Source organism: Leptothoe sp. PORK10 BA2 (assembly GCF_034932105.1).
GTDB lineage: Bacteria > Cyanobacteriota > Cyanobacteriia > Phormidesmidales > Phormidesmidaceae > Leptothoe.
On record NZ_JAYGIG010000026.1, the window covers coordinates 1 to 44,472 of the forward strand.

General features: G+C 48.5%; 34 protein-coding genes, 1 tRNA gene and 3 pseudogenes. 20 read left to right on the forward strand and 18 right to left on the reverse strand.

All coding sequences use genetic code 11. The features are described 5' to 3' along the window. Window positions 1-137: 137 nt before the first annotated feature. Together VB741_RS08875 and VB741_RS08880 are read right to left on the reverse strand one after the other, a co-directional pair. Window positions 138-467, reverse strand: coding sequence for a GNAT family N-acetyltransferase (locus VB741_RS08875; RefSeq protein ID WP_323364807.1), 330 nt, complete (start codon window positions 465-467; stop codon window positions 138-140). A gap of 443 nt (window positions 468-910) precedes the next feature. After that, a pseudogene (locus VB741_RS08880) lies at window positions 911-1,654 on the reverse strand (phycobilisome rod-core linker polypeptide); the annotation flags it as partial. A 184-nt stretch (window positions 1,655-1,838) separates the two neighbouring features. On the opposite strand from VB741_RS08880, the gene VB741_RS08885 reads away from it, so the two are divergent. From VB741_RS08885 to VB741_RS08940, 13 genes are all read left to right on the forward strand, one after another. Continuing rightward, the gene (locus tag VB741_RS08885; protein WP_323364809.1) at window positions 1,839-2,657 is read left to right on the forward strand and encodes a phycobilisome linker polypeptide; all 819 of its coding nucleotides are present in this window, start codon (window positions 1,839-1,841) and stop codon (window positions 2,655-2,657) included. A 26-nt stretch (window positions 2,658-2,683) separates the two neighbouring features. Beyond that, complete coding sequence (locus VB741_RS08890; protein ID WP_323364810.1) at window positions 2,684-3,553, forward strand: phycobilisome linker polypeptide; 870 nt, start codon at window positions 2,684-2,686, stop codon at window positions 3,551-3,553. 323 nt (window positions 3,554-3,876) lie between these two features. Next, window positions 3,877-6,060 (forward strand): ATP-binding protein, encoded by a 2,184-nt coding sequence (locus VB741_RS08895; RefSeq protein WP_323364811.1) that lies wholly within the window; start codon window positions 3,877-3,879, stop codon window positions 6,058-6,060. 15 nt (window positions 6,061-6,075) lie between these two features. Continuing rightward, window positions 6,076-6,456: a response regulator gene (locus tag VB741_RS08900; protein WP_323364812.1), complete on the forward strand. Its 381-nt coding sequence runs from the start codon at window positions 6,076-6,078 to the stop codon at window positions 6,454-6,456. Between the two features lie 4 nt (window positions 6,457-6,460). After that, entirely contained in the window at window positions 6,461-8,380 is a 1,920-nt protein-coding gene (locus tag VB741_RS08905) for a response regulator (protein ID WP_323364813.1), read from the forward strand. Window positions 8,381-8,541: 161 nt separating this feature from the next. After that, entirely contained in the window at window positions 8,542-9,318 is a 777-nt protein-coding gene (locus VB741_RS08910) for a phycocyanobilin:ferredoxin oxidoreductase (protein ID WP_323364814.1), read from the forward strand. Between the two features lie 543 nt (window positions 9,319-9,861). Then, window positions 9,862-10,380, forward strand: a complete 519-nt coding sequence (locus tag VB741_RS08915) for a phycocyanin subunit beta (RefSeq protein WP_323364815.1) — start codon at window positions 9,862-9,864, stop codon at window positions 10,378-10,380. A 64-nt stretch (window positions 10,381-10,444) separates the two neighbouring features. Beyond that, entirely contained in the window at window positions 10,445-10,933 is a 489-nt protein-coding gene (gene cpcA, locus VB741_RS08920) for a phycocyanin subunit alpha (protein ID WP_323364816.1), read from the forward strand. Window positions 10,934-11,020: 87 nt separating this feature from the next. Beyond that, window positions 11,021-11,833 carry a phycobilisome linker polypeptide gene (locus VB741_RS08925; RefSeq protein WP_323364817.1) on the forward strand — a complete coding sequence of 271 codons (813 nt, stop codon included), beginning with the start codon at window positions 11,021-11,023 and terminating at the stop codon, window positions 11,831-11,833. A gap of 94 nt (window positions 11,834-11,927) precedes the next feature. Further along, window positions 11,928-12,176 carry a hypothetical protein gene (locus tag VB741_RS08930; RefSeq protein ID WP_323364818.1) on the forward strand — a complete coding sequence of 83 codons (249 nt, stop codon included), beginning with the start codon at window positions 11,928-11,930 and terminating at the stop codon, window positions 12,174-12,176. Beyond that, window positions 12,136-12,219 (forward strand): phycobilisome linker polypeptide, encoded by an 84-nt coding sequence (locus VB741_RS26285; RefSeq protein WP_442786325.1) that lies wholly within the window; start codon window positions 12,136-12,138, stop codon window positions 12,217-12,219. The genes VB741_RS08930 and VB741_RS26285 overlap by 41 nt, the downstream gene beginning before the upstream one ends. A 48-nt stretch (window positions 12,220-12,267) precedes the next feature. Continuing rightward, on the forward strand, window positions 12,268-12,534 hold the full coding sequence (locus VB741_RS08935) for a phycobilisome linker polypeptide (protein WP_323364819.1): 267 nt from the start codon (window positions 12,268-12,270) through the stop codon (window positions 12,532-12,534). A gap of 82 nt (window positions 12,535-12,616) precedes the next feature. Next, window positions 12,617-15,268: a phycobilisome rod-core linker polypeptide gene (locus VB741_RS08940; RefSeq protein ID WP_323364820.1), complete on the forward strand. Its 2,652-nt coding sequence runs from the start codon at window positions 12,617-12,619 to the stop codon at window positions 15,266-15,268. Window positions 15,269-15,534: 266 nt separating this feature from the next. Here the strand turns inward: VB741_RS08940 and VB741_RS08945 are convergent, their stop codons facing one another. Then, a complete protein-coding gene (locus tag VB741_RS08945; RefSeq protein ID WP_323364821.1) occupies window positions 15,535-15,726 on the reverse strand; it encodes a hypothetical protein in 192 nt (63 codons plus the stop codon). A 332-nt stretch (window positions 15,727-16,058) separates the two neighbouring features. Between VB741_RS08945 and glgA the strand changes: the two genes are divergently transcribed. Together glgA and VB741_RS08955 are read left to right on the forward strand one after the other, a co-directional pair. After that, window positions 16,059-17,534 (forward strand): glycogen synthase GlgA, encoded by a 1,476-nt coding sequence (gene glgA / locus VB741_RS08950; RefSeq protein ID WP_323364822.1) that lies wholly within the window; start codon window positions 16,059-16,061, stop codon window positions 17,532-17,534. Window positions 17,535-17,753: 219 nt separating this feature from the next. Beyond that, window positions 17,754-18,155 (forward strand): single-stranded DNA-binding protein, encoded by a 402-nt coding sequence (locus tag VB741_RS08955; RefSeq protein WP_323364823.1) that lies wholly within the window; start codon window positions 17,754-17,756, stop codon window positions 18,153-18,155. A 246-nt stretch (window positions 18,156-18,401) separates the two neighbouring features. Here VB741_RS08955 and VB741_RS08960 read toward each other — a convergent pair whose 3' ends face one another. Beyond that, a complete protein-coding gene (locus tag VB741_RS08960) occupies window positions 18,402-21,629 on the reverse strand; it encodes an alpha-mannosidase (protein WP_323364824.1) in 3,228 nt (1,075 codons plus the stop codon). A gap of 59 nt (window positions 21,630-21,688) precedes the next feature. Here VB741_RS08960 and VB741_RS08965 point away from each other — a divergent pair, with 59 nt between their 5' ends. Continuing rightward, complete coding sequence (locus VB741_RS08965) at window positions 21,689-23,338, forward strand: hypothetical protein (RefSeq protein WP_323364825.1); 1,650 nt, start codon at window positions 21,689-21,691, stop codon at window positions 23,336-23,338. A gap of 48 nt (window positions 23,339-23,386) precedes the next feature. Continuing rightward, complete coding sequence (locus VB741_RS08970) at window positions 23,387-24,070, forward strand: hypothetical protein (RefSeq protein ID WP_323364826.1); 684 nt, start codon at window positions 23,387-23,389, stop codon at window positions 24,068-24,070. 216 nt (window positions 24,071-24,286) lie between these two features. On the opposite strand, the pseudogene VB741_RS08975 reads toward VB741_RS08970, so the two are convergent. Together VB741_RS08975 and VB741_RS08980 are read right to left on the reverse strand one after the other, a co-directional pair. Then, a pseudogene (locus tag VB741_RS08975) lies at window positions 24,287-24,652 on the reverse strand (IS4 family transposase); the annotation flags it as partial. Window positions 24,653-25,175: 523 nt separating this feature from the next. Then, a pseudogene (locus tag VB741_RS08980) lies at window positions 25,176-25,346 on the reverse strand (transposase); the annotation flags it as partial. Window positions 25,347-25,448: 102 nt separating this feature from the next. Here VB741_RS08980 and VB741_RS08985 point away from each other — a divergent pair. Continuing rightward, the gene (locus tag VB741_RS08985) at window positions 25,449-27,134 is read left to right on the forward strand and encodes a GMC family oxidoreductase (RefSeq protein WP_323364827.1); all 1,686 of its coding nucleotides are present in this window, start codon (window positions 25,449-25,451) and stop codon (window positions 27,132-27,134) included. A 289-nt stretch (window positions 27,135-27,423) separates the two neighbouring features. On the opposite strand, the gene VB741_RS08990 is transcribed toward VB741_RS08985, so the two are convergent. The 10 genes from VB741_RS08990 to moaC form a co-directional block, all read right to left on the reverse strand. Further along, window positions 27,424-28,596, reverse strand: a complete 1,173-nt coding sequence (locus VB741_RS08990; protein WP_323364828.1) for a hypothetical protein — start codon at window positions 28,594-28,596, stop codon at window positions 27,424-27,426. A 66-nt stretch (window positions 28,597-28,662) separates the two neighbouring features. After that, complete coding sequence (locus VB741_RS08995) at window positions 28,663-29,613, reverse strand: glycosyltransferase (RefSeq protein WP_323364829.1); 951 nt, start codon at window positions 29,611-29,613, stop codon at window positions 28,663-28,665. 90 nt (window positions 29,614-29,703) lie between these two features. Next, window positions 29,704-30,672: a hormogonium polysaccharide biosynthesis glycosyltransferase HpsE gene (hpsE, locus tag VB741_RS09000; RefSeq protein ID WP_323364830.1), complete on the reverse strand. Its 969-nt coding sequence runs from the start codon at window positions 30,670-30,672 to the stop codon at window positions 29,704-29,706. A 2-nt stretch (window positions 30,673-30,674) separates the two neighbouring features. Beyond that, a complete protein-coding gene (gene hpsE, locus VB741_RS09005; RefSeq protein ID WP_323364831.1) occupies window positions 30,675-32,486 on the reverse strand; it encodes a hormogonium polysaccharide biosynthesis glycosyltransferase HpsE in 1,812 nt (603 codons plus the stop codon). 389 nt (window positions 32,487-32,875) lie between these two features. Continuing rightward, entirely contained in the window at window positions 32,876-33,472 is a 597-nt protein-coding gene (gene cbiT, locus VB741_RS09010) for a precorrin-6Y C5,15-methyltransferase subunit CbiT (protein WP_323364832.1), read from the reverse strand. 112 nt (window positions 33,473-33,584) lie between these two features. After that, window positions 33,585-35,069, reverse strand: a complete 1,485-nt coding sequence (locus VB741_RS09015; protein WP_323364833.1) for an aminotransferase class I/II-fold pyridoxal phosphate-dependent enzyme — start codon at window positions 35,067-35,069, stop codon at window positions 33,585-33,587. A gap of 275 nt (window positions 35,070-35,344) precedes the next feature. Further along, window positions 35,345-35,785: a hypothetical protein gene (locus tag VB741_RS09020; RefSeq protein WP_323364834.1), complete on the reverse strand. Its 441-nt coding sequence runs from the start codon at window positions 35,783-35,785 to the stop codon at window positions 35,345-35,347. Window positions 35,786-36,051: 266 nt separating this feature from the next. Beyond that, entirely contained in the window at window positions 36,052-36,360 is a 309-nt protein-coding gene (locus VB741_RS09025; protein ID WP_323364835.1) for a DUF3181 family protein, read from the reverse strand. Window positions 36,361-36,461: 101 nt separating this feature from the next. Continuing rightward, window positions 36,462-36,731, reverse strand: coding sequence for a hypothetical protein (locus tag VB741_RS09030; RefSeq protein ID WP_323364836.1), 270 nt, complete (start codon window positions 36,729-36,731; stop codon window positions 36,462-36,464). Between the two features lie 18 nt (window positions 36,732-36,749). Further along, window positions 36,750-37,274, reverse strand: coding sequence for a cyclic pyranopterin monophosphate synthase MoaC (gene moaC / locus VB741_RS09035; protein WP_323364837.1), 525 nt, complete (start codon window positions 37,272-37,274; stop codon window positions 36,750-36,752). A 49-nt stretch (window positions 37,275-37,323) separates the two neighbouring features. Between moaC and VB741_RS09040 the strand changes: the two genes are divergently transcribed. Further along, window positions 37,324-37,396, forward strand: a tRNA-Arg gene (locus tag VB741_RS09040). Between the two features lie 76 nt (window positions 37,397-37,472). Here VB741_RS09040 and VB741_RS09045 read toward each other — a convergent pair. Next, window positions 37,473-38,765, reverse strand: a complete 1,293-nt coding sequence (locus VB741_RS09045; RefSeq protein ID WP_323364838.1) for an MFS transporter — start codon at window positions 38,763-38,765, stop codon at window positions 37,473-37,475. A 177-nt stretch (window positions 38,766-38,942) separates the two neighbouring features. Here VB741_RS09045 and VB741_RS09050 point away from each other — a divergent pair, with 177 nt between their 5' ends. Continuing rightward, a complete protein-coding gene (locus tag VB741_RS09050) occupies window positions 38,943-39,428 on the forward strand; it encodes a DUF1643 domain-containing protein (protein ID WP_323364839.1) in 486 nt (161 codons plus the stop codon). A gap of 643 nt (window positions 39,429-40,071) precedes the next feature. On the opposite strand, the gene VB741_RS09055 is transcribed toward VB741_RS09050, so the two are convergent. Further along, entirely contained in the window at window positions 40,072-43,878 is a 3,807-nt protein-coding gene (locus VB741_RS09055) for a TIR domain-containing protein (protein WP_323364840.1), read from the reverse strand. Window positions 43,879-44,472 lie beyond the last annotated feature (594 nt).

Below are 44,472 nucleotides of genomic sequence, written 5' to 3' on the forward strand. Positions count from 1 at the left end.
TCGATATTGCGGGGGCGTGGTGGACCGTGGAGAAGGCTGAGCAGCTCATGACCTTGAGAGTATTGCGAGAAAATGATGGATGGAATGATTATTGGGAACAACAGTTGCCTACCGCTGCCTAACCCTGACTGTCACTTTTAATTACACCCCAGGGTTACCCCTTCCGTCATTAGCCCCTGCCCGGCATAGGCCACACTAACGTAGTAGCCCAAATAGGCATTTTGAAACCCACCATAAAAAATCTGGCTGAGATTGACCACTCCTACCAACGCATGGTCCACAACATGGCAAATCAGCAATCCTTCAAACGTACCGGATTGACAACGCTGAATATAGCGATTATAACCGCGTTCGTCCTGGGCCAAAGCCACCCACGGGGTATGAAAATCCGCACTGCGCTGATGGAGCTCTACAAGCACAGACCAGTCGTCTGCATCAGGGGTTCGAATAAATACGCGGGACCCCATAGCTATGTCCAGTCACTGAATCTACAGATACTTTTATCGCTATTGTGGTGCCATATCAATGTACTCAAACCCCAGTGCGCCTCAGTAACTACCGAAGATTTACACGGACCAAGCATCACAGCTATGGAGATGAGCGGGACTCCGCCTACTCGCCTGAACAGACTACTAGTACAGCGTCAAAGTTAAAAATTCGGGTTGGGATCGGGAGTGGGCTTCGACAAGCTCAGCCTCCGGGGAATGGTGAGTAGGGAGTAGGGTATGAGGTTTAGCAAGGTTTAAGCTAATCACTCATCTACCCGAAAATTTAATCTTGACGAACCACTAGGTGACTGGGTGAGTTCTTTCGCCATATTGAGAAATGAAATTGCTTTTGTTGGCTGCTGCCGTCGTCTCGCATTGGCTTGCACCGAGGAGGTCATGGACGGTGACTCAGAACCAACGGTGCGATACGGCACAGCCGTGGCAATGTCAATGTTGTCCACAGATACATGGGGTGGCCTAGGTATCTGGGGGTTAACCCGTTTAGCCATATCGAGAAATAGTGCAGGGCTGCCCGTTTTAGGCTGCTGATCGTAGGGGCGAAACGTCTGCACCACCCCTTGCCAAATGGGCTGGGGGAACCCTAGTTGATCGCGATGGTAGGCCTCATAACGAGGGGAGGCAATGTTGAAGGGGATTTCACCAACATTGCGACAGGGGAGAAGACGACGCCTGTAATAGGGCACAATATTCTCCCCAAAATTCTCAAGATACTCATGGCTATTGAGTAGCTCATCAATAAACCCTGCAACGCCTTTGCTCATGACAACGGCTGACCAAGAAATTTTCTCTGCCTGGCCATATACTCGTCGCCCTAACACTCTTTCAATACAGTGTTGAACAAAGCGATAGTTATTATTTTTAGTGTAAAAGCTATCAATAAATGTGTTGGACAATAGCAGCCCTCGAATAAAATCACGCACCGTGATCTGGCGGTTGCGAAGCTGAGATTCTAGGGCAGTTTCGCGATCCCAATCAAAGGCATGGAAGAAGATTTGTCGATAAGCGGCACTGATTAGCTCCCCCATCTCCAAGGGTGAGAACAGTTCATCGGTAGAATAAACTATTGCTTCATCATCCGGAGCACCTAGGGCATCAACACGGTGATTGGGGCAGGAAAGAGAATACGCCAATATAGGTATAGTCATGTTTATGCAAACCTTGGTTCTGATGAAGTGAAACAGCTGTATCGCTTTAGTGAATTATAATTTCTGCTCGATTTGTTTTATATTTCATATTCTTTATTTTAGTCTGCACAAGTTTTGCACAATGCAGTTGGTCTAATGGTTGGACATGGAGATTGGCTTAGTAAACGATGTTTGGGAGAGTATTATGGCGGGTTTACAGGAAGCTAGCAGATTAGGGATTAAACCCTTTGATGAGACGAAACCGGTTGAGTTGAAAGCGAGTTGGTCCCAACGTGATATAGAAACTGTGATTGCAGCGGCCTATCGCCAGGTACTCGGCAACGAACACCTTATGGACAATGAGCGGTTGGTGGGACCTGAGTCACTGTTGACTCGCGGCATTCTGTCAGTGCGAGATTTTATTCGCGCGATCGCAACATCAGACCTATACCGCAGAAAGTTTTTATATCCCAACTTCCATGTCCGTTTCATCGAACTAAACTACAAGCATCTCCTCGGTCGCGCCCCCTATGACCAAACCGAGATTTCGTATCATTTAGATCTATTTCTCACCCAAGGATACGAAGCCGAGATTGATTCATACATTGACTCGGCAGAATATGAAAGCCGATTTGGAGATAACCTGGTGCCCTCCCACCAAGATTTTCAAACCGACCATGCGGGTCAACGCACAGTCGGGTTTAGCCGATTGCTCCAACTATATGGCGGCTACGCCAGTAGCGACCGGGCCCGAGGCCAAAAACAACCTTATTTAACCGAGTCTGTCGCCAAAAAATTGCCCGCTCCCATCAGCACATCCTCGGCGTCTGCCCTGGCGGGTCCGTTAGCCCGTGGGGCCGTTTACCGACTGCGAGTGGTCCGTGCCGCCTCCCCCACCTCCCCCAGAGCACCGGTCGTACGCCAAAGCCTCACAGAACTGCTGGTGCCCTACGATCAGCTAACAACGAAGTTACAACAACTAAATCGAGCAGGCAATAAGGTCATTAGCGTTACTGCCGTCTAATATCGCAATATAAAGGAGAAGTTTAGATGGCTATTACCACAGCTGCCGGTCGGCTAGGAACATCCGCCTTTAGTGAAACAGGCCCCGTGGAGCTACGGCCCAAAGCTACACGGCAAGATGTTGAAACAGTGATTCTTGCAGTATATCAACAGGTGCTGGGCAATCCCCATTTGCTGGCCGCAGATCGACTGAGCATTGCAGAGTCCCTGTTACGGGATGGCAAAATTACTGTGCAAGAATTTGTGCGTCAAGTCGCCAAGTCGGACCTGTACAAACAAAAGTTTTTCCATAACACCTTCCAAAGTCGCACCATCGAGCTGAACTGCAAACACCTGCTCGGACGCGCCCCCTACGATCAAAAAGAGATCGTCGAACATTTAGATATTTACGAATCCCATGGGTTCGAGGCGGATATCGACTCTTACATTAACTCCACCGAATATCAGACTTACTTTGGGGAACACATTGTGCCCTACTATCGCGACCTGGTCACCACGGGGGTGGGCCAACGCACCGTTGGGTTTGCCCGCTTGTTTCAGCTATACCGTGGGTACGCCAGTAGCGATACCGCCCAGTTCACAGGCAACGCCCCCCAGCTAGTCAACGACCTAGCCAAGAAAACAGCCGCCGTTGTCAAACCACCCCTAGGCAACACCCATCGTTCCCCATTTATCCCCGCCCCCAAGGGCGATGCCTCCGGCAGTGCATTTGGGGGTTCCAAAGCCTTTGGTGCTGGGAGACTATTTCGAGTCGAGGTGGCCAGTATTAACGGTCTTGGGTATCCAAAAGTGCGCCGGGTCAACAAAGCCGTCATCATTCCCTACGAAGAACTCAGCCCCCACATGCAACGGGTACAACGGCAAGGGGGAAAAATCGCCAGCATTATAGAGCTTTAAATCTGGACCTAGGTTGGAATCCAGGTCAAACATTGTCTTTCGTCAAGCACATCCATTGTCAGTGGAGAAGTTTTTGCTTTTCTACTGGCAATATTTTTGTAGCTGCTGATTTAGGGCTCGTTAAAAATTAACATCATGGTCTTGTTCCTTAAAATCATGGCTTAACAAGCCTTTTCGGATTAAACCGTAAAGTAGTTTCTTGACAACTGCTTAGCTGTGGGCGCTTCAAACAATGAATTGGTTTTTAAAGAATAGAAACAATTGCTTAACGATCCATTAAATAGCCCGTAGATTATTAGGTAGCAGCATTTAACTAATCGCTAATGGGATGGGATGATGGGGCAGGTGAACATTTTTTGTGGGAAGAGGTCATTGATCCTCATCCCATTACGGCCTCTAGCCAAACTTTACTTTCGAAGGCATTAACCAAGTTGACTGCACAGCCAACCAAGGGCTGTATTGTGGTTTTGCGCGGCCATAGTGTGATCGGCATTGTTACTCAACAGAATTTATTAGCCGCCATTTCTCAACGGCAAAACTGGGAAAAACTGAGGCTGGCTAAGATAATTCTCCAGCCAGCGACAACCATACTTCAGGCAGATTTATCTACCCCTGCCACCGTACTAGAGATTTTTGACCAGCAGCCCATTAGCGAGCTGCCGGTAGTAGATGAACAAAATAAGTTGGTGGGCGTGATTTCCCATCAACGCCTATTACAAGCCACTAACCACTCAGAGCCTGCCATTAGCATGCGGCGCCAGCATCAACGGGCACAGCTGTTTGCAGAAATCACCCTCAAAATTCGTCAGTCCCTACAGCTCAAGGATATTCTCCAAACGACGGTGGAAGAAGTCCAGAATCTGCTCAATGCGGATCGGGTCTTAATTTACCAGGTGCTGCCCGATGGCACTGGCAAAGCCACCAGCGAAGCCGTGAAGGAGGCTTATCCAGCTGTTTTGGGCATGGCCTTTCCTGAGGAGGTTTTTCCCACAGATTATCAGCAACGCTATGCCAAGGGTCGGATTCTTTCGATTAAGGATGTGCACGCTCCAGATGCTGGCATTGCTGAATGTTTACTGGAATTTATCGAGCAGTGGAATATTCAATCTAAGCTGATTGTGCCAATTGTGTATCCCCTAACTCCAGAACAGTCCCAAACAAAACCATCGGACGGCCATGAGCTGTGGGGGCTGCTAATTGCCCACCAGTGCGAAAGCCCACGCCAGTGGACCGATTTTGAGTTGGAATTAATGCAACAACTGGCGGCGCAAATTAGTATTGCCCTGTCCCAGGGACAGATGCTGGAGTATCTAGAAGAACGGGTGAAGCTGCGCACCGCCGAACTAACCGAAACCAATCGGGCGTTACAACAAGAAATTCAGGAACGCAAGCAAATTGAAATGGCCCTGCGCCAAAGTGAAGAACAAATGCGGCTGATTACCAACAATCTGCCGGTGTTGATCGCCTATGTGGATGCGCAACAGCGCTATGGCTTTAATAATCAGGCCTATAACTACTGGTTGGGGCAAGATCCAGTCACCCTCCATGGCAAAGCCATCCAAAGCGTCACCGCCCCCGAATACTACGAGAAAATTCAGCCCCACATCGAGGCCGCTCTCCAGGGCGAACAGGTGACCTATGAAAGTGAGATTATCTTCAAAGACGAACGCAGTCACTCGGTGAGCGTCAGCTATATTCCCCATGTGGAACTGGGCTCCAGGGGTAAGGCTAAAATCAATGGCTTTTTTGCCCTCACAACGGACATTAGCGATCGCAAAGCCATCGAGCGCATGAAAGATGAATTCATTGCCGTCGTCAGCCACGAACTTAGAACGCCCCTCACCTCCCTCCACGGCTCCCTAAAGCTAATTGCCACCGGACGGTTGGGCCATCTTTCCTACGAAGGTCAGCAAATGCTCGCCGTCGCCGACGAGAGCACCGACCGCCTGGTGCGCTTAGTCAACAATGTCCTCGACCTACAGCGCATCGAATCCGGTGACGTCACCATGGACCACGGGGTTTGCAATGCCGCCGACTTGGTCGAGCAGGCAGCAGAAGCGATGCAAACCATGGCTAAACAACACAGAATTGAGATCCAAACCCAGCTGCAGCCCCTGTCGATTTGGGCTGACCCCGACTACATTGTGCAAACCCTCACCAACCTGATTGGGAACGCCATTAAGTTCTCAGCACCCAACAAAAAAATTACATTAAGTCTGCAGCCTCTAGAGTCTCAACCAGCGGACCTATCCCCAGAGCAGCCTTTACCAGCCGCCATTTTCTGCGTACAGGACCATGGCCAAGGCATTCCCACCGATAAACTAAGCAGTATCTTTGAGCGCTTCTACCAGGTAGATTCATCCGATTCTCGAAAAAAAGGCGGCACCGGGTTGGGGTTAACCATCTGTCGAAAAATTATTGAACAACATGGCGGCACAATTTGGGCCGAAAGCCAGATAGGAAAAGGCAGTAAGTTTTATTTTACAATCCCACTCTCTGCTAATTAGGCATTAGAAATTCCCATGAACTCGAAACTTATCCTTGTCATTGATGATGAAGAACCCATCCAAAAGGTAGTTCGCCTCAGCCTAAAACTAGAGGCCAACTGGCAAATCATTTGTGCATCATCGGGTCTAGAGGGAATTGACCTAGCAGAACAGCACCACCCAGACGCCATCTTATTAGATGTGATGATGCCTGAAATAGACGGCATTAAGACCTTTGAACGGCTAAATAAAAACGTCGACACCCAACATATTCCGGTAATTTTATTGACCGCCAAAACAGGCACCGCCGAAAAACGTCTGTTCCAAAAAATTGGTGTCACCGGAGTCATTACCAAACCCTTTGACCCACTGACATTGGCCAGTCAAATAGCCAAGCTACTGCAATGGACGCTCTAATTCAATGAAAATCTTATTGGTGGATGATGATAATGCCCTGGCTGACATCTTAATACAGCAGTTGACGGTGCAAAACTATGTTGTTGATCGGGTAGCCGACGGTGAAACGGGCTGGTCCTATGCATCCACCTTTGAATATGCTCTGATTGTTTTAGATTGGGTACTGCCTAGCTTAGATGGGCTGCAGCTGTGTCAACGGTTACGCAGTGGCGGCTATGGCGTGCCCATCCTCCTGTTGTCCTCTAAAAATCAGCAAGCCGACAAAATTCAAGGCTTGGAAGCAGGCGCTGACGATTATTTAGTGAAACCCTTCGATGTGAAGGAGCTACTGGCCCGCATTCAAGCCCTGGTCAGACGCACATCCACTGAACCCCAGCCAATTTTAGCCTGGGGAAATTTGTGTTTGGATCCCATCAGCTGTAACGTCACCTATCAGGGCTATCCAGTCGCACTCACCGCCAAAGAATATGCCCTGCTCGAATTGTTCTTGCGCCACAGTCACCAGGTATTTAATGCATCGACCCTACTAGACCAAATTTGGTCTTCCGATGAATTTCCCAGTGAAGCCACAGTGCGCTCCCATATTCGAGGACTAAGACAAAAACTCAAGGTCGCAGGTATTTCTGCCAACGTGATTGAAACCGTGCGGGGTTTAGGGTATCGCCTAGGCACCTCCCCCACCGACATCCCACCCACTCAAAAAAACAACGCTCTCTCCTCCGCTGAACGTCAGGCCCAGTATTTGGCCAGCCTCGTTCAAACTTGGCAAACCCATAAGGGGGAAAGCATCAAACGCTGGAACTACCTGAAGACCTTATCCCAAACCCTGAAAGAACAGGGGTTGAATGAACAGCAACGGTTGCAGGCGAAGCAAAAAGTCCACAGTTTAGCTGGCACCTTAGGAATCTTTGGCCTGGTTGAGGGGCATCGGTTAGCCCTCCAAATAGAACAGTTGTTAACAACCGCTACGCCCCTCTACCCCAGACAAATTGCTCAATTTCAAGTATTGGTTACCACCCTGGGGCATGCCCTGGATAATCCGCCCCAGCTGGTGTCTTGGACCGAAGACACCCCCCACCTACCCAAAATTTTGCTGTTGGATGTGACCGGGGCACCCTACATTCAACAACTCATGGCCCTAGCGGTCACCCAAGGCTTAGAGGTGGATATCGCCACCTCCACCGATATGGCAGCAGAGATTTTAGGGTTAAATGCCCCCGGGGACAACAATCTGGATGCCATAGCTGAGCTGCCAGATCTCGTACTGCTCAATTTAGTGGGGCGCGACAACGCTCTGGACTTAAATGAAGTTAGTCTGCAGCTGTTATTGCAGTTGATGGCCACCCTCAGTCAACAATGGCCCCAATTGCCCCTGGTGTTGATCACGCCCCAGGGAGACTTTGGTAATCGTCTGGATTTGGTGCGGCGGGGGGCGGCCATGGTACTAGAATATCCGGTCAGCCCTGCGGAAATTTTAGAGGCGATCGATCAGGCCACCTATTTAAGGTATCGCCACAGCAAGATCATGCTGGTGGATGATGACAGTCACTATTTGGATAAGGCCATGAGACTGCTGAAACCGTGGCATTTTCAAATTACCCCCCTGGCAAATCCCAGTCGTTTTTGGACGATCTTTAACCAGATTATGCCGGATGTGATTATTTTAGATATTGAAATGCCTGGCATCAATGGCTTTGAGCTGTGCAAAGTAATTCGCAGCCATCCCCAATGGCAGCATCTACCGATTATTTTCCTGAGCATCCATGCGGACCCAGCCACACAATCCCAGGCATTTGCCGCCGGAGCAGATGACTATATTACTAAGTTTAGTCAGGAAGACAATTTGGTATTCCGCATTTTAAATCGACTCAAACGTTACCATGCCTGGTGTAATCAAGAAAGTGCCCTATTAGCGGTTGACTAGTTGTTATTTTTGTAAAATTGACCCCATTGGGCTAGGTGCACAGGGTCTGCACAGGTGTGCGCCATGGTAAGACTATGCCCTGGGATTATTTCCGTGGCCAACCGGTAGCTTGCGATCGCACAGACTGCCCCACAGATTTCACCACGACTTAACAATTCACCATGGATCAAGCTTATTCCACCTCCCTGCGTCAACAACAACACCCCCTAATTACCCAGTTAGCCAACACCATTGAAATCGCCTGGAAGAAACAATTTGCCCTCTATCCTTACCAAATCCCCAAAGACCTAGGCTATATAGAAGGCAGCCTGGAAGGGGAAAAACTCACCATTGAAAACCACTGCTATCAAACGGTACAGTTTCGTAAACTCCACCTAGAACTCGCCAAAGTAGGGCCCCACCTCGACATCCTACACTGCGTCATGTTCCCCCGAACCAACTTTCCCCTGCCGATCTTTGGGGTGGATATCGTAGCAGGACGAGGCAAAATTAGCGCAGCCATCGTGGATCTATCCCCCACCAACAGCCTTAACCGGCTTCCCATCAACTATCATCAATCCCTGCAAAAGCTACCTAGTCAGCAGTTTTCCCAACCGCGCACCCTACCCGCCTGGGGAGACATTTTTTCAGAATTTTGCTTATTTGTCAGTCCGGGCAACGAGCAGGAAGAAGCTGCTTTTCTCAGCCAGGCCAGACTCTTTTTATTAACCCACTGCCAGCTGAGCAAACAAACCCAGCCCGTTGAATCCATCGAGCAAGAAGACCAGCTAGTTTCAGGGCAGCGACGCTACTGCTTGCAACAACAAAAAAACGACAAAACCCGGCGTATTTTAGAGCGCGCCTTTGGGGAAACCTGGGCAGACAGATACCTACGCACCATGCTGTTTGACTATACAGAAACTGCGATATCTGATAAAAGTGCAACAGAATGTAAATAAATCCAAGCTTTATTAAGCACACTGCCTCAGGCAAAAGGCCTATCCTTCAAAAGGCTGAGCAATTGTAAGCATTCAGACACACATGGGTGCACAGAAGCTGCACAACCAAATTGATTAAATCATATTGGTTCAAAAGTCAGAGTCTTGGTTGTCATCAAGATTCTTTTCCCTCAAATCTTATCGATAAATCTTTGATAGTCGTGCAGCAGATTAGGCTACGTTGCCACACCTTAGAGGCTGTTCAGGTCCTTCAGCACATATTTAAGGCTGCCTTCCAACGGTCCTAATTATGTCAGAACGAGGCTTCTCTACGGTGACAACAACGCCTTTATCTAGAGGGATTTTTTGATGCTTTCTTTAGTGAGATGTTTCCTAGTATATCCTTGCACTCTAGAGCGGCACTTTCCTCTCTCGCATCGATCAGAAATCACTTTCACCCACTGGAAATGTATTTCAGCTAGAGCATCTCAGTCGATAAAAATTGAGGCTCACCTTAGCAGCTTCAGTACTTGTACATACTTGTCTTAAGTAGGAGATTTTTCCATGTACGATGTTTTTACCAAGGTTATTGCCCAAGCCGATGCACGGGGTGAATATATTGGCGATGGCCAGATTGACGCGCTAAATAAACTCGTTGCCGAGGGCAGTAAGCGCATGGATGTGGTTAACCGGTTGACAGGTAATGCCAATGCAATTGTCACCAATGCAGCACGGACTCTTTTCAAAGAGCAGCCTCAGCTAATTGCCCCCGGCGGTAACGCATACACCCACCGCCGCATGGCAGCCTGCCTGCGCGATATGGAAATCATTCTGCGCTATGTTACCTACGCGATATTCACTGGTGACGCCAGTGTGTTAGATGACCGGTGCTTGAATGGTTTACGGGAGACTTACCTAGCCTTAGGAGTCCCTGGCACGTCCATGGCAGAGGCCATCAACAAAATGAAAGCCGCCGCCATGGCCATTGCTAATGATAGGGCAGGCATTACCCAAGGTGACTGCAGCTCCCTAATGGCAGAACTCAGCGGTTACTTTGACCGAGCAGCGGGTGCTGTGGGCTAAGGGTCCTCCCCGTTAAAAACTTTTTCGTCAGTTTTGTAGATAATTTTTAGAGAGATTTAGCACTATGAAGACCCCCATGACCGAAGCTGTTGCCACCGCCGATTCCCAAGGCCGTTTCCTCAGCAGCGTTGAAATGCAAGTTGCCTTTGGTCGTTTTCGTCAAGCCCAGGCTGGTCTAGCTGCAGCCCAAAGCTTAGCGAGGAATGCCAACAATCTGGTAGAAGGTGCGGCCCAATCGGTCTACCAAAAATTTCCTTACACCACTCAGATGCAAGGTGACAACTATGCCTCCACAGCCGAGGGCAAAGCCAAGTGCTCCCGTGACATTGGCTATTACCTACGGATGATCACCTACTGTCTAGTGGCGGGTGGCACAGGGCCCATGGACGATTATCTGGTGGCTGGCGTATCTGAAATCAACAAGGCTTTTGAATTATCTCCCAGTTGGTATGTTGAAGCACTGAAGCATATTCGGGGCAACCATGGCCTGAGCGGTGATGCCGCCGTTGAAGCCAATTCCTATATTGACTATGCCATTAACTCCCTGAGCTAAGGGTTAAACCTAATCCGTAGCCTGATGCTGTCAGGCTACGGAGGTTACTAGCCCATCAACCATCAACGACAGTTCTGGAAAGCAATTATGACAAGTGCCGCATCAGCTAGTCTCCTAGGATTTGAACCATTTGCTCAAGTAGTTCCCACTGAACTGAGAGCTTACCCCAGTGCAATAGATGTTGAAAACGCTATTTGGGCCACCTACCGCCAGCTACTGGGCAACGACCACATCATGCGATCAGAACGTCTCACCAGTGCTGAATCGCTGCTAAAACATGGGCATATTAGCGTGCGTGATTTTGTGCGGGCGTTGGCTCTTTCCAATTTATACAAACACAAGTTCTTTACTAAAATTCCCCAAGTTCGCTTTATTGAACTCAATTTCAAACATCTGCTGGGGCGCGCTCCCTACGATCAAACGGAGATTGCTGAACATGTTGACCTCTATGTGCAGCAAGGGTATGAAGCTGAAATCAACAGCTACTTAGACTCTGCTGAATATCGTGATAATTTTGGCGATCAGACGGTCCCCTACTATCGAGGCTTTGCCACCCAACGAAATCAGAAAACAGTGGGTTTTGTCAGAATGTTTCAGCTGTATCGGGGCTATGCCAGTAGCGATCGCACCAATAATAAACAGGGACGCTTGACCACAGCATTAGCCACCAATACGGCCACCCCTGTGAGAGCATCGGGTCTGGGCAAAGAACTCCAGGGAATCACTCGGGGCAAACGGGAAAAGCTTTATCGCATCCGCGTATCCCAAGCCGCCAGCGGCCGCACCCCCCAAATTCGCCGAGGCATTCAGGAATATTTAGTAGCTTACGAACAGCTATCGCCCACATTAAAACGACTGAACCAACGTTCCAGTCGCATCATTGATATCACCCCCGCCTAGGCTGGTGTAGGTCTCAACTGTGGTCCCCATGGTCCCCCCTTGAACACTGCGTCAACCAGACCTCATTTAGCTATTTTAATCAGGAGATTGAGCTGTGGCGATTACCCAATCGGCGGCATGGTTAGGCATCAGTCCGTTTAATGAGCAAAGCCCTGTAGAATTTCGCGCCAACGACTCAAGCAGTAATGCCCGCGTTGTTATTCAGGCAATCTATCGGCATGTCTTAGGGAACGATTACTTAATGAAGTCGGAACGGCTGACAGGTTTAGAATCTTTTTCGACTCAGCAATCGAGTTTTTGTGGTGCCCTACGGGGCCTTATCCAAAACACTCCAGCGCATTAACAAAACGGGTGGGCAAATTGCCACCATTACCCGTGCGTCATAGCAGCGCGCTTACACCATTGTTTCGCCTTTTTATTAAGAAAGAACTGCCATGTTAGGACAATATTCAACCAGTCGCCTGTCTACGGCGGATAGCCGCATGTTTGTGTATGAATTGACAGGATTAAATGAGAATGAGGTGACGGTAAATCACCAGGCTCCCATTCGCCAAAGCCATACCCAGTTTGTCCAAGTTCCGTTTCATCGCATGAATGAAGAGATGCAGAGGATTGGTTTATTGGGGGGGAAAATTGTCAGTATTCGCCCACTGAACAGTGTTTTAACAGTAACAGAAAACAACGGCCAAGACAACACCTAGCCCACAGGGTTAGATTGCCCACAACAGTTTAATTTCAAATCTTGTTCTCACACGATTCTTACCAGGGAGCTCTTTAAACGGAATGCCTGTAACCGCTAGTGGTGGAAGCCCTTTAGTACGCCCCAAGCTCTATCAAACCGTACCGGTTGCAACCATTATGCAAGCCGAGCAGCGCGATCGCTATATGGATAAGGGCGAGTTTGGGGCGCTGACGGAGTTTTTTAAGTCGGGGAAAAAACGGCTTGCGATCGCAGCCACCCTCACCGAATATTCCGAGCTCATTATTTCCCAAGCCGCCAACCGCATTTTCACCGGCGGCTCCCCCCTGTCATACCTAGAGCGGATAGAAATCGAACTCCCATTAAGTTCCCCACCACCAGCCGAGAACGGCGCAACCACGAGCAAAGGTTCTAATGGTATTCTAGGGGGCTTGCGGGAGTTCCTAACCATTAAAGATACCCCCACCCCCGCCAACTTTCGCCCCATTAACATTGGGCGCTACGGCCCCAATAAAATGCAGAAATCCATGCGGGATTTAAGCTGGTTTCTGCGCTACCTAACCTACGCCATTGTGGCGGGCGACCCCAATATTTTGACGGTTAACGTCCGGGGGCTCAGGGAAATCATTGAACGCGCCTGCTCATCCGCTGCCACCATCGTCGCCCTACAAACGATGCGCGCTGCCAGCCTCAACTATTTCCGACAAGACATCGCCGCCCAAGAACTGCTGCTGCAATACTTCAATGTATTAGTTAACGAGTTCAAAGCCCCCGCCCCTAGCGACAAAATCCGCCAGCGACCCTCTGCGGATCTACAGGGACTCAAGCTGCCCCAGAGCTACTTCAATGCCGCCGAACGTCGGCCTAAGTTTGTCATGAAGCTGGGGCTGTCTAACTTCGAAAAATGTTCGGTGATCAAAGCGGCCTACCGCCAGGTATTTGAACGAGACATTACCCGAGCCTATTCCTTAAAGATTTCCGACCTAGAATCCAAGGTCAAAAATGGCGAAATCACCATGAAAGAATTTATTCGCCGCCTGGCCACATCTTCCCTATATCGCCAAAATTTCTTTGAGCCGTACACCAACAGTCGTGCCATTGAACTGGCCTTCAAACATATTTTGGGCCGGGGTCCCAGCTCTCGCCAAGAGCTCCACACATGTTTTACAGCCGTTTCAAACCAAGGGCTACCTGCCCTGGTGGATGCCTTAATCAATTCCGACGAATATGGCGATTACTTTGGCGAAGAAACCGTTCCCTATTTGCGAGGCTTTGGGCAAGAAGCGCAAGAATGCGTCAACTGGGGACCCCAGCACGATCTCTTCAACTACAGTGCGCCCTTTCGTAAAGTCCCCCAGTTCATCACCACCTTTGCCGCCTACGCACAACCCTTACCCGATCAACATCCCTATGGGTCGGGCAATGATCCCCTCGAAATTCAGTTTGGCGCCATTTTTCCACAGGAAACCCGTAACCCCAGCCGTCGGCCCGCACCGTTCAATCGAGACACCCGGCGCATTCTGATCCACCACGGAGCCGCCATAGACAGCCAAATTAGCAATCCCACAGCCCACAACCAACAGAACGGCACCTTCAGATCTCCCATCTTCAAACTAGATCACAGTCCGGCCCACGATAGCCTCAACTTCACGAAAGGCGCTACCAAAAGAATTATTCGCGCCGCGTATCGACAAATTTTTGGACGCGACATCTACGCAGGGCAAGCCCTACAGGTCGCCGAAACTCGCTTAGAAAATGGCGAGATCTGTCTACGGGATTTTGTCAGACTGCTGGCCAAATCTGACACCTTCCGTCAGCTCTATTGGACGCCCCTATATGTGGTAAAAGCGGTGGAATATATTCACCGACGGCTGTTGGGACGCCCCACCTACGGGCGACAGGAAATAAACAAGTATTTTGACATCTGTGCAAAACAGGGTCTCTATGCCCTGATTGACACTCTCATCGACAGCCCAGAATACATTAAACATTTTGGCGATGACGTTGTCCCTTACGAGCGCTATATTACCCCAGCTGGCAAGTCTCTACGCACCCTACGCCCAGGCACCCTAAACACCACAGGGCTGAAAGCGCCGGCCCCATCGCCTCAGGTCCCCAGGTTTATAGAACTTGGGACCGTAAAAGATGACCGTGGCGCCCTTGAACTCAACCGTCGAGTAGGGCAAGGGGTAAATTCTCGCCGGGTGCAGACCAAACTCTTCAAGCTCACCACCCTTAACGACAAAATTTACCTCCAGACACTGATGCGGGCAGCCTATACCCAAATCTTTGAACGTGACATTTCCCCCTATATTGTTAAAACCGAATTTACGTCCCTGGAAAGCAAGCTCAGCAATGGGGAAATCACCGTCAAAAAGTTTGTTGAAGCGTTAGGCTGCTCCAACCTGTACATGAAAGAGTTCTATGCCCCCTATCCCAATACCCAAGTGATTGAGCTAGGCACCAAACACTTTTTAGGCCGAGCACCGCTCCACCAGCCAGAGATTCGTCAATACAATCAAATTTTGGCCACCCAGGGCATACATGGTTTTGTGCACAGCCTGGTGGAAACCGATGAATATATGCAGTTGTTTGGTGACGATACGGTCCCCTATCGTCGGTTCCCTAGTTTACCGGCAGCTAATTTTGCCAATTCGGAACAGCTCCACCAGCAGCTCACTCGCCAAAGCGCCAGTCCTATGGCCCCCCATGGCATTTACACAACCGTGCCATAGTGTCGGCAGAAAAGCATTTGCCATGCACTAAGCAAGGTTTAAGCTCATCGGGAGGATTAGTGGGGCTAGGTTGGACGTGATATTCCAACTCTAGTCCTATTTCCTTCCTCATGACTACAACCCTCTCCTAATAAACGTTTCAGTCACTTAAATGGCTAGAGTGGAACACCGGTTACACCCGAAGGCAACGATGAAAATGATCCAGCTTTCGGTAGCGGTTGGTGTCAGCTTAGAGATGATGACACCCTGGAAGGTGAAATCGTGTTTTATGAGGAAGACAGTTCAGGATTTGAAGCTGTGCGGGCTAAGTGCGGACGACTCATGTCGGTGGCAAAGCCAAGGATGTTGCGATCGCAATGCTGATAAACCACGTCACCATCCGCAATCACATAGGTAGCACCCCGCTGGGTAATGTGGGTTATATCCGGCACATAGGCATTCCACTTGCCCAGCCACATCCGCCCTATTCCGCAGTCGTAGAGTAGTAGCCAGCTCAAAGGGACTTGGACTGTCACTACAGGAGCATCTCATCAGGGCCAGCCTAATAGCCACCTCAATTTTAGTAGACGCAACTCGGCAGATTAGCGTCCACAGCCACTCATTGCCTGACTTTTCGCCAATCATTACTTTTTCGTATCAAATTCCTTGCGATCAAGGCTGCAGAACGCTTCATGTTTCTATACAATATTCCCTTAATAGTAATTAATGCCTAGTTACCTAGTGCATTTGTTCGTAATTAGACCAGGCCAATACATTAAAAACTCATTTTTATAAGCAGCAAGGGGTCAGCATGTATATCGTACAAATCGCCTCCGAATGCGCTCCGGTCATTAAAGCCGGAGGTTTAGGGGATGTCGTCTATGGTCTAAGTCGTGAGCTGGAGCTACGCGGCCATACGGTGGAGCTGATTCTGCCCAAATACGATTGCATGCGGTATGACCACATTTGGGGTCTGCACGATGCCTATAAAGATCTCAAGGTGCCCTGGTATGGAGCTGAAGTTAAATGCGATGTCCACTGCGGCTGGGTCCATGGTCGGCTGTGCTTCTTTATCGAACCCCACGATAAGGATAATTGGTTTCGCCGGGGCCAATACTATGGCTGCGACGATGACCCCATGCGCTTCGCCTTCTTTAGTAAGGCGGCTCTAGAGTTTCTACAGCAGAGTAACAAACGTCCTGACGTCATCCACTGCCACGATTGGCAGACGGGCCTGATCCCAGTGATGCTGTTTGAAATTTATAAGTTTCACGGCATGGAGCACCAGCGCGTGTGCTACACCATCCACAACTTTAAGCACCAGGGCAATGCAGGCACCGATGTCCTATACGCCACCGGACTAAATCGCCCAGAGTATTACTTCAACCTGGAGCGTTTGCAGGATAATTTCAACCCCTTCTCCCTGAACTATATGAAGGGGGGGATCACCTACTCCAATGCGGTTACTACCGTTTCACCCCACCATGCCTGGGAAGCACACCATGGCGACTTTGGTTATGGTCTAGGGCACACGCTCCATGTCAACCAGCATAAGTTTAAGGGTGTACTCAACGGCATTGACTACAACCTGTGGAGCCCAGAGGTGGATACCTATATTTCTGAGCCCTACACCCCAGACACCTTGGAAAATAAGCTCTATAACAAAAAAGCCCTACGGGAACGGCTGATGTTGGGCCACGATGACAAACCCCTAGTGGCATTTATCGGCCGTCTGGATGAGCAAAAGGGGGTGCATTTGGTGCATCATGCCATGTACCGCACCCTCGACCGGGGGGCCCAATTTGTTCTGCTGGGATCAGCCACCTGCGCGACTATCAATGATCATTTCCAGTATGAGAAGGTCCACCAAAATGACAATCCTGACTGTCATCTGGAACTAAGCTTTAATGAGGAGCTATCTCACCTAATTTATGCTGGGGCAGACATTATTGTGGTGCCTAGTAACTTTGAGCCCTGTGGCCTGACCCAGCTGATCAGCTTCAAGTACGGTACGGTGCCCGTAGTGCGAGGTGTGGGCGGCTTGGTGGATACGGTATTTGACGTTGATTACGATGAAAGCCGACCACCGGAAAAGCGGAATGGCTTCGTATTTTATCAGTCGGATAACTATGCCCTGGAGACAGCTCTCGACCGGGCTCTAGATCTTTGGTATACCGATCGCGATAGCTTCCAACAGGTCCAGCGGCAGGGCATGGCCTGCGATTATTCCTGGAATATTCCTGGTAAGCAATACATCAAGATCTACGATTCCATTCGTCATCGGTAAAGGAGTCAGGCAGCAGCATTTAACAGACAGCATCTAGCGAACAGGGGATACGGAGCATATAGCTGGGGTTCCGTGGGTTAGAGGTCTTGTTTTCCTCAACACAGGGACTGATCCCGACGGTAGGCTGTCTTCTTTAAGACATTGTCTCCATAACAACCTAACCGCTCCAGGTGGGCATTCTGAGGTAGCTAAAGGACTATCTTCAAGGGAGTAAATACCATGTCCAGTGCTGGCCTGAATAAGTGGACCGTCAGTGGAAATTTAGCCGCTGATGTCACAGTCAAAACCGTAGATTTGCGCAGCGGTCGTCAGTCAATGGTGGCGGATGCCACAATCTATGTGCGTGGGGTGAAGGACCGGAATGAGTCTTTCACCCTTAGGTTGAGTATTTGGGAAGGATCTGCAGCTTGGCGGACTATTCCTTTTTTGAAAAAAGGTTCGTTGATTATTTGCACTGGCAGTGTAGAGCCCAGGCCCTATGTATCAAAAACAGATAATGCTCCCAAGGCCGGTCTAACAATGAAAGTACTAGATATTGATTTGGATGTGGTACGAGACCCTGATGGGGAGACTAGTAATAACAACCAGGGGGCTGAGAACAAGACTCCGGTAGCGGTTTAACACCGGTAGTTTTGCGGAGAAACTACGTATATTTTCCAGGTAGCTTAAGGTGATTTTTTATGCTTAAGCCAATGTTAAATCAGCAACTTCAACGAAAGTTCAAATTATCTTCGCAGAACTGTTATCTGACAGGCCTAATTTGGGTTGAATGTAATGTGTAGATAAACGAACTATATTTAACCCACCCCTTATCAGCTACACCATATACAGAAACGGGCCGAGCTGTTGTTACCAACAGCTCGGCCTCTAACCTTTAAATCCATGGCTAGAAAACGAGTGGCGACGAAGGCGATGGGTATGAATCTGGTAGGGTCGACCATCTCCAGATTCCATAGGTTCTTCCAAAAGGTTCAGGGCTGAGTCCACGGCCAACCCTAGGGTGTTGGTAATGGGAGTGGCCTGGTGGCTCGCCAGCACTCCGTAGGCATCGTAATATCGCACAATAAACTCCGCTGGATTGGTTTCGCTGGGTTTGAAGGCGGCAAGCATGAAATTCTCCGAGTCTAGGCTGAGAAAACTCTGGCGGGCAGGCATCTCTGCGCCTGGTGCAAAGGATGGGACGGCGGGGGATAGGTATGTCTGCAATGGGATATTTAGGGCCTGGGCTTGGTGCGGGGTATGGGCTGTTTGCCAATTGCCTGGGTGGGGGTAGATGGCATAGGTAAAGTGGTGGTAGCCGCGATCGCAACCCGGATCTGGCCACAGCGGAGCCTTCAGCAACGTCAGCCGCAGTTGCCGAGGCTGGGCGTCGAATCCATGCTTACAGTCCGTCAGAATGCTCACTCCAAAGGTATCGTCACTTAAATCAGCCCAGCGGAGGGCGGGAACTTCCCACTTGGCCTTGTCATGGTCGGTGATGGGTTGAGTGGGGCGTGCGATCGCACCAAAAGGCACCTCATAGGTGGCATGGTCCGACTCCGCCGTGACCGGGAAATTCACCTTCAGTACCACTTGAGTTTCTTGCCAGTCCACCCAGGTTTCCACCTGCAGCACTGGGGACTGGGCCGCCAACACATAATCTTGAACAATCGTGGATTGATTTAACCGCCGGGTCACCCGCAACCGCTGACAAATTGAATGATTGACTTGCCATTGCATGGAGAGCAACACCGCCGGATCGCAGGGGTTCTCCCCATAATTCGGGGCAATATTCCAAGCATCCCAATATTGGCCGCTGTCTGCAAAACACTGGAGCTGGTTCGCCGCCCCCCAAAAACTCTCTCTCCCCGTGGCTAGATGAATACAGGAGATAATTTCGCCAGTATCAGGAGAGATCACCACTCGCAGATGCCCATTGTCTAAAACAAATGCTGGAGTGGCCCGTTCCCCCTTTGGCACGGCAGCCTCCGGTTCATCCGCCACCAAGCCATACAAGCGATAGCCCACCGCAGGCACATCCTCTGCCACAAAGCTCAAGGTTTGACTGGCCACCTCAGCAGCATCCTCAAACGGATGATCCTTCCGAATCTCTCCATACTGGACCGCTTGATGGGTTTCGCAGTCCACAATCCGCCATGGCCCCGGCGGCACCACCACCTCCACTAGCTCAGTTCGAGTCCAGCCCTGGGCATTAAATACCACTAAGGGCTGCATGCCAGCTGGTACCACCAAGGTTGTCGCCAGACTCTCGAGGGCAGCCCCCAGCGCCGCCTGCCCTAGCTGCTGGACTTGGGCCCAATCCCGATTGGCATCATCAAATACCTCTGGAATTGATGTGCCTGGCAAAATGTCGTGAAACTGGTTAAACAACAGGGCCTTCCAGGCAATCTCTAGTTTCTCCTTTGGATAGGGCTGGGCAGCCACCAGATGTGCCACCGTGGCCCATAGTTCGGCTTGGTAGAGCAAATCTTCTCCTCGACGATTTTGTTGTTTTTGATCGCTATGAGTCGTGTAACAACCGCGATGTAGCTCTAGATAAAGCTCATCGTCCCACAGTGGTAATTTGTTGATCGCGCTTTTCGTGGTGGTCACCGCCCGCTCATCGAGATTCTCTTTTGAGGTGGTGAACCGTTCCCACTCTATGGGATTTGCCGGTTCTGCTGGATCCAATACCTTGTGCAAAAATTGGCCTGGGGTGGAGAATTTTACCGATGGAAAAAATGGCGATTCTGCCCATCGGCGAGCTTTGATCAACATGTCACGGGTGGGGCCACCCCCATGATCACCCACTCCCGGTAGCCAACAGGTATGGGGACTCTTGGTTTTCTCTTCCCATTGCACAGCATAGGCGGCCATCTTCACCGGGTCAAAATCTGTGCCAATGGGGGGCAAGGTCCAGCCCAACACCTGGCTGCCATCCGGAGACTGCCAACGAAATAACTCATGGGGAAACTGGGTAGTATCGTTCCATCTGAGTTTTTGGGTGGCGAAGACTTCCACACCGCCCAGTTTTAGCAACTGGGGCAACTGGGAACAAAACCCAAAGGTGTCGGGCAACCAGGCTATCAGACTGCGCCCACCAAATTTCTCTTGGCAGTAGCGTTGGCCGTAGAGAATCTGGCGGGCAATGGATTCGCCGCTAACAATGTTGAGTTCTGGTTCCACCCACAGTCCGGCATCAATGGACCATTTTCCCGCCGTAACCTGCTGCTGCACCTGGTGAAATAGCTCGGGGCGATGCACTTCTAACCAGGCAAACAGAGCCGGACTGGAATGGGTGTAGGTTAACTCAGGAAAGTCTTGCTGCAGCGCTAACACCGATTGAAAGGTGCGCTCCGCCGCCCGCCAGGTGTCGGCCACTGGCCACAGCCAGGCTAAGTCTAGGTGGGCGTGGCCAACACAGTGAATCTGTCGCTGTTTCACCCAGTCGCCATGGGGCAACAGACACTGGCGCAGGTTGGCTAACCGCTGATGCAGCTCGCCACGGCTGGCTGGCCATTCTTGGGTAATGAGGGCCTCCACATCCGGCAGTTTTTCTGGGGCTAAGGACTGCAAATAGTACTGCAGAACTTCTAATTCGTCAGCGACAAAGCCGGGTTCAGGGCTGAGGGGGTGGTTTGGGGCTTCATAGATGAGGTGCGATCGCACCAGCGCCCCCGCATCATGTTTCGGGCTTTCCAGTCGCAGCACCACATCAAACTCCTGCCCTGGCACCACAGCATCACTCAAACAAGGGCGAACAAAAAAGTCAAATAAATCCCCCCCCTGGACCCACTCTCCATTCACATAAAGCTGAGCATCCTCGGCCCACCAAGCCGTCGCTAACCGTAGGGTCAACCCCTCCACCGGATAGCCATTGAGGGCTTCAGGTACCGTAAACCGCTGATATAGCCACAGCACCCGCCCATGGGGCCAAGCAATATGCTGCCGCTCATTCAGCGGCAGGTCATCCCACCGAGCCCCGTGGGCCATGGCAGTTGATAGATCTCCCCCCCGATCGTCATACAACCCATGCCAATGCATCTGCACATCTTGCTGGCTATAGGTCCGTAACTCTTGAATCAGGTTCGTCAGAAATGGAGTTGAGGCGTTCATAGTTCCGCTAAGATCGAACTAGGATTTATCAAGCGTCCAAGGATGCTTGCCATACAACTATGCCATCGTCGTCCCGACCCTACAAAAGCAAATTACTGAGATTTGTGCTGCAGCAATGGCAGCAAGGGTTAAACCGGCAAGATCGAGCCTGGCGGCAACTACAATCCACAGCAACCTGGGGCGCTCAAATCGCCATATTTCCCTTCTATGTCATCATGCGGGCAGTGGAACGGGCCAGTTTTACCCTCGGGGACAGCAGTAATGGGCCCCAGGAGTCAACCTTTGCCCCCAGCACCAACACTCGGGAAAAAGTAACAGACCTGGACCATTCCCTAACGGCAATTCTGACCCATACCCAACAACTGCTATCAGCAGATCCCAGGTCCTCAAAACCAGTAGCCCAGATCACCATCGCCCCTAAAAGTGACCTAATGGGGCAGGTCAAGTCTTTTTGGAGCAATTCAATTCAACGGGTGCGGCGTTCAGGAGATTTAACCCAGATTCGCAAAAATCAGCCAAAGCAACCCTCAAGGGAGTTAACCCATACCCGCCAGCAGCAACTAGAAACAGGGCAGTCGCAAACAGGGGCGATAACCGCTCGTTCTCACAGGATACGCCGCAAAATAGCCACTGATTTACTACAGAATGGGACGACCCTGGCCTCTGTGATTGAAAATCGGAAGTTGGTGATCGTTAATTCGAAAAATGAGGTCTTCGATATTTTGACACCTGGGCAACAGCAAGATCTCAAACATTACATTAGCCGGGTGATGCAGGCTTACCAACAGTCCCGCACTATTGTTCCCCGGCAGCCCAAAAAACTGTCGGTGAAAACGGTCCTACCGATTTGTCCAAGCAGTGATGAGTCCTTCACGACAATTCTGACCCATACCGAACAACTCCTATCCTCTAGCCAAACAGCACGGCTGACCATCGCTCCCAAACGTAGCCTCCTGCACCAGGCTAAATCTCTGTTGACCCGTGCCATCCCCAGACTGAGCAGATCTGAAGCGTTAACCCGCCCTGGCAACAACCATCAGCCCGATCAAACAAGTGGGCTCACGGAACGGTCTATGGGCATGAACCGCAGAGGGACATCAGCCACCTCTGATCTACTCCAGAATGGTATTACCTTGGCATCCACCATCGATGATCGGCAATTGGTTTTGGTCAATCCCCGCAACGAAATTTTCAATATTTTGACCCCTGAGCAACAGACTGAACTAACCCATTACATTAGTCGTGTGATGCGGGCTTACCGGCAGTCCCGTACCATCGTTCCCCGGCAGACCCATCGCCTTTCGGTGAAAACCGTTCTGGCCATTGGGGCCGTATTCATCGCGGCCCTACCGGTGGAGTTTAAAAAAGCATGGTCCCAGATAGCGCCGGGTCCTACAGGTCCCAGCCTGCCCCCCATTTCCGTCAACGGTCTACAAGCTGAACCCCACTCCCGTGTTTTTTATCCCCAGGCCTCTGCCCCAGGAACAGCCAAGGCCCGCTCCCGTAGATTGCTTGACGATACTGGCTATATTGGTAAGACTGACAAGGTCAATGGTCGCCGCTTAACCAGCAATTCTCCCCATGCGTTTGAGGCTCACGTCAACGACGTCAAGTATCTGGAGCATCCCCTAGAAAGGATACTACGCTTGATTGATCGGGTCTTGACCTGGTGTGAAAACCGCTGGCAACAATGGCTCAGGCAGAGCTAGGACATAGAGTTACCATAGGATAGTTCAACCCATCGCCCTGTTATTTCCATGGTCAAAGCTTTGTATCGTCTAGGCCATGTGATCCAGGCCCATCGCACCGCGCTACTGCTAAATCTGGCGGTTATTCTGCCCTTCACCTTGCTCACGGGTTACATCAAGCTCTCGACATTACTCAATGGCTACTCCGCTGGTCGCACCCTGAGACGGTCGACCGGTATTGAGCTACTGATCACCTTGTTTAGCGAGCCCTACACGCTTCCCTACGAAGGTATTTTGACGGAAATCTCGGAGATTGTTTGGTGCTTTCCCATCGCGCTGTGTTTCTTTACCGCTAGCCTATTAAGGCATACAAAACTGCGGCAGTATCTGATCTGTCTCAGCCTGCTGTTGACGCTGTTGTTAATGGATGACGCGTTTCGAGTCACTTTGATCCTGCATATTCTATTGTCAGTGCCGAAAATGGTGTCCTATGGACTCTATGTGGTGTTTGGGGTTGCGATCGCAACCTACTTCCACCGCACCATCCGCCAAACACCCTACCGATGGTTATGCCTCGCCACAGGTCTCATGGGCATCTCGGCCCTAGCCGACCTGACCCCCATTCCCGGCATTGGCACCCCCATCATGCTAGAAGACGGCACCAAATTGTTGGGCCTGGTCAACCTAACCATATATGTCTGGCAATCATCAAAATCGGCCCTAATCACATTGCCTTGGAAAAATCTCTCATAACAGTCATTTAAGGGCGCTTAGATACTATTTCAGAATTTTGACAGCGATCGATGACAGGTTGAAGTTTTTCCACTAACCGCTAGACATAGGGAGAATCCAACATAACTCGGTGGGGACTTTCGAAGGGATGAAGTCTAAACTGATGTTCCACTACTAACCGATCCCATCCCAACAAAAGCGCCTTTATATCCTTCACCTTAAAGGATGACAACGTATCTACATAGCCTGTTGCATAAGGGATAGAGCGAGAAAACCCCGTTGAGAATAGAGCCGTTTATGGGGTTTGAGGGCGATCAATTTGAAGACCCACTCAGCCCATATCTCCATGGCATATATCCACCGTTGGCCATACAGACCCAAGCTAAAGTTACTCTGATAGGGAGGCTTGTCTGGGTGCTTTTTAATACATCCAGCATACTCATCTATCCGTAATTCCTGCATACGTTGACCGTGCATCGTGGCCAAACTATAGGCCAGCACAATCACCACCACCAAGGCTAAAAAACGACGGTCGTTCACCTGGGTATCTTCGAGGTGATACTCCCCCGTTTTACAATCTTTGAAAAATTGTTCAATGCGCCAATCATAATGCCCCCATAAATTGGTCGTCGCCTCAGTATCCCAAAATCAGTCTGGCGGGTTTACAGCAATTGGTTGACGTTGTCGCCAAAATAAAGGCAACCCAATCACCATCAGAGGACGCTCTACCATGACCGAGCAACACGAGCCCCCCGCCTGCCTGCCCACTGAATCAGAGCCAGTGGGCCCGCCTGCCCCAAGCGAATCGCCACCGCCTGAGATAATCTATTACAAACCTTATCGACATCTTCAAAAGTCATGGATTTTGTCTTGCAGAAACTGAAATGAGCGATTTAGAATGATCAAAAAAGGTCTTTACCTTACTGAGCATATCTTTATGCTGGGCTATGGCTTTGGTGCGTGAATATTTTGGCAGACAGATCACTCCCTTCAAGTGATCGCTCTCAGCCTTCAACAGAATAGCTGTCCGGCATTCCTAGGTGAGTGAACTGGTTGAGGATAGAACATTCCAACAGTAATTCTTTTGACGCAACGCCAGTCCGTAAATCACTTTCAAGGTTAATCAGGTCTGAATGGCTAAGTCACTGTACCTCTTAGAAGCGCCAGGCTTACCTGCCTTTAGAGTGTTTTCCCAGGCTGCAATCACCTCATCGCTAAGCCATAGCGTCAAACGTCCTCGCTTGACCAAGGCGGCGTTATACTCAGACCAGTTGCGCAGTTTGTAGGTGCGTTTCATCGGTATCGTGTTGCTGTAGTAGCTACACGATACCGGCTCCTAAAGCTCCGCAGCTACCTTATTCACGCACCAAAGCCGTTTGACTTCATAGAAAAGCGTCCTATGATTATTGATGCTCGCACGATCGATGTTACCCAGCCACTAGAAGCGGATATCTGTATTATTGGCTCAGGACCTGCCGGTATAACTCTGGCACGTGAGCTGTCCTCTACCCAATCTCTAAAAATTTGTCTGTTAGAGAGCGGTGATCGGGAATTTGACCCGGCCATCCAGGCACTTTATGAAGGCGAGCTCGACTCAAAATCTGGCTATCCTCAGAATGAACTGACAGCGGGGCGCTGCCGTCAACTCGGCGGGTCAGCTAACTTTTGGGAAATTCAAATTGATGATGAGGATGTGGCCAAAAACATATTTAATGTAAGACATGTAATTCCTGATGAGATCGATTTTCAGAAAAGAGATGCAATTCCCCATAGTGGCTGGCCATTTGAGCGTTCTGAGCTCATACCTTACTATGAGCGGGCACAAAAAATTTGCAAAATAGGTCCATTATCTTATGACGCTAAAGATTGGGAAACCGCAGACAGACCCCAACTAAATTTAAGCGCCCAAGGTATCGAAAGCCGTATTTTTCAATTTGGTCCCCGTGCCGCCTTCGCCCATGACTATATAGAAGAGCTACGTAACACACCCAATGTCAATATCTACACCTATGCTAATGCCGTAGAACTTTTAACCCATTCGGATGGCCAAGTAGTTGAAAAAGTTCGTGTGGTTACCTCAATTGATCAAGGTTTTTTAGTCAAAGCAAAAACATTTATTTTGGCCACAGGCGGCATGGAAAACGCTCGCCTTCTTCTACTGTCAGATAGTGTACATACTTCAGGCATAGGTAACCGAAAAGATCTCGTAGGTCGTTTTTACATGGACCATCCTGCCTTTAACTTTGGCATCCTTAAACCCAAGAACAGTAGCTTATTCAACAAAATGGGACTTTATGATCTACATCGAGCCCAAGGAACAGCAGCAATGGCACGACTTATTTTTTCCGAGGAGACCCTCAGAAAAGAACAACTATTGAATATCGGTCTGGCACTTGTCCCACAAATTAAAGGCATAGAAACACAATCAGTAATGTTTTTTAGACAATTTACCCAGTCCCTACGAAATCGAAATCTTTCTTCCAAGACATTTGCCTACTTACAAAAATCGCTATCTAACGCTGGTGAGGTCACTAGCTATTTACGCTTTCGGGCCTTAAAGCTAAAACAACCTATCTACAACACCATGCGCGGCGGATGGTCTAGCTTACCGCATAATAACAAACGTTTTTTTGCCTTTTATATCGCTGCACAAACAGAGCAAACCCCTAGCCCCGATAATCGTATTTCCTTGAGTAATATCAAAGACGATTTAGGATATCCCAGAACTAAACTGACATGGACTTGGCAACAATCTGATATTAATTCCATTAATCGTAGCCAGGAACTATTACGCCAAGCAGTCACACAATCTAACCTGGGTGAGTTTCAGCCTCAATTTGAATTGAGCATGGGGGCTAGACCTTATATCGCTAGCCCTCACCACCATCTAGGCACAACACGCATGCATGATAGCCCACACCAGGGGGTAGTCGATAGACATTGCCGGGTACATGGTGTCGCCAATCTATTCATCGCGGGCAGCTCTGTATTCCCTACAGGTTTGGGATACGCTAATCCAACCCTTACTATCATTGCCTTAGCAACTCGACTATCAGATCACATCAAAAAACAGTTTTCTCTATAGAGCCTATTTGAGATCTCTAGGGTCTTCTCTAAAGGATACCGACGTTCATATACCAACTGCTGAGAATCCGAATCCCGACCTGCAAAGTTAAGAGTTATAAGGCCAAGCTGCACGGTAGATGTTTGTGCTCTGGTCATATCGAGGATACTCCACGCCTTTCTGAAAGGATCAAAGTTTGTATAAACCTTCAAGCAATAAGACTTCAACGTTTTTTTACAGGACGATAGCAATACTTTTTGTCGCCTTACTGCCAATCCACCTCAACAAGCAATTAGAAAACTTAGAATCCCTATCGATTATGAACAATATTAGTTGCAGCATTATTTAAAACCTCACCAATTGTTTGACAATAATTCTCTACAGAAAACGTCTGCGTCACCTTTTCCTTTGTTTTTATCCAATCAACCTGATAAATAGTTTGTGCTGAAATTTGCTTCATGGTAGAGGCAATTGCTTCTGGAGTAGTCTCGCAGGTCCAGAGATCCACCTCAAGATCGAAAAATTCTTCGAGGGAAGATGTCGTCATTGTCAGACTGGGAATACCAAGGGTCAAGGCTTCAATTAACTTATTAGGTATAGTTGCGCCTGCTTTTTCTGTATCACCAAAGAGCCCCAATGCTAGGTCGCAATTATTAACCAGGTATTCAGGGAGTGAACTATCGCCAAAGGTTAAGTCTTTCCGTAGAGAAACTAAGTCATTTAATCCTAAAGCTTTTATCTCATCACGGCAGTCTTCAGCAAGTTGCTCTCTTCCTTTTGGAGGAATACCAAATAACTGACAAGAAAATGGAATGCCATCTGCATGAAGTATTTGTAGTGCTTTCAGAATATTAGATATTCCATGGCTAGGAATCAAAGTCCCCCACCAACAAATTCGTAAACGGTCACCTCGAACAGCACTATAAGACAACCTTGTGAGCACAGGTTCACAAAAGAGAGGCGCGATCCAAACGTTATCTTTCACTAAAGTAATATTGAAAAGTTCTTTCCAGTAATTCAGTTCGTACCGCGCCAAATGGACTATGTGATCAGCCGCTGAAAGTGCCAGGACATCATCCCGCCAAAGCTTTTTGGCAGCAGCGCTATCTATAGGAACCTCCTGCTTTTCACGGACCAATGTATCGTAGGCTGATATATACATCTCAACAACTAACTTCGTTTTGAATAAACGACTGGCCCACACCACTGGTCGAATCAACTCACTATTGAGAGGTAATAGATAAATAACATCTGCTAGTGCAGCTTTGAGAAACAGATCAATCAGGTAGTAGGCAGAAAAAATAACGCGGAGCATTTTTGAAATAATGTCTTTTTTCTCACCTCGTTCATAATAGAATTCAGGTGATATAATTGATAGTCGATAGCCCGCATCTAATAGATACTTCACCAAATTTTGGGAACGATAAGCTCCAAAAAAATTTCCATACAATAGAACTTTTAATCTCTTCTTATTAATCGACATGGCTACTACGTTTAGTGGGGAGATTATTCAGCTTCACATCCAGGCAATACAACAATCAGTCGGTGTTCAGGCATTAGTTGATCGATAGAATGGCTGTACCGATATCGCTAGAATTTTAGCAAGCGCCGAAAGAATTACTTTCACTTGCCGCAACAACTGAGGATGATAATAGATAGAAAGCCTCAGATATCTAAAAGCGCGTTGCGCATTGCGCTGCCCTTCAACAGGCAAAGTTTGGGGTGCATCTAAAAGTTTGAATAGCAGATATTTATAAAAGTTAGAGAACGCCTTAGATTTTAGTGGATGAGTAGAATCAGGCAATTGGGCAAACGCCTTCTTGATCACCGATAAACCTCCAGCTTCGTGTTTGTCTAGCAGAAATGACTTTGAGTTAGTCACCACTCTGTACTGCACATGCACCTGAGGAACCACTACAAACTCATATTGCAGAGCCAAACGAATCCAAAGATCCCAATCTTCGCAGGTGCTTAAAGACTCATCAAAACCACCAACAGACTCTAATGCCGTACGACGAATCAAGGGATTGGAGCCACTCTCTAGAAAACTGCCAAGCAACAATCGCTGATGAACATTTCCTTCAAAGTTACAGTAATAGCCTTGACGTAAAAAATGGCCGTCCTGATCAATATAATCAGTCCAGCTGTAAGCAACAGCTGCCTGGGATTTACTCTGAAGAGCGATCATCTGATCTGCCAACTTATGGGGTAGCCACAGGTCATCCGAGTCCAAAAAAGCGATAAAATCGCCCTTAGCCATGTTAATCCCACGATTACGGCTAGCAGACACCCCAGCGTTAGACTGTGTCACGATATGCAATCGCGAATCTTGAAAGCGCTTCAGAACAGTTAATGTTTCGTCTGTAGAACCATCGTTAATCACAATAATTTCTATTGTTACATATGTCTGTTGAAACACAGAATGTAACGTACTGCTGATACTGTCTTCACAGTTATATGCCGGAATAACAACTGAAATCAGAGGCAACTCAGAATTCATTACATTTCATCAATATATAACCTAAAGAATTTATTCGACTAGGCTCTGAACAACGTCCATTTTGGGAGACACGATTGTGCGCTCATAGCATCAAGGTAAAATAGCCGAGTCCCTTTTAAGCAAAGCCTTTACGCTGTAAAAAGGGCTCGCAGCACTACTTAGAAAGAACACCATTTGACATTGAAGTACTACATCTGTAAAAACTTTTTGCTGATGGTCAAGTAACAGCATTAAAGCTCGCTTTAGCCCACCAGCTGTAATTTTGGCGGCCAGCAGCAGTTGCTGAAAGAGGTTCTCTGCCATAATTTGCCGCAGTGAGTAAACGCACAAACCACAACCGCGACTAAGGTTGACAAGATAGCTGGGTTCTAATCGTCCCTTTGGAATTTGATGGCTGACATGCATATCTGGGTTGTACCAGATTTTCCACCCCGCAAGATGCATATAGATTAAAGGCTCATAATCATCACCTTGGACCATCGATCCTTTCACTCTTCCACTCAAATTTGGTTTTGTTGGCACTGAGTCTAGCCAAGCCTGCCGACAAACAACCCAAGCTGCTGAAGGCGGGAGAACCAAATTTTCTGGATCATAGAGATGGGGCTGATCACCCCGTTCCCGAATTGCAAGAAATGATTGGATACGTTTAAAGTCCTCGGGCGGGTCCGATTCAAATTGAGGGTGTATCTGACCACCATAGGCACCTAATTGAGGTTGGCTATCCCGAAAGGAATAGGCGGTGGAAACCCAATCAGATGATGGAATTACATCGTCGTCCACAAAGCTAACCCACTCACTTACAGCATCTTGCATCCCTCGCTGACGAGCATAAGCCGCACCTTGCTGGGATTCAAAGGTGTAACGAAGCATTGGCCAACCAGACCAGATAGCTTGATAACTTTCGATCAATTGCTTGGTTGAGTCACTACTATTGTTATCAACGACTAATATTTCCCAATGGATGGATTCGGTATTAACCTGCGATCGCAACGCTCCCAATAACTGAGGTAACCGCTGAGCACCATTATAGGTAGGAACAACAACTGTAAAGTCAACCATAGCTAAATAGAAGTGCCTGAAATAAACGGAAACGGTCTGGAAAGTTGATAGCCTTGAATGTATTGAATACCCAAGTTTTGTAACTGTTCTAATCGAATTTGTGTTTCCACTCCCTTGGCGACTAGCTGAACACCCGTTTGTTGAACGATCTTCAAATAGTCTGGTAGAGATGACTCTAGCCAATCAGAACAATCTACAACATCTTTACTCAGCTTTAAGCAATCAACAGGCAGCTGAGTCATATAGCTTGCAGTAGCCGACCTCTCTTTAACCTCATCAATCGTCACCCGCAGCCCCAACATCTTTAGCCGTGCCACTAGGCCTTGCACATCTTTCCAAGCGTCAATAACAATTTTCTCAGAAATTTCAAAACACAGATACTCAGGGTCTATGTGATAGCGCTTGAGTTGCATCTCTATAAAGTCAGGCAAACTGGCATCGTCAACACTAGCTGACGAGAGATTTAAGGAATAAATGACATCCACTTGTCGACCAGCTAATGTTTCACAGACTTGCTGAATAACACGACGATCAAGGGTTCGCATCAAACCATAGCGCTCTGCGGTAGGAAAGAAAGAGGCTGGTGATGCTAGCGCCTGATCTGGCAAACCACAATCTAACCGCAACAAAATTTCAACCTGTGGCAGCATCACTGCTTTAGTCTCTAGAGCTGTTGAAGCACCTAAAAAAATTACTTCTTGCTGATATAGCTCTAGAGAACGCTTTTCAAATGCGTCTGTCAGGAGTTGAAGCCATTGCTGACGTTCAGGCAGTTGAACGCTATCTAAACGACTTTGCCAAAAGTCTTGATATGCCTTTTCTAGCAAAAAAGCAGGGCTAACTAACGTGCTTGTCAACAGAGATCGCTCACAGGCAGCAACAAGATTTAAATGATTCTGCCCAAGACCATTTTTTTGATAGTGGAGAGCTAACTTCCGCAAGTCATTGGCAATATAGGCAGGCACTTTGAAAAATCGTTGCCAATCTTGAGTGCCTAGCCAGCGAATATAAAATCGACTCAACCCCACACAACGTAACAAGCTAACTAAATAGTCTTGCTGGAGTCGTTGAGCAGGGATTTGATGGGTGATCACCATATCAGAGTTGTACCAGACTTCCCAACCAGCTTTTTGAATATGTAGCATTGCTTCTAAATCTTCGCTGGCCAGGCCGGCAGATTTTCCCTTATGATTGAGAAACAGCCGTTCTGGTACTGCATTAAGCCAGGCTGTCCTGCGCACAGCCAAACCTGCCGCCGGTGGCAGAATTTTAGTTTTTGGATTGTAGAGATGGGGCTGATTTCCCCGTTCTACGATCGCTAGAAAGCAGGCAATTTTCTCAAAGCCCTCGGGCAACACACCTTGAAAGTTGCCGTGGATTTGGCTACCAAAGGCTCCTGCTTGCGGATAAGCCTGGGCAAAGGAATGCACATTGAATAACCAGTCTTGGGCTGGAAGGTTGTCATCGTCAAGAAAGGCAACAATATGACCATGGGCTTCCATCACCCCACGCTGGCGGGCAAAGGCAGCACCTTGCTCAGCCACAAAACAATATCGCAGCGCAGGCTCTGGCGGCCATTGTTGCTGATAGTGTGCTACGACATCGGCGGTGCGATCGCAACTATTATTATCACAAACAATAACTTCCCAAGTGAGCGCATCTATACCCACCTGCTGCTTGAGGTGGTCCAGCACCTCGGGAATCCGAGCCGCCCCATTATAGGTAGGAATAACAACAGTAATGTCCAAACAGGTCCGCTGGGTCACGACCAGTGGATTAGCCGCCGTATTCAGTTGGGAATCAACGGTCATCATGTCTAGAAACCGAAGTTTTCACTATAGGGATTGTAACAATAGCTCCAAAATCTGCGTCTACTTTTCCAGATAGGCAAACTTTAGAGATAAAACCACCACAACGAGCAGCCAACTGCTGAAAGCTCAAGCATCAAACAATCTGGCAATCTGGATTAACGAGTTAGCCCCAGGGCCATCTGTAACATCGTCTGGATCGGCCCCATCGAAAAGGATCACCTTGCACTGTCCCCAGATTCATTACAACATACGCCTTAGCTGAAGGAAAGTTATCCATACACACCCTGAGGAAAACCCCTGGGAGACCTACCAAAACAAGCTACTCCAGAAAAACGTATTGCCCCCTCCCAAGAAGTTATTCAAGCGGGCGGGTCCCCCAGACCAACCCAGACCTAAAACTTTTCCCCACTGAGAATAAAGGTCGGCGTAATGGGTTTCAAAACTTGGTTGGACCCACGGGTTTCTAAACGACTTCCCCCCGCCTGGACCACTTCAATATTGCGCACCTGCAGATCGGCAAAGGTTTCAGAAATGGCATAAAGCGATTGAAAGTTTCCGGCGGTCACCACCAACCGACCCTGGAGGGATAACCTTTGCCAAGTCTCGGTCAACAGGGGTTTCAGGTCTCGACCACCCCCCACCAAAATGGCATCAGGCCCATGGGACAAACTAGCCAAACAGTCGGGGGCATTGCCCACCAAAACATCCACATTCGTCACCCCAAACCGCTGACAGTTCTTTTTGATCAGCATGGCCACATCTCCATCCCGCTCCACAGCAACAATCGAACCCTGGGGACACAGCAGTGCAGCTTCTATGGCAATGGTTCCAGTGCCTGCGCCAATGTCCCACAGGACAGCCTTAGGACCGAGCCGCAAAGCACTCAGAATCACCAGTCGCACCTCTCGCTGGCTCATGGGAATACCCGGTAGCCGTTCAAAAAAACAGTCAGGAATACCGGGGGTAGCATAGGGCCAGAGAGGCTCCATGGAGATCTGCCTTACAACGCGGGTGGAATAGCCTGAGGATAGCGCTGTTCTGGAAGCGTGGCTAGGGTCTAGACGGAGCAACGAAGTGTGAAACAGTTCCCCCATCAGCCCCTTAACCAGGCTGCAAAATCCTCAGGGTCTGCAATGTGGGGTCCGCTAGTCCACTGAGATGGGCACCCGCCGCCTGGGCCATTTTTAAGGTGTGAATTACCCGCTGCGTAATGGGCTCCCCCGGCATCAGCTGCGGAATCCCCGGCGGATAAATACAGACTACATCAGCACTGAGACGACCTATGGCATCCTCCACCGCACAGGTTGCCGTCGAAGCAAAAAAAGCCTCCCGAGGAGACATCCCCGCCCCAGGTAACCCTACATCCACCTGGGACCAATCACCATGGTCAACAACGGCTCCCCTGGCAGGCAGCTGTCCCAGTTGATTGACGAGATGTCTCAGCCCCTGTACTAACCGCTCAATATCCTGGACCGAGTTCCCCAAGCTGACAATAAACGTCAACTGATCTAACGTGGGCAATTCTGCCGTCACCCCCCACCCATGGAGCCAAGCATCGGCTGCAAATCCGGTGATGCCCAGGGCAGAAACATCCACGGTCAGACGAGTGTAATCCTGCTGAAACCTAGCCCCGTGCAGCCCAAACCCATCCTCAGAAACATCCAAAACCGATAGGCCGCTATCCCGGAGCTGGCAGCGGGCCGAGTGAGCCAGGGCCAGGGTGTGTTCCATCAATTTCTCCCCCTCGTTCACCATCTGGTGACGGGCGGCATCTAAGGAACCCAGAAGTAGATAGCTAGGGCTACTGGATTGGGTCATACGTAGAGCCATGCCTAGGCGAGTGCGATCGCACCGACTCCCCTGAACATGGATCAATGCCGCCTGGGTAAATGCCGCTAACACCTTATGGGCCGAGTGAATGACAATATCAGCCCCGCCGCTGAGGGCCGAGGGCGGCAGCTGGTCATGAAAGGCAAAATGGGGGCCATGGGCAGCATCCACAATTAGCGGCAGGTCATACCCATGGACCACCTCAGCGATGGCGGCAATATCACTGCATACCCCTTCATAGGTAGGAGATACCACCACCACCGCCTTAGCCGCGGGATGCTGCCGGAGGGTGGCTGCGATCGCAGATGCTGTCATCCCCAAGGCCAACTGCCAATCTGGGTCATACACCGGAGCCATCCATACGGGCATCGCCCCCGACAAAATCAGCCCAGATAGCACCGACTGGTGAGCATTGCGCGGTACCAACACCTGATCACCGGGACCACAGGTAGCCAACAATGCCGCCTCCACACCACAGGTAGAACCATTGACTAAAAACCAGGTTTGCTCGGCCCCAAACGCCTCAGCCGCTAATTGCTGTGCCGCTAAAATCACTGATTCTGGCGCAAATAGATCATCCAGTTCCGGCAGCTCAGGGACATCAACCCGAAAAATGTCATCTCCAAACACCCTGCGATGTAGCGACGATACCCCCTGCCCCCTTTTATGGCCAGGGGCATAAAACGCCGCATGATCCTGACGCAGCCCACAGTTATGCAAAGCCTGAACCAAGGGAGCATGGAGTTGGGAAAACATAGCAAGACCCGCCAGAACTCATCAGCCTCAGTCCCATCAGTTAAAACCATCCATCTATCGCTTTTCGCCCATAGCGACCCTATAGGTGAGTCGATACAAACGATAGATAGCGAAGGCTGTGGGCCACAAAACCAATGGGACTAAACGTAACCACGAAAAAAACACTGAGAACGTCCTAACATCCTCAGTGCTACTCAAATGTTGATCCAATCCTCAGAAAATAGTTACTCAATGCCTGGGCCACGAAACAGCAACCCTAGAGCATCAGTATCCACCTAGCGACGGATTTTCTTCGCCATACTGCGGAACATATCCATGCTGGTGTCAGGAGTGCTGCTAACTGCAGTCTCTTGGGGAGCAGGAGTGGCATCTGCATCTGCCGCTGCCGCCGCCACAGGGGTAGGAGCAGGAGCAGGGGTAGGAGCAGGAGTATTAAAAGTAGGAGCAGGGGTATTAAAAGTAGGCATATTGAAACTTGAGGTTGTAGTCTTGACAGCCTCACCTACTTTTTTGCTGGTGCTAGCGGAAATACTCTTAACACTCTCTAGCTCGTCTCCGCCCTTTTTCTTAGCGAAGGTGCGACGGATTACCACTTCCTTACGCATGTAGTCAATATCACCCAGGCTTTTAGCGTCATCTTCACTGAGGAAAAACGCCTCTTTTGATTGGGGGGCTTGTTTTTTGTTGCCGCCGAAGAGTCCAAATAATCCAGCCATAGTCCTCTTATGTAACGAATGATAGCCATTAAGTTCTTTTATATTAACTTTTAGCAGCCATTCTCAGAAACGTTATTTCCTTAAGTTTTGTAAATTATTTACTCAATCATGGCCATCGCTTGAGTCTAAAGTCCTCCTAGCACAAAGCATTCAGCCATCTCTCCAAGACAGCTGAATGCTTTACATTAGGAAACAATAGCCCCTATTTTGATGAACTGGGTGGCCGTAATGTTAAGCAACGGGACTTCAAGGAGCAAAGCAGCCGATTAAAACTCACTGCGATGGCGCTCCAGAATGTCCAGCAGATCCACCTGGCACTGAATCGGTATCAGGTCGCTCAAGGGCAAAGAACGTCTACCCCCACCTAATTTCACCGGAATCGATTGTAAAACTTCCACCACCCCTGTCTCAGACAGATCGCTATCGGTCACCATCGGATAAAACTTTTCCGCCAGGGTTTTGTGCAGAGACGTATCTTTCAGATACAAATGCCACTTAGCAACGTCTATGTAAACCGTATCGCCAATATCTGCCGCCAACGCTTCGATCACGGATGCAGCACCAGGGTAAGCCATGGTTATTTCTTTTTTGTTAGAGGAAAGTTGTTCTGCTTTAGGGTAAAAGGTCTAGTTCCATAAAAGACCTGTTCTTAAAATGCATTAACAAAGTTTTCGGTTTATGACGATGGCTGGTCTGAATCAGGCTTAGATGGAGTGTAGTTTGCGATCGCAAACAACCACACACCATGGCAAACTAAAACCCCCAACCAAGGCAGCGTCAGCTTAGGCAACCACAATAAAGTGCCCGGCATAAACCCATGGAAAAACCACAGACCGGAATTAAAAGCGGAAAATGCCGCCACATGAACAGCAAAGTTAATCCGATCTTCTAGCTTACGATAAGCCGGATCAGCCCGATCTGGTACACGGGGCCATTTGGGAGGCATAGAACACCAAAAAATATGTCATGAATCAATAGTATAATCGCCCGATTTACCCCCGGTTTTACTAATCAAGCGAATATCCTCAATTTGCATCGACTTTTGCACCGCCTTTGCCATGTCATACAGGGTCAGGGCCGCCACTGATACCGCCGTCAGGGCTTCCATCTCCACTCCCGTCTGACCAGCGGTCTTCACCCTCGCCTCAATACGATAGCCAGGGCGCTGATCATCTGGGGTCAAACTAATTTCCACACTCTTAATGGGCAACGGATGACACAGCGGAATCAAATTCGATGTCTGCTTTGCCGCCATAATGCCAGCAATTCGAGCCGTACCCAACACATCCCCCTTAGGCAAGTTACCAGACTGAACCGCTGCCATCGTTTCATGACTCATCCGAAGATAGCCTTCGGCCACCGCCACACGATGGGTCACATCTTTACCAGAAACATCCACCATATGGGCCGCCCCACCCCCATCTATATGGCTCAGGGACGACGTCTGCGATTGATCGGGAATCGGGCCCAGGTCCGAAAAAATTGCCATGAAAACTTTGGATAGCGTCTCAACAGTATGTTAGAGTTTAATCCTGTTAGAGCCTGTAGCTCAGTGGACAGAGCACCTGGCTACGGACCAGGGTGTCGGGGGTTCGAATCCCTCCAGGCTCGTTTTAATCATCCCAACGTTGAGCAATTTTGATATTGCTCAACTATAAAATTTATGGATTCAAACTAACTGTCCAACCTACAGTGTCGAGTTTGATACCGCATACACGTCTTTGCCACCCCTCAGGGCAAACTGTATGGAGTGGTCCATATCCTTACTCGAGGTCGTGACAAAGATGATCAACCCCAGCAGGGTCATCACAGCCGCTATGCCAAAAATATCTCGATAACTGCTCAGATCGGCAATATGCCCCATCACTGGCCCAGCCAAGGCAATGCCTACATCAAACCCCGTCAGGCACAGACCGAACATTAAACCGCGATCGGTAGATGTTGAACGATCGGCCATGAGAGCCGCCACCATCGGAATCAGCATGCCGCCGCCCATGCCCTGCGCCGCCGCCGCTAGCAATACCGCAGACTCACTTTGGGCCAGCCATAGAGCCACCATGGCCACCGTATAAAACATCAAACCCAGGGTAATAAACGGTCCTCGACCATAGCGATCCGACGCCCGTCCCACTAAGAGACGAATACCAAAACTAGCTATGGCGGACGCCGTGTAAATTAACCCAATATTCAGAGCAAAGTTTGACTCCCGCGCATAGAGCGGGATAAAGGTGGCCAACCCACCAAAGGCCAAGCCCACCAATAACAGCATCAGAGCGGGTATACGTACCGCTGGCAGCAACAATAAAGACCAAAAGGCCGTTCTCCGGCCCACCGTTGCCACCGCCCGCTTAGGCTCTGCAATGGTAACGGTACAGACTAACCCAATGACGCCCAGCACCGTCATCCAAACAAACACTTGGGTAAAGCCTGAGGCTGCTTGCAAATACCCCCCCAAGGCCGGTCCCACCGCCATGCCCATGGGATTTACCAAACTCATATAGCCAATCAGTTCCCCCCTCTGGTTGGGTGGAGCCAAGTCGGCCACTAGGGCGCTGTAGGCCGTGACAAACGAGGCGATGCTCAGACCATGAAACGCCCTAAAGATAATCATGAGTACTATGGGCGATCGGATGCGCCAAAGATGATCGCCCCAGGATAGGTCCCAGGTAATCTGGGGAAAAAATGGGACTAGCCAGTAAAGTAGGGGTGCGATCGCAATCGCCAACAACCCAATTACCAGAACCGGCTTCCGGCCCTGCTCATCAGTCCAACGAGCCATCAAGGGCCGCATAGTCAAAAGACCAATGGCAAAACTCGCCATCACCAAACCAATCTGCTGACCATTCGCCCCAAACTGCTCAATATATAGAGGCAAAGCAGGCAACAACCCGGCCAACCCCGCCCAAAAACACAACCCCGCCACAAACAGTGCCCCTAAGTTCCGTCGTAAAGACGGCTCTAGGGTGACGAATACATTCAAAATCATTTCTCCGTAAGAAAGATGCACCCATCAGCAGTAACCACCTCAACCAGGGCAGCTGGCGTCAATCTATCGCGGCTAACACCAACCACCAAGGTTGACTCAAAAAACTGTGGCTACACTACCTTTCTGATAGACCAATCTGATAGACCAATAGTAACAATTGTAACGAATTCCATGGAAGGATCAGCCATCTTTGATGTATCCCGTCGCTATCGCTACTGCCTGAAGCGGTCTTGGTCAGGCCCTAACATCCACCCTCACCAAGTCACATTCATCATGCTCAACCCCAGTCAGGCCAATGCCGAACGAGACGACCCCACCATCCGAGCTTGTTCACAGTTTGCCCAAGCTTGGGGTTACAACCAATTAAATATCGTCAATCTTTTTGCTTATCGCACCCCCCAACCATCAGCCCTCAAACGGGTAGCCGACCCCATCGGCCCAGATAACGATCAATATTTGCTCCAAGCCATCGAGGCAGCTACCCAAGTCATTTTGGCCTGGGGAAACTGGGGCACTCTATTCAACCGAGCCCAGACTGTGCTCACTCTGCTGCAGCCCCAGCATCACAAACTTCACTGCCTAGCCCGTAATCAATCTGGCCAACCTCGACACCCTTTGTACATCAAACGAACAACATCCCCTAAACCTTGGAGCTAGAAACTTGATCCATGACGAACCAAGCATGACATCACCAGGATGACCAGAACTCTAACAGCCTCTCAAAGTAACCATGGCTGCTCAATATCGAATCAAAATGGAGCTACAAGCACACCCTTAAAAATTAGCCCATTAAAGCTTCTATGACACCCAACAAAGCGTCCATAAACAGCCATACATTTCCGTAATTTTAGTGTTTCAATGGGAGTATCTCACAGGTGCCTAGAGGATGTGAAAGCACTCGCAGTAGGCCGTTATTCCGGAGAATCATAGAATGAAAACATCCCCTTGGGTTTACACAGCTCTAATCTCAGCAACCCTAGTACTTCCCATAATTTCTCATAGCATTCAGTTAAGAGTAAGTGGCAGCTCTCACAATGTCGCGACAGCTTACTACTATCAGGACTGTGACCTTGTAAACGATCCATCGGGCTGCAAATCATCCTGACTATTGCAAGGCAACTTTGCCATAAGACCCAAGGTTCGCTGATCACTACAGGTAGTATTTTCCACTAGAGAAAAAACACCGATGCGGCACTCGTAGTTTTGAACATGCTATCCATAGTAGATGTCAGAATTTAGAACCTCTACATGTGGAAAATGAGCGAACCGTCCAATAAGACTCTAAGCCTTCTAACCAACTTTAAGGGCTCTCACAAAAGTTCTTTACCTTCTCTATTTCTGCCAATTGCTCGGTATCAGAGCTAGTCAAGTTTCGAACTTCCTGAGCATCGGTATCAACTCGGCTCTTTAAAAATGGGAGGATTGTCTCGCAACCACTCATAATCAACATATCTAGAATCTTATGATTCTGGTTGCGAGTCGTTATATTAACCTTTGACAGATCCCATAGATTCCAGATTAATGCGTTCTCATCTGAACTAGAGGAAGCTAAGATATCTCCACCAATAGGGCCAAACTCCACACTAGACACAGCCCTTTTATGACCCTCCAGCACCGAAATCAGATCCCCCTTAGCCGTCCAAAGTCGAATAGTGCCATCCTCACTAGATGACGCTAAAAATAGTCCATCGGCACTAAAACTAACTTTGGTTACAGGATCACTGTGTTCATGGAGTGTTTTTATAAATCCACCTTCAGAATTCCAAAGATTAATCTTGCCATCTTTCCCCCCTGAAGCAATCACACCCGAGACCGTGGGTTGAACTGCAACCGTCAAGACGCTTCCATCATGCTTTCGAGCAGTTTCAACAAATTTAGGCTTTAATTTTGCTTTAGATCTACCCAGATCAGGTGTTTCCCATAAAAACACTCCCCTCTGAATAGCATCACTGCCTGCCTCTGTACCCGTGATCAACAAGCGGCTGTCATGACTAAATGCAACTGCTGCAACATCGTTAGCATGCTCTAAAGTTAAATATCGATAAATTTGATCGTCTTCAACCCTCCAAAGCTTGAGAGTCCTATCTGTTCCAGCTGAGGCTAACCACTGCCCGTCACGACTAAAGCTGAGATCCCGAACACCCTGCTCTACAGAGACTTCACTCTTTAGTACAGGGTGCGCTGCCACAATTTGTATAGGTTTTTCCGTGTCAATATCGGGTCTCCAGAGCCTGATCTCTCCACTAGAACCCCCTGCAGCTAAAATTTTTCCATCAGGGCTATAGTCGACAGCTCGTACCTTATTGCGAGCAAATGAAATTTGCGATCGCGAAGTGCCATCCTGCCGCCACAATCTAACCGTATTGACTCCACCAGAAGCAATTATCTTGCCATCTGGTCGAAAGGCTACATCAAAAACATCACTATTATGTGGCAGAGGCTGAATAGGACTATCGATATTCCACAGTCGAATGCTCCCATCATCACTAGAAGAAACTAATACCGTTTTGTACCCAAGCGTCGGTTGAGGCGAAAACGCAAGGCTTGAAATTTCATCCTTGTGACCTTCAAAGGTGCCTATTTGAACACCCTTATCCCGTAACCATAAACGTACAATGCCATCGGCCCCGCCTGTTGCTAATACATCATCCTGGGGAGCAAATGCTAATCGGTATACCGGACCCTGGTGGCCTCTCAGAGTATGAACCAGCTCTTTCCCATTCTCTCCCCGAGGGTTCCAAAGCTTGACCGTACCATCAAAACTTGCAGAAGCTAACGTACCTCCATCAGCACTAAATATAACCGTAGATACTACGTCATCATGGTCCATCAATAAACGATTGGCCCCTTGTTTTAAATCTTCAACCTGGATAGCACCACTAACACCGGCGAAGGCCAGCAAAGAACTATCCTTACTAAATACTAAGGTAGTAAGATTCCTTCCTTCTAATGCGACCTTGTACTGAAAGCTCTTAATAAACTCTACAGCAGGTAAACTCTTCCGTTTGTGTTTTACCTCCCATAAATAAACTTGACCTTGGGAGTCAGCAGAGGCAAGGTACCTCCCGTTAGAACTAAATGTCAGAGTCGAAATTGGTACTTGGCCCTTATGTTTAAGATCGACCAAATTTCTAAATCCATCGGATCGGGTCCATAAAAAGACTTGACCGTCTGCACCAGCAGAGGCAAGATACTGACCACCAGGACTAAATTCAACTCGATTAACTCGGGCCGGCTGCGCTATATTCTGATCACCAGAAAGCTGATGACGCCGAGACAACGTTTTATGCAATTTACCATTACACGTCCATATTTTGACAACCCCCTCTATATCTCCTGTCGCTACATAATCACTATCTAAGCTATAGGTAATAGTTCTAATTGCCGTGGAATGATACCCAATCTGTTGAGTTCTCTCTTTCTGACAAGATTGATCGATTTCCTCTTCTTCAGAATTATCCAAATCCCAGAAACGAACTGTTTTATCAGCCCCAACAGAAACCAATTGATTGCCACCCGGACTAAAAATAATAGAAAAAACTTTGCCGTCATGCCCCTCAAAACGATTAATTTCCCTAAGTTTAAGAGCCGTTCTATGCAGAGCCGTTGTTGCTTTAGAGCGCAAGCTAGAACGCCGTAATACGTCGACAAATATAGAGTTATCCTGAACTCGTTTACCTGCCTGCAACCCTGTCAATAAAGCATCTAGACCTTTGAGATCATCTAAAGATCTCACCAAAGCCCTAATCTCACTAAATGTCGTACTTAGCAACAGCACAGAAAGGCCAACCATGGCTCCCAAAACTGTTGATATAATCAATCCTTGACGCTTCTTCTGGAATGACAGATAACGCTGACTGGCTTGAATATATTCCTTCTGACGAGGAAGTAGAAGTTCAATCTCGCGGTTATCTTGTTTTTCAAGTCCCTGACGCTGTTTTCTCCAGCGGTTAATTTCCTTATACTCATGGCTATTCATCAATAGTCTGTCTGAACGCTCACCATCAGACCACTCATAAGCCTTAACTAGTAAAGACCTATAGGTTTTCAGATCATCTAAATGTACCTTTAAGGCATCTAATAATTCACCCAAGGAATATTCAAACGACTGCGATTGCCGTACAAAGGAAACATACTGAACAGATGAGAATCCCATTTCTCGAAATACTTCTTGGCTATAATCTTTATAACTAATAACAGGAATAATGCGCTTATTATACTTCTTCGCCTCCTCCCACTCCCACTGACAGTTTTTAGAGATAAGAGAGTCAGCACAAACAACAAAAAGCATAGTGTGGGCATAACGTATGCCATCATTAGCCTCATCTCTCCAGTTAGCTGCCACCGGAATCCTATCCCGATCAAGCCAGACCTTCCAGTGTTCAGCTTTTAAGGCCTGACTGAGCTTCTCGACAAAATGTTTATTACTGCGAGCATAAGATATAAAAATGTCGGGTGGACTTTTACTGAAATATTCCGATGTTTCATGGACTCGATTGACGGTATCTAAAAAGATTTTTTGAACATTAGTAAATTGAAACTGCTGGCCTAATTTATGAGTCTCAATCCACTGTTTCTGTTTTTTAACTTCTTTAAGATCCTCTGGAGTAAGTAAGTACTGCTGAGGACGCCCCTGTTTATCCCACTCAGTTGCACGGGCCAACAGTCTGGTATACGTTTGCAGATGAATAATATTGAGAGCCACTTGCTCAAATACTTTACCCACAAGTGGAGAACTCAAATCCAGATAGTGCAAATCATCAAGGCATGAAATTAGCTCATCACAGTCATCAGAGGGTTCTTTAAACAGAAGAATAATTAATTTATTTAAGCGTTGGGCTAATCTAAGTCGTTGTACACAATTCGCAGAACTCAGCACAGCCTTAGAAAGAACTAAGACAAATACATCCGCGCCAAGAATGCCATCTCTGATTTGTCGCTCATAATGGCTATCATCTTCCAAAAAACGATTGAAACCAGGAATATCATCGAAATCAATCCAAGGATCAAACCCCTGATCACGGATTACCTTATCTAAACGTCTGACAAAATCTGCATCTTGAGCCGCATAGCTAATAAAAATATCGTTATCCCGTGGCTTCACCACGGCAATACGCCTTAGACGATCTACTTTAGGCCGTTGATAAGCAAGACGTAATCTATATTGAGTCATCTTACCCATCAGACTCATACGCACTCATCGATAACTTACATTCGTCTTATTAAACATACATCAAGGTTTTTTGAAATATGCATACTGACTAATTCTTTCCTAAGAATTAAAAGCAATATTCATCGATTAATCACGGCACAATTGCATGACCACACATACTCTTACGCAGAATTGGAACACTGCTCCCCATTCAAAATATAAATTCCTCCTTCAGCTAAATGCTAATACGCAACATAATAAAGATCCACAATAGATTGACATACACGAGTTTCAGCAAACCCTTCATCCCAATATCTAGTCGCCCTAAGCATTTCTGCGAACACATAACACAGATTGAGACAGTTAAAATTGTGGCAAGTTTATGCCCCCAGACAAGATATAAATAGGTTCAATGATATTTCGAGGCACTGGTTCCGTCGACTGGGTGCCTTGAAACACTTGGCTTCAGTGGGCTAGACAGCATATCGAATAGAAAATAACTGCGACCAAGATATCCCTGCCTCCAAAATTCCTAACTTCACAGCAGGG

Excerpts from the sequence above, each read along its gene's own strand:
- VB741_RS08875 (WP_323364807.1), bottom strand. The coding sequence starts at position 467 with ATGGGGTCCCGCGTATTTATTCGAACCCCTGATGCAGACGACTGGTCT.
- VB741_RS08885 (WP_323364809.1), top strand. The coding sequence starts at position 1,839 with ATGGCGGGTTTACAGGAAGCTAGCAGATTAGGGATTAAACCCTTTGAT.
- VB741_RS08890 (WP_323364810.1), top strand. The coding sequence starts at position 2,684 with ATGGCTATTACCACAGCTGCCGGTCGGCTAGGAACATCCGCCTTTAGT.
- VB741_RS08895 (WP_323364811.1), top strand. The coding sequence starts at position 3,877 with ATGGGATGGGATGATGGGGCAGGTGAACATTTTTTGTGGGAAGAGGTC.
- VB741_RS08900 (WP_323364812.1), top strand. The coding sequence starts at position 6,076 with ATGAACTCGAAACTTATCCTTGTCATTGATGATGAAGAACCCATCCAA.
- VB741_RS08905 (WP_323364813.1), top strand. The coding sequence starts at position 6,461 with ATGAAAATCTTATTGGTGGATGATGATAATGCCCTGGCTGACATCTTA.
- VB741_RS08910 (WP_323364814.1), top strand. The coding sequence starts at position 8,542 with ATGGATCAAGCTTATTCCACCTCCCTGCGTCAACAACAACACCCCCTA.
- VB741_RS08915 (WP_323364815.1), top strand. The coding sequence starts at position 9,862 with ATGTACGATGTTTTTACCAAGGTTATTGCCCAAGCCGATGCACGGGGT.
- cpcA (WP_323364816.1), top strand. The coding sequence starts at position 10,445 with ATGAAGACCCCCATGACCGAAGCTGTTGCCACCGCCGATTCCCAAGGC.
- VB741_RS08925 (WP_323364817.1), top strand. The coding sequence starts at position 11,021 with ATGACAAGTGCCGCATCAGCTAGTCTCCTAGGATTTGAACCATTTGCT.
- VB741_RS08935 (WP_323364819.1), top strand. The coding sequence starts at position 12,268 with ATGTTAGGACAATATTCAACCAGTCGCCTGTCTACGGCGGATAGCCGC.
- VB741_RS08940 (WP_323364820.1), top strand. The coding sequence starts at position 12,617 with ATGCCTGTAACCGCTAGTGGTGGAAGCCCTTTAGTACGCCCCAAGCTC.
- VB741_RS08945 (WP_323364821.1), bottom strand. The coding sequence starts at position 15,726 with ATGTGGCTGGGCAAGTGGAATGCCTATGTGCCGGATATAACCCACATT.
- glgA (WP_323364822.1), top strand. The coding sequence starts at position 16,059 with ATGTATATCGTACAAATCGCCTCCGAATGCGCTCCGGTCATTAAAGCC.
- VB741_RS08955 (WP_323364823.1), top strand. The coding sequence starts at position 17,754 with ATGTCCAGTGCTGGCCTGAATAAGTGGACCGTCAGTGGAAATTTAGCC.
- VB741_RS08960 (WP_323364824.1), bottom strand. The coding sequence starts at position 21,629 with ATGAACGCCTCAACTCCATTTCTGACGAACCTGATTCAAGAGTTACGG.
- VB741_RS08965 (WP_323364825.1), top strand. The coding sequence starts at position 21,689 with ATGCCATCGTCGTCCCGACCCTACAAAAGCAAATTACTGAGATTTGTG.
- VB741_RS08970 (WP_323364826.1), top strand. The coding sequence starts at position 23,387 with ATGGTCAAAGCTTTGTATCGTCTAGGCCATGTGATCCAGGCCCATCGC.
- VB741_RS08985 (WP_323364827.1), top strand. The coding sequence starts at position 25,449 with ATGATTATTGATGCTCGCACGATCGATGTTACCCAGCCACTAGAAGCG.
- VB741_RS08990 (WP_323364828.1), bottom strand. The coding sequence starts at position 28,596 with ATGTCGATTAATAAGAAGAGATTAAAAGTTCTATTGTATGGAAATTTT.
- VB741_RS08995 (WP_323364829.1), bottom strand. The coding sequence starts at position 29,613 with ATGAATTCTGAGTTGCCTCTGATTTCAGTTGTTATTCCGGCATATAAC.
- hpsE (WP_323364830.1), bottom strand. The coding sequence starts at position 30,672 with ATGGTTGACTTTACAGTTGTTGTTCCTACCTATAATGGTGCTCAGCGG.
- hpsE (WP_323364831.1), bottom strand. The coding sequence starts at position 32,486 with ATGATGACCGTTGATTCCCAACTGAATACGGCGGCTAATCCACTGGTC.
- cbiT (WP_323364832.1), bottom strand. The coding sequence starts at position 33,472 with ATGGAGCCTCTCTGGCCCTATGCTACCCCCGGTATTCCTGACTGTTTT.
- VB741_RS09015 (WP_323364833.1), bottom strand. The coding sequence starts at position 35,069 with ATGTTTTCCCAACTCCATGCTCCCTTGGTTCAGGCTTTGCATAACTGT.
- VB741_RS09020 (WP_323364834.1), bottom strand. The coding sequence starts at position 35,785 with ATGGCTGGATTATTTGGACTCTTCGGCGGCAACAAAAAACAAGCCCCC.
- VB741_RS09025 (WP_323364835.1), bottom strand. The coding sequence starts at position 36,360 with ATGGCTTACCCTGGTGCTGCATCCGTGATCGAAGCGTTGGCGGCAGAT.
- VB741_RS09030 (WP_323364836.1), bottom strand. The coding sequence starts at position 36,731 with ATGCCTCCCAAATGGCCCCGTGTACCAGATCGGGCTGATCCGGCTTAT.
- moaC (WP_323364837.1), bottom strand. The coding sequence starts at position 37,274 with ATGGCAATTTTTTCGGACCTGGGCCCGATTCCCGATCAATCGCAGACG.
- VB741_RS09050 (WP_323364839.1), top strand. The coding sequence starts at position 38,943 with ATGGAAGGATCAGCCATCTTTGATGTATCCCGTCGCTATCGCTACTGC.